Source organism: Eisenbergiella massiliensis, from assembly GCF_003435485.1.
The window spans coordinates 1-57671 of record NZ_QVLV01000030.1; the positions used below are offsets into that span (position 1 = coordinate 1).

Here is a 57671-nt window from a genome sequence, read left to right on the forward strand (position 1 = left end):
TCCGCCCCCCATCCCCCGCCGCTCTCAAGGCGTCCCACTCCCTACATTCCATATTGTAAAAATCCCCCCCGCATGGTACAGTAATTGCAGTAATAATTTTTGTGGAAATCAGGAACCCTAAGGGCAGGAAGAATGTGTTATGCGCCCGCAGTTTTGGTCAGGGGTCGGAAAGGTCAGGTAACGCAATGAAGCTGTGTGCATCCTGTATGCGCTGTCTTGTGGACAGGCAGGAAGAGAGAGTCAGGGGAATGGGGACTGAGGAGGACAGGGATGCCTTTATAAAGCAGGTCGCCCGGATTATCGGGGAAAGCAGCCCGCAGGACTCGGCGCCTGTTCTGGTGGAGAGGATTAATGAAGTTTACCGCGGTATTTTCGGCCCGGTAACGGATTATGATAAGATTAAAAAGGAATTTAATGAGCTTATGTTATCGGTAGAGCCTGACATCCGGGCGGCGATGGCGGCGGGGGAGGATCCGCTGCATACGGCGTTTGTCTATGCGCGGGTTGCCAATTATATTGATTTCGGCATGGCCTCCAGCGTGGACAAGGAGACGCTTTTTCAGCTTCTGAATGAGGCGGCGCAGGATCGTATGGACGAGCAGGTATATGCCCGGCTGCTGGACGATTTGGAAAAGGCGGATAAAATGGTTTACATAACTGATAACTGCGGCGAGATCGTTTGCGATAAGCTGGTCGTTGAAGAAATGCAGAAGCGTTTTCCTGGATTGGATCTGACCGTTCTGGTGCGGGGGGAGAATACCCTGAATGATGCAACTATGGAGGACGCTGTCCAGGTGGGGCTGTGCGAGGTGGCTAAGGTAACGGGCAACGGCTGCGGCGTGGCAGGGACGCCTCTTGCCTATGTGGATGAACAGACGAGGCGGCTTCTGGACGAGGCGGATGTGATCCTGGCAAAGGGACAGGGTAATTTTGAAACCATGCATGGCTGCGGCCTGAATGTCTATTATTCCTTCCTCTGTAAATGCGACTGGTTCCAGCAAAGGTTCGGAATGGAAAAAAACAAGGGCATGTTTGTCCGGGAAAGGAGTCAATAATCCATGGCATTTGCACATCTTCACGTCCATACGGAATACAGCCTTCTGGACGGGTCGAATAAGATAAAAGAGTATGTAAAACGGGTAAAAGAACTGGGCATGGACAGCGCGGCCATCACCGACCATGGAGTGATGTATGGCGTAATTGATTTCTACCGGGCTGCGAAGGAAGCGGGAATCAAGCCCATCCTGGGCTGTGAGGTCTATGTAGCGCCCAATTCCCGTTTTGATAAGGAGCTGACCGGCGGGGACGACCGGTATTACCATCTGGTGCTGCTGGCGGAAAACAATACCGGCTATGCCAATCTGATGAAAATTGTGAGCAAGGGCTTTACGGAGGGCTATTACTATAAGCCCCGTGTGGATATGGAGATTCTGAACCGTTACCATGAGGGCATTATCGCCCTGTCCGCCTGTCTTGCAGGAGAAGTGGCCAGGAATATCCAGAAGGGCCTCATAGACGAAGCCAAAAAGGCGGCGCTTAAGTACCAGGAATGCTTTGGCAAAGGGAATTTTTTCCTGGAGCTGCAGGATCACGGTATCCCGGCGCAGCATACGGTGAATACGGCGCTGCTTTCCATAAGCAAGGAGCTTGATATCCCTCTGGTAGCCACCAACGACGTGCATTATACCTATAGAGAGGACGAGAAGCCCCATGATATCCTGCTGTGTATCCAGACCGGGAAGAAGCTGGCGGATGAGGACCGTATGCGTTACGAGGGCGGCCAGTATTATGTAAAAAGCGAGGAAGAAATGAAGGGGCTGTTCCCCTACGCCTGGGAGGCGGTGGAGAATACCCAGTCCATAGCGGACCGCTGTAATGTGGAAATCGAATTCGGCGTGACAAAGCTGCCTCATTTTGAGGTGCCCGAAGGCTATGATTCCTGGGGCTATCTGAACAAGCTGTGCGACGACGGGCTTAAAGAACGTTACCCTGAGGATGACGGTACGCTCAGGGAACGGCTGGATTATGAGCTTGGCATTATCAAACGCATGGGCTATGTGGATTATTTCCTCATCGTCTGGGACTTTATTAATTATGCCAAAAGCAACGATATTATGGTAGGTCCCGGAAGAGGTTCGGCGGCTGGCAGCATTGTGTCCTACTGCCTGAAAATAACGAATATTGATCCTATTAAATATAATCTGCTGTTTGAACGTTTCCTCAATCCGGAGCGTGTGTCCATGCCGGATATTGATATTGACTTCTGCTTCGAAAGAAGGCAGGAGGTCATAGACTACGTGGGAAGAAAATACGGCTCTGAAAAGGTAGTGCAGATCGTCACCTTCGGTACCATGGCGGCCAAGGGTGTTATCCGGGATGTGGGCCGGGTAATGGATCTTCCCTATTCCTATGTGGACGGTATCGCAAAAATGATACCCAATGAGCTGAATGTGACCATTGACAGGGCGCTGCAGGCCAATCCGGAGCTGAGAAAGCTCTATGAATCCGATGAGCAGGTAAAGGTCCTTATTGATATGAGCAAGCGCCTGGAGGGTCTTCCCAGACATACCTCCATGCATGCTGCCGGCGTGGTTATCTGTCCGGAGAGCGCGGACGAATTTGTGCCGCTTTCCCGTGGTTCCGACGGCTGCATTACCACCCAGTTCACCATGACGACGCTGGAGGAGCTGGGCCTTCTGAAAATGGACTTCCTGGGGCTGCGTACCCTTACGGTAATCCAGAACGCGGTGCGTCTGGTGGAAAAGGATACCGGCGTGAAGCTGGATATGGACAATGTGGATTTTAACGACAAAGCTGTCCTGGATTCCATCGGGACCGGCAGGACGGACGGCGTGTTCCAGGTGGAAAGCGGCGGGATGAAAAACTTCATGAAGGAGCTCAAGCCCCAGAACCTGGAGGATATCATCGCAGGAATTTCCCTGTATCGGCCGGGCCCCATGGACTTTATCCCGCGCTATATTAAAGGTAAGAACAATGCGGCCAGCATCACCTATCTCTGCCCGCAGCTGAAGCCGATTCTGGAGCCGACCTACGGCTGTATTGTGTACCAGGAGCAGGTAATGCAGATCGTGCGTGATCTGGGCGGTTATACCATGGGACGAAGCGACCTGGTGCGCCGTGCCATGAGCAAGAAAAAACAGTCGGTTATGGAGAAGGAACGTGCGAACTTTATTTACGGCAATGAGGAAGAAGGCGTTCCGGGCTGTGTGAGCAACGGGATTTCCGCGGAAGTTGCGGGGACGATTTATGAAGAAATGATGGATTTTGCCAAATATGCCTTCAACAAGTCCCATGCGGCCTGCTACGCGGTGGTTTCCTACCAGACCGCTTATCTGAAATATTACTATCCTGTGGAATTCATGGCGGCGCTGCTTACGTCCGTCATTGATAACCCGGGCAAGGTTTCCGAATATATCCTCACCTGCCGATCCATGGGCATTAAAATCCTCCCTCCGGATATCAATGAAGGAGAGGCCGGTTTTTCCGTGTCCGGCGGCTCCATCCGGTATGCGTTGACCGCAATTAAGGGCGTGGGAAGGCCTGTGATCGACCAGGTTACCGCGGAACGTGAGGCAAGAGGCCCGTTTTTGAGCATTCAGGATTTTGTGACCCGCATGGCGGACTCCGAAGTCAACAAACGGACGGTGGAAAATTTTATCAAATCAGGCACCTTCGACGGGCTGGGCGGCACAAGAAAACAGTTTATGAGCGTTTTTGTGCAGATGATGGATGCCCAGCAGCATAATAAAAAGAATAACCTGGCGGGCCAGATGAGCCTTTTTGATCTGGTGGATGAGGAAGACAAGGGCGAATTTGAAATCCGCCTGCCCGACGTGGGGGAATATTCCAAGGAGCTGCTCCTGGGCTTTGAGAAGGAGGTCCTTGGCATTTATGTCAGCGGACATCCCCTGGAGGAATATGAGCAGACCTGGAGGAAGCACATTACAAGAACCACGGCGGATTTCCTGCTGGATGAGGAAACCGGGGAAATGAATGTGCGCGATCAGGAACGGGTGACCATAGGCGGCATGATTTCCGATAAAAAAATCAAGTATACCAGGAACGATAAGGTGATGGCCTTCCTGACCCTGGAGGATCTGGTGGGCACTGTGGAGGTTGTTGTTTTTCCCAAGGTTTATGAGCAGGAAAGCGCCAAACTGACGGAGGACAGCAAGGTGTTCATCAAAGGCCGCGCCTCCGCGGAGGAGGATCGGGACGGCAAGCTGATCTGTGAATCCATCCAGGCCTTTGACGATATCAGGAAGACACTGTGGATTAAATTCCCCACAAAGGAAGCATATGAGAAGACGGAAAAAGCGCTGCTGGAGCTTCTTGCCCAGTCCGACGGAAATGACGGCGTCGTTATCTATGTGGAAAATCCCAAGGCCAAAAAGGCGCTGCCGCCCAACAGGAATGTGAAGGCGGATAAGGAGCTGGTGTCCAGATTATCGGAGCTGTACGGGGAAAGCAATATCAGGGTGGTTTAAAATCAGGTTACAGTCCGACAGGTCTGCGCATTTACTGCCCTGACCGTAAGAAAGTGATTCAGAAGTGCCAAAATCCATCGCCAGGGACGATTCAGGATGGATTCCGGCAGTAACTGTGAAGGGACGGGACAGTTACAAATGTGCAGCGCCGGAAGCACGGAATCCGAGAAAAGGATTGAAAACAAACCGTGTATAGATTAAAATAAAAACAAGATCAGTTAAGAAAAGACGCCAAAAAGAGGTGCTGCAAAACGGGACACCATTTCACGATGACCGCACAGGGCGGCAGACTGGAGGATAATTCATGGCAAAGGCTATTAAAACTATTGGAATATTGACAAGCGGCGGCGATGCGCCGGGAATGAACGCGGCAATCCGCGCCGTTGTCAGGAAGGCGATCAGCAACGGAGTTAAGGTAAAGGGAATCAAGAGAGGCTATCAGGGCCTTTTAAATGAAGAAATCGTGGATATGCAGGCCCGCAGCGTTTCTGATATCATTCAGAGAGGCGGCACCGTGCTGGGCACAGCCCGCTGCCAGGAATTCAAGACGGAGGCCGGACAGAAGAAGGGGGCGGAAATCTGCCATAAGCATGGCATCGACGGTCTGGTGGTTATCGGCGGGGACGGCTCCTATCAGGGAGCGCAGGCTCTCTCTCGTCACGGCATCAACACCATAGGCCTTCCCGGCACCATTGATTTGGATATTGCCTGTACGGATTATACGATAGGGTTTGACACGGCGGTGAATACGGCCATGCAGGCAATCGATAAGGTAAGGGACACCTCATCCTCCCATGAACGCTGCAGCATTATTGAGGTAATGGGCAGGAATGCCGGTTATATCGCCCTCTGGTGCGGTGTTGCCAACGGCGCGGAGGATATCCTTCTTCCTGAAAAATACGATTATAATGAGCAGAACATCATCAACAACATCATCAACAACAGAAAACGGGGCAAAACCCATCATCTGATTATCAATGCGGAGGGTATCGGACATTCCACCTCCATGGCAAGAAGAATCGAAGCAGCCACAGGTGTGGAAACCAGGGCGACGATCCTGGGCTACATGCAGCGAGGCGGAAGCCCTACCTGTAAGGATCGCTATTATGCCTCCATTATGGGCTGCCTTGCGGCGGATATCCTCTGCGAGGGTAAAACTAACCGGGTTATCGGTTACCGCCACGGCGAATTCCAGGATTTTGACATCGAGGATGCGCTGGCAATGCAGAAGGATATTCCGGAATACGAATACAGAATCAGCAAGCTGCTTGCAATTTAAGAATGCTGAATCAGAAAGGAAATAAAGGCGTCCGGTGTGAACCGGCGCCTTCCTGTTTATTCCCGCGAGCAACGAGCCAAGTATCCATGCTTGCATGGATATTTGGCGACTGCTGCGAGGGTCAAATACCCCGCTGCTTTGCAGCGCTGCAAGTTTGATACCTCGTTGCTTGCAGCGAGGTCTTTGATTCCCGCGGCCTGTTTACGGGGACTTAACAGAAGGTAACTGTGCGGGACTTAAACAGTTACGATGGAAGATTAATTATGCTGACTAAGAAAAAACAGAAAATGCCGTATACCAGAATGCTTGCCCTGGGCTTTGCCCTCATTATACTGATGGGAGCGCTTCTTTTATGCCTCCCGGTTTCTACCCGCAGCAGGGAATGGATGCCCTTTCTGGACGCCCTGTTTACGGCCACCTCGGCCACCTGCGTGACCGGTCTGGTGGTAGCGGATACCTATCAGAACTGGAGCCTGTTCGGACAGCTGGTCATTTTGACCCTGATACAGATCGGAGGCCTGGGCTTCATCACTATCGGCAGCTATATCGCGGTCCTTTTGAAAAAGAAAATCGGGCTGAAGGAAAGGGAGGCCATCCATGAAAGCGTGAGCACCATTGAACTGGCCGGCGTGGTAAAGCTGGTCCGCAAGATTGTGATGGGCACCTTTGCCTTTGAGCTGACAGGCGCCCTGCTGCTATCTATCCGCTTTGTGCCGCAGTATGGGTTCTGGAGAGGCTGCTATATGGGAATTTTCCATGCAATTTCAGCCTTCTGCAACGCCGGCTTTGACCTGATGGGCAGAAATGAGGCTTACAGCTCGCTGGTGGCGTATGAAGGGGATATCCTGGTGAACCTGACCATTATGGCCCTGATTATAATCGGCGGGGCAGGCTTCCTTGTCTGGGATGATATCCACAGAAACAGACTGAATTTCAAAAAATATCTTCTGCACACCAAGATCGTACTGATTACCACAGGGATCCTGATTTTCGGCGGAGCCCTGCTTTTTTACCTGATGGAAAAGGACAATGTGCTGGCCGGAATGAATGTCAGGGAGAGGATATTGGGTTCCCTGTTCAGCTCGGTAACGCCCAGGACTGCGGGCTTTAACAGCGTGGACACCGCTGCGCTGAAGGATTCCAGCAAATTTTTAACGATGGTTCTTATGTTTATTGGCGGCAGCCCCGGTTCTACGGCGGGCGGCGTGAAAGTGACCACTGCGGTCGTCATGGTTCTTTCCACCATAGCCATGGTGCGGGGGACCCATGGAGTCAATATTCTGGACAGGCGTCTGGAGGAGAGCGCGGTAAAGAGAGCCAGCGCCATTGTTACCATCGACCTGGGACTGGCTGTGGCAGCGGCCCTCATTATCATGTCGGCGCAGCCGCTGAAGCTTTCGGACGCGCTGTTTGAGGTGTTTTCCGCCATTGGGACGGTGGGAATGACAACGGGAATTACCAGGGAACTGGTGCCGTTGTCCCGTATCGTCATCATTTTGCTCATGTACTGCGGCAGGCTGGGAAGCCTGACCTTTACCCTTGTTTTTGCCAGAAGCAAGCCGGAGCCTCCGGTGAAGCAGCCGGTGGAAAAAATTGTGGTGGGATAATTCTAAGGAGGATAAATAATTACTATGAAATCTATGCTTGTTATCGGTTTGGGGCGTTTTGGGCAGCATCTTGCCTCCAACCTTCTCGACCTGGGAAATGATGTCATGATAATTGACAGTGATGAAAGGAAGCTGGAAGGCCTTGTTCCCTACGCTACCAGCTCCAAAATCGGGGACTGCACGAATCCTGAAGTGCTGCGCAGCCTTGGAATCGGCAATTTTGACGTGATTTTTATCTGTATCGGCACGAACTTCCAGAGCAGCCTGGAAATTACCAGCCTGGTAAAGGAAATGGGCGGAAAGCATGTGGTGAGCAAGGCGACCAGGGATATCCAGGCCAAATTCCTGCTGCGCAACGGCGCGGACGAGGTTATTTATCCGGAAAAGGATATTGCCGAGCGCTGTGCGGCCAGGTTCAGCATGGATAACGTGTTTGATTATATTGAAATCTCTTCCAAATACGGTATTTATGAAATCAGCCCGTTGAAGGAATGGGTGGGAAAATCCATCCGGGAATCCAACATTGCGGCGCGCTACCGCGTTACGATCATCGGGATTAAGAAGGAAGGCCGCGAATCCCACATCATGCCCTCTGCGGATGATTTCATAGAGGATGGGGAGCATCTGATTGTGCTTGCTTCCCACGAGACTGCCAGAAAGCTGTTAAAGCAGCTGTAGGCCGCAGAAAGGCAGGAACAGTTAATGATTACATCGGCATCCAACACCCGTGTTAAAAAAGTGGCTGCGCTGAACCAGAAGGCAAAGGAGCGCAGGCAGGAGGGCAAATACGTGGTGGAAGGCGTGAAAATGTTTCTGGAAGCGCCGGAAGAAGAAATTGAAGAAATATATGCTGTGGAAGGCTTTCAGAATGCGGCCTGTATGGAGAAGCTGGCCGGACGGCCCTTTGAAACCGTGTCGGAGGAGGTCTTCCGCAAGATGAGCGATACCGCGGCGCCGCAGGGAATCCTGTGCGTAATGCGGCAGAAAAAATATGCGCTTGCAGACCTTTTGGCAGCAAAGAACCCGCTTCTCATGATTCTGGAGGATATCCAGGATCCGGGCAATCTGGGGACCATACTGCGCACCGGGGAGGGCGCCGGAATCGGAGGCGTTATCATGAGCCGGGAAACGGCGGATATTTATAATCCCAAAACCATACGTTCCACCATGGGAAGCATTTACCGTGTGCCGTTCGTCTATGTTTCCTCCCTGGAGGAGACGGCAGTGCAGCTGAAGGCAGCGGGAATCCGTCTGTTTGCGGCACATTTGAAGGGAAAAAGCTGGTACGACGGCGAAGATTACCGGAAGGGCAGCGCCTTTTTGATCGGCAATGAAGGAAACGGCCTGCAGGAGGAAACCGCCGCGCTGGCCGATACCTATATCAAAATCCCCATGGAGGGCCGCGTGGAATCCCTCAATGCCGCCATGGCATCGGGGATTCTCATGTATGAGGCGGCAAGGCAGCGCCGCGGAGGATGAAAACAATGCAGCGGGAAAAAGGACAGAAGGCGGAAGCAATCAGGAAGGAGCGAATATGACAATAGGATTCATCGGACTTGGAAATATGGCCCGGGCCGTCATCGGCGGCATGCTGGACAAGGGTATCGTAAAGCCGGAGGACATCTGCGGCAGTGCGAAAACGGAAGCTACCAGAAAAAAAATGGAGGACAGCTGTAAAATCCGTACCGCATCCTCCAACAGGGAAGTGGCGGAACAGGCGGAAATACTTGTGCTTGCGGTAAAGCCTCAGTTTTTTGAAGAAGTCATTGAAGAAATAAAAGGTATTTCCTGGGAAGGCAAAACGATAATCAGCCTGGCGCCGGGAAAAACCATAGCCTGGCTTCAGGAAAAATTCGGGCAGAGGCTTCCGGTGGTCAGATGCATGCCCAATACGCCTGCGCTGGTAGGGGAAGGCTGTACGGGCGTCTGCGCCTCACCGGAGGTCGGTTCAAAGGCCCGGGATACGGTGCTGGAGATTCTCGGAAGCTTCGGAAAGGCGGTGGAGGTTTCTGAGAAAATGATGGATGTGGTGGGCGCAGTCAGCGGAAGCTCCCCGGCCTTTGTTTTCCTGTTTATCGAGGCCCTGGCGGACGGGGCGGTAGCGGAAGGAATGCCCCGGGCGCAGGCCTATGAATTTGCGGCCCAGGCGGTGCTTGGAAGCGCGAAGCTGGTTCTGGAAACCGGCAGCCACCCCGGAGAACTGAAGGATATGGTATGCTCTCCCGGAGGCACGACCATCCAGGGGATAAAGATGCTGGAGAAAAATAATTTCCGCGGCACAGTAATGGATGCGGTCATTACCTGTGTGGAAAAATCGAGAAAAATGTAATAATTGTAACAATTAGATAATCTTCTGAAGAAAATCTTAAGAAAAGTTGCTCCTTGCGTAGAAAAAAGTACGCGGGAGCAACTTTTTTGCAATAAAATATTAAGAAAAAAAGAATAATATGTAAAAACCATGTCGAAATAATATAAAAAATAATTGTTAAAACATAAATTTTACTTCCTTATAATATTGATTTAAAGCGCAAAAGTGGTCGAAAACCCTGAGTTTTAGCGGATTGTATTGAGGGGTTGACAAATGGGCATAATGTTGATATGATATCAGACGTAACATTTGTTAACAACTTTGTAACAATTGTGAAAAAGTTCCCACTGACTCAGGGAACGCTGAAATTGGAGGTTATTTATGAACACAAATGGCAGAAGGTTGTGGAAGCATGCTGCCGGATGGCTGACAGGTATTATGGTGCTCAGCTCCGCATGTGGAACAACCGCTATGGCAAATGGTGTGATGCTGGTTGAAACGGCCAGTGTGGCAGATGTCCATGCAGAAGCTGATGATACCTCTCCGGTGCTGGCAACGTTATCAGGGACACAGGCTAAGGTCCTTGAGAACAGCGGCAGATGGATGAAGGTACAGGTCGGTGATATCACCGGCTGGGTGGAAAGCGAGCACCTGACAGACGGCAGTGATACATTAGATGATATCGCGCCGGTAAACCCGGAGGAAACACAGAATCCGGGCGATACGGAAGAGCAGACAGAACAGACACAGGATTTACAGACAGAAGAGACCCATCCCGCCGACACAGCCGCTCAGGACAGAATGTCTGAGAGCAGTTCGGACGGAGCCGATTCTGCGGCTGAGGATAACTCCGCGGCTGAAGAAGCGGCAAGGAAAGCGGCTGAGCAGACGCAGAAGGCCGCGGAAGAAGCGGCAAGGAAAGCAGCTGAGCAGGCGCAGAAGGCCGCTGAAGAAGCGGCAAGGAAAGCAGCCGAGGAAGCACAGAAGGCTGTAGAAGAAGCGGCAAGGAAGGCGGCCGAGGAAGCGCAGAAGGCCGCGGAAGAAGCGGCAAGGAAAGCAGCCGAGGAAGCGCAGAAGGCCGCGGAAGAAGCGGCAAGGAAGGCAGCTGAGGAAGCACAGAAGGCGGCCGAAGAAGCGGCAAGAATCGCAGCCGAGCAGGCGCAGGCAGCCGCGGTTCAGGCGGCACAGCAGGCGGTTATCGCGCAGTCGGGCGTTACCCCCCAGGATGTGGAGCTGCTTGCAGCGCTCATCCAGTGTGAAGCCGGCGGCGAGCCCTATGTGGGCCAGGTCGCGGTTGGCAGCGTGGTTATGAACCGTGTGGAAGCTGCAGAACATCCCAGCAGTATTCCGGATGTTATCTATGCGGCCGGCCAGTTCAGCCCGGTAAGGAACGGAAGCCTTTCCAGAACCCTTTCCACCGGCGATATCAGCCAGTCCTGCAGACAGGCGGCCATTGAAGCGCTTGCAGGTTCCGAGCCTGTAGGAGATAAGCTTTATTTCCGAAGGGTAAACGGAAGACATGGGCAGGTCATCGGCAATCATGTTTTTTATTAATTGAATAGTAACAGTTCAGGATGGCGGAAATACTGGATGTTCCGAACTGTTACATTGGATAAAACGAAACAGACAAAAGAGCAAAAGGCGGTTGGAGTATATATCCAGCCGTCTTTTTTCTTACCTTCCGCAGTCGGCATATGAAAAATAAGTTATTAACAGTAACACTTGAAATCTCTGGTGTTGTTACTGCTAATATGTCTGTTTTTTACAAAACTTGACAAATTTTGCAACAATTGTTAACATGTCTGTAATATCTGGCGGGAAGCGGAGCGGAATTAGAAGGCTGTCCCGCGGCGGGAATTATGGCACGGCCATTTTCCCATATCTTATCTGTGCCGCACAGGCGGCATGAGGGGAAGTGTAAAACACTTTACAGGGGTTATACTATGAAAGTATTGAGAAAACACAGCATTGCATTTTTTATGAGGCGGACGCTGCTGTTTGCCGCCGTATGTATGCTCATGGCAGGGACACAGTCCAGCGCGCAGGGAAGCAGCGGAGAGCGGCTGGGGGCGGGCGTTGCGGAAATCCTGGATGAGGAAGCGGATGTACCCGATTTGCAGAACGCGGATACGGATGCTACGGAGAAGGACGGGGAAAAGGATATCCTTATGGCCGAAGCCCTGCAGACAGGCGCCGTGGGAGAAGCGGTGATTACCGACAGAATACCTGGCGGAGAAAAGGCCGTGGAGGAAGCGGCGGATACGGATTACGATCTGGTTATGGCCAACGTGTCCAATACGCTGAATGTAAGACAGGAGCCAGACGAGGAAGCGAAGAAGGTAGGCTACCTTTACGCGGACTGCGGCGGAACGGTGCTGGAAAGAAAGAATGGCTGGACGAAGCTGAAATCAGGTGACCTTACCGGCTGGGCCAAGGACGAATTCCTACTGTTCGGACAGAAAGCGCTGGAGGAGGCTAAGAAGGTGGGGAGAACGGTAGCCACGGTTACCGGGGATACTCTGCGTATCCGTAAGGAGCCTGCGGCCGATGCGGCAGTATATGATCTGGCTGCAAGAGGAGAAATTTTCCGGATAGTGGATGCGGGAGAGCTGGAATTCAGCGATGGCATCCGGCTGAATGCGGATTGGGCGGCCGTGGACTACGAAGGCCGCACCGGTTATGTGTCGGCAGACTATATTACTGTGGAATTCGAACTGGACGAGGGTGAGACTCTGGAGGAAATCGCGGCAAGGGAAGCTGCGCAGAAGGAAGCCCAGGCCCAGACCCTGCTTCAGGCGCAGGATGGGAAGGCATCGGAAAAAGCAGGACGTACAGGCGGCAGAAATATAGAAAACTCAGGCGCAGTGCCTGCAGGGACCAGCGATGCTGTTCTGCTGGCGGCGCTGATCCAATGCGAAGCGGGAAGCGAAATTTATGAAGGACAGCTTGCGGTAGGCGCGGTGGTAATCAACCGGGTGAAAAGCGGTTCCTACCCCAACAGTGTTTCCGGGGTTATCTATGCATCCGGACAGTTCGGCCCTGCGGGAACCGGCAAGGTAGCCAGGCTCATCCAGAGCGGAAATATTAAAGCCAGCTGCCTACAGGCGGCCAACGAGGCTCTGGCAGGTTCCACAAATGTGGGAACCGCCACCCATTTCAGACGAGCAGGCAGCCGGGAAGGCATTGTTATCGGCAATCATGTATTCTGGTAGAGGATGCTTTGTATACAGGGCGGTGGCAACCGCCCAAGCTGGACACGAACAGGGTGTGAACAGTAACGGGACTGCAGCATTGCGTCCATCGGCCTGAAACAAATGATTGAATATCTTTTTATTATATAGTATTATGTAGGAAAGCCGAAAAGGAGGGATTTGTATGAACCAGGTTGTATTCTGGCTGATTTTGCTTATTATTCTGGTTGCCATTGAGATTGCAACTATGGGTCTTACCACCATCTGGTTTGCGGGCGGAGCATTCGTCGCAATCATAGCAGCGGCTTTCGACGCACCGTTGTATGTGCAGATAACGTTGTTTCTGAGCGTGTCGGTGGTGCTTCTGCTTTTCACAAGACCGATCGCAATGAAGTATTTTAACAGAGACAGGATCAAGACCAACGCGGAAAGCCTGATAGGCAAGCAGGCTATTGTCACAGAGGAAGTGGATAACCTGATGGCCGCCGGCACGGTAAGCGTGGATGGACAGGAATGGACCGCCAGGAATGTGATGGACGGTGTGAAGCTTCCCAGGGGAACCATCGTGATTATACGCGCCATCAGCGGGGTCAAACTAATCGTAGAAGAAAGAAATGAGGGAATGTAGTATGGCTGGAGCAATTGTGCTGTTAATTATTCTTGTACTTATCATCATCCTGCTGGCATCATGTATCAAGATTGTACCGCAGGCTCAGGCATATGTTGTGGAAAGGCTGGGCGCCTACCAGGGGACCTGGAGCGTGGGCCTGAAATTAAAAATGCCTTTTATTGATAAGATTGCCAGAAAGGTGAACCTGAAGGAGCAGGTGGTTGATTTCGCTCCCCAGCCGGTTATCACCAAGGACAACGTTACCATGCGGATAGATACGGTAGTATTTTTCCAGATTACCGATCCCAAGCTGTATACCTATGGCGTGGAAAATCCCATCATGGCTATTGAGAACCTGACGGCTACCACGCTTCGTAATATCATCGGCGACCTGGAGCTGGATCAGACCCTGACCTCCAGAGAGACCATCAATACCAAAATGCGCGCGTCCCTGGACGTTGCCACCGACCCCTGGGGAATTAAAGTAACCAGAGTCGAACTGAAGAATATCATACCTCCGGCGGCCATCCAGGACGCCATGGAGAAGCAGATGAAGGCGGAACGTGAAAGACGTGAGTCCATCCTCCGGGCGGAAGGTGAGAAGAAGTCCACCATCCTTGTAGCGGAAGGTAAGAAGCAGTCCGCGATTCTGGAAGCGGAAGGCGAGAAGCAGTCTGCCATCCTTCATGCGGAAGCTGAGAAGGAGAAGATGATTCGGGAGGCGGAAGGTGAAGCGGAAGCTATCCTGAAGGTACAGCAGGCCGCAGCTGACGGTATCCGTTTTATCAAAGAAGCAGGAGCGGATGATGCAGTGCTCAAGATCAAGAGCCTGGAGGCCTTTGAAAAGGCAGCTGACGGCAAGGCGACCAAGATCATTATCCCATCCGAAATCCAGGGACTTGCAGGAATGCTGGCCTCTGCCAAGGAAGTGCTCAATGGCTGACAGCAAATACCCCGCGTAAGCAGCGGGGCATTTGAACCCCGTGCAGCCGCCGGGTGGGCGCGTTGACGCGTCCGTCCGATTCGCTGTACGCGGGAATAAACCGGTAACTATATAAAAGACATGGATAAGTCTCACATCAAAGACGATCAGGATGTGGGACTTTTTCGTCAGAAGGAATGGAGAAAGAGAGGAGAGACTGCTATGGACTTAAAAGGACGTCACTTTTTGAAATTAATGGATTATACGCCGGAGGAGATTACATACCTGCTGGATTTGGCCGCTGATTTGAAGGACAAGAAGAAAAAAGGCATTCCGGTCAATTGTTTCCAGGGGAAGAACGTAGCCCTGATTTTTGAAAAAACAAGCACCAGGACCAGATGCTCCTTTGAGGTTGCCGCCCATGATCTGGGCCTGGGAACCACCTATCTGGATCCTTCAGGCTCCCAGATTGGCAAGAAGGAAAGCATTGCCGATACCGCCAGGGTGCTGGGAAGAATGTATGAAGGAATTGAATACCGCGGCTTCGGACAGGCGATTGTGGAAGAGCTGGCCGCTAATGCGGGAGTTCCTGTATGGAATGGCCTGACCAATGAATTCCATCCCACCCAGATGTTGGCGGATCTTCTGACCATCAGAGAGCATCTGGGCCGTATTAAGGGCGTAAAGCTTGTATACATGGGCGATGCCCGCTATAATATGGGCAATTCCTATATGGTGGCCTGTGCGAAAATGGGCATGCATTTTACTGCCTGCGCGCCGAAGGCATACTTCCCGTCCCAGGAGCTGGTGAACCAGTGTAAGGTTATTGCATCGGAAAACGGCGGAAGCATCACCCTGACTGAAGATGTCATGGCGGGAACCAGGGATGCGGATGTCATCTGCACCGACGTATGGGTATCCATGGGTGAACCGGACTATGTATGGGAGGAGAGGATCAACCTGCTTTCCCCGTATCAGGTGAATAAAGCGATTATGGACAATGCGGGAAATGCTATTTTCATGCACTGCCTCCCTGCATTCCATGATCTGAATACGAGGATCGGAAAAGAGATAGGGGAAAAATTCGGCATCAGTGAAATGGAGGTTACCAACGAGGTGTTTGAATCCCCTGCCTCCGTGGTATTTGATGAAGCGGAAAACAGGATGCATACCATCAAGGCGGTCATGGCGGCCTCACTTGGTTATGAATTCTGAAAATAACAGGCAGGCCAAAAACCTCAAAGGAGCGCTGACGGATATATGAAATCGGAAATACTCACCCTGCTGAGAGAAGGAATGCGCAGGGGGAATGCACAGGACGGAAGCCAGGAATATATATCGGGACAGGAGCTTTGCAGCCGGTTCGGCGTTTCCCGCACTGCTGTATGGAAGGTGATGAACCAGCTGAAGGCGGAGGGCTATGAGATAGAAGCGGTACAGAACAAAGGCTACCGTCTGAAAGCCTCCCCGGATGTGGTGGGGGAAGATGAAATCAAAAGCCGTTTTGAGAACCGGGGAGAAGGCCATTGGGCGGGATGCCGCCTGATGTATTTCCCGGAAACGGGTTCTACGAATATCGATGCCAAAAAGGCGGCTGAGGAAGGCGCGCCGGAGGGAACGCTGGTGGTGACGGACTGCCAGAATACGGGCCGCGGCCGGAGGGGGCGAAGCTGGGCCTCCCCTAAGGGATGCAATCTCTATTTTACCCTCCTGCTGCGCCCTGACTGCAAGCCGGAGCAGGCCTGCATGCTCACCCTTGTTATGGCTCTTGCCGCGGCGGAGGCTGTGGAGGAGCTTGGCATTAACGCCGGCATTAAATGGCCCAACGATATTGTGGCGCACGGCAAAAAGGTCTGCGGCATCCTGACGGAAATGAGCGCGGAGCCTGACTACATCCATTATGTGGTCATAGGCTGCGGCATCAACGTCAATCAGATGGATTTCCCGGAGGAAATCAGGGCAACTGCAACGTCCCTTGCCCTGGAAAAAGGGGAGAGGATCACCCGCTCCGCCCTGCTTTTGTCCATCATGGAGCATTTCGAAAAGGCTTATGATAAATTTCGGGAAACCTGGGATCTCACGGCCCTGCTCCCCGCATATCACAGCTATCTCCTGAATAAGGATGCCAGGGTGCGGGTCCTTGACCCGAAAGGCGAATTCTGCGGCACGGCCAGAGGCATTAACGAAGCAGGGGAGCTTCTTGTGGAAAAAGAAGACGGGGAGCTCGCCAGGGTATATGCCGGCGAAGTTTCCGTACGCGGCGTATATGGCTACGTGTAATATTTTGTAACAGCTCAGGACGGCAGAGCCATTCAAGAAGATGCGCCCTCCCGGACAGTTGCTATAATGAGTGAAGTAACAGATTATAAAAGACAGGCGGACAGAACATGGAAGAAAGATGGAAAACCGGCAGAACGGAGGACGGGCGCATGCTCCTGTGCGGCGCCAACTCCTATGAGCAGAAATATTATTTTAACCCTGATTTTAACAAACTGCCCCAGTCCGTTCAGGACGAGCTGCATATCCTTTGCGTGCTTTACACTGAGGAAGTGGGCGGTATTTTTACCATACTCTTTGAACCGGACGGCGGCGTGACCCTGGAAACCACGGCTGCCGAAGAGGATTTCCTCTATGATGAGGTGAGCAGCGGGCTTCTTCTGGGTGAAATCAGAAGAAAAAGAAGGGAACTTCTTGAGTCCCTCAGCCTTTATTACAGAGCCATGGTGCTCCATGAAAACGTAGCGGATTTCCTGGATGAAGAAGAATAGAACAGGAGAACAGCATGATATTAGTAATTGATGTAGGCAATACCAATATTACCTTCGGCGTATACGAAGGGAAAAAATTAGTCACCACCTTCCGCATGATGTCCAAGCTGCCCCACACCTCGGACGAATACGGAATGAGCATCAGGCAGCTGCTGATGTTTGACGGAATCTCCAAAGAGCAGATTGAGGGAACCATCCTGGCAAGCGTGGTCCCCAATATCATGCATTCCCTTGTGGGCGGCATTACGCGCTACCTGGGAACCCCGCCCCTCATTGTGGGAGCAGGCACAAAGACCGGTATCCGCATCATCACCGAAAGCCCCAAGGAAATCGGCCCCGACCGTATTGTAGACGCAGTGGCGGCCTATGAAAAGTACGGCGGCCCCGTCCTTGTGCTTGACTTCGGAACGGCAACCACCTATGACTATGTCACTGCAGACGGCTGCTTTGCTGCGGGCATTACGGCTCCCGGCATCCGTATTTCGGCCAAGGCCCTCTGGGAAGATACAGCCAGGCTCCCTGTAGTGGAGATTAAGAAGCCCAAAAGCATCCTGGCCCAGGAAACCATCTCCAGTATGCAGGCAGGCCTTGTCTATGGCCAGATAGGACAGACCGAATATATCGTCAATGCCGTAAAAAGGGAAACCGGCCTGCCGGATATGAAGGTAGTGGCTACCGGCGGCCTGGGCCGTATTATTGCCGACGAAACAGACGTCATAGATATCTACGACGCTGCCCTTACCATGGAAGGCCTGCGTTATATTTACGAAAAGAACCGCAGATAGCTTCACGGATTATCGAATTCCGAAGCAGCCTGCAGGGACAAAATTCCGGGGCGTCATCCCTCTCATGAAAGGAATGTAAAGATGGCAAAAGTGCAAATTGGCAATGTGACTTTGGAAAACCAGGTATTTCTGGCACCAATGGCAGGCGTAACCGACCTGCCATTTCGTCTGCTCTGCCGCGAAATGGGAACCGGCCTCGTATGCAGCGAAATGGTGAGCGCCAAAGCCATATATTATAAAAACAAGAATACGGAAAGCCTTTTGGAAATCCATGAAAAGGAACGCCCTGTTTCTCTTCAGCTCTTCGGCTCCGATCCGGAACTGATGGCGGAAATGGCAAAAAGAATTGAAGAAAGGCCTTTTTCCATTCTGGATATCAATATGGGCTGCCCTGTACCCAAGGTGGTAAATAATGGAGAAGGCTCCGCCCTCATGAAGGATCCTCTTCTTGCAGGAAAAATTATTTCGGCCGTGGCCGGAGCGATTCATAAGCCCGTAACCGTTAAAATCAGGAAGGGCTTTGACGACAGCTGCGTCAATGCGGTGGAAATCGCCCGTATTGCCCAGGAAAGCGGCGCTGCCGCTGTAGCGGTGCATGGCAGGACAAGAGAGCAGTATTACGCCGGACAAGCGGATTGGGACATCATTGCCCGGGTAAAGGCGGCGGTAAGCATACCAGTAATCGGAAACGGTGATGTGACCGGACCGGAGGCGGCGGAGCGCATGCTGAAGGAAACAGGCTGCGATGCGGTGCTTATCGGACGGGCAGCCAGAGGAAACCCATGGATTTTCCGCCGAACCATTCACTATCTGGATACCGGCGAGCTGCTGCCCAGTCCACCCATAGAGGAGGTGCGGGAGATGATGCTGAGGCATGCCGCCCTTTTGACGGAGTATAAGGGAGAATATACGGCTATCCGGGAAATGCGCAAGCATGTCTGCTGGTATACAGCCGGCTATCCTCATTCCGCCAGGCTGAGGGAACGCATCAATGAAATGGAGACAATGCAGGAGCTGGAGGCGGTCATCCGCGGCTGAGCCTGTGCAAAGCCATCTTTTAAAAAAAGCCTTTCGGGAATCGCCAATGTAAAGTCACCTTCCGGGAACCGTCTTCTGGGAATTGCCTTCCAGAAAGCCTTTTTGTGAAATTCCCTTTTGAAAATAAAAAAGCGCTGCATGAAAACAGGGCGAACAGCATACCCTTAACCATGGTATATATAGATGCTTTTTTACCCTGGGACAGGGATATGGCAAAAAGAGCCCGGCATACCGGGAAGGGATTTATCCGGCGGCGGATCATGGGAAACAGGCCATTGGAGTGGACCGTTTCAGAGGAGGAAATACAGTTCAGGTTTCACATGCTTCCCGAAGGCTGGATGAAAAAGACGGAAAAGCTCTGCGGACGGCTGTTGGAGGCTGTGGCCGAAGCTCCGGGAGGAAATCAGATCTGGATGGCGCCGGAGCTTAGGAATATCCTGGGAAAAACTAAGGCCGGTGCGGTATTTAGTTCCCTGCCTGTTCCGGAGCCTGCGTTAATGCGCCTTCTTTGGAAGCAGCAGGGATTCTTTCCGTATATGACCATAATTATGCCTGATTTCGGGAAGGAAGACTTTTATGAGGAAATAGAAGCGGAGGCGGAGCTTGTCAGGGAATTTCTGGAAGGTGATTATGACGGGCTGAACGGCCTTCTGCTGGTCAGCCGGGCGCTGGAGGGCGGCCTGCAGATCTCCCTGGAGGAGGAAGTCCCTTACTACAGCCATATCTATCAGGATACGGGACTCCCGGTCATCTGTGCAGGCAGCCCGGCTGTTGCGGGTTCCCGGGGAAGCATATGTATTGATATGCGGCCCGGTTACAGGATTGCGTTCCGCCGTCTGCCGGAGAATACGATCTATCTGGATATGACCTCGGAGGCGGAGAAGGAACGGCTGCTTTGTGCCAAAAGAAAGGATATTTCTTATGTGAGTGCTTTGAATATTCTTGACACTTATGTGAGAAAAAGGTATAATACGAACCGTTACCAGGAGTCTGATGATAATCAGCCGTATAAGTAGAAACGTTTTTACAGACTGCGGAACGCGGAATATGGTCAGACAGTTAAATTGAAGACTAGATGAGGCAGGCGGAACGGATATGGCAATGCTTATGTGAAGGCACTGCCATATTCTAATGCTGACCGTAAATTATAGTATGTCCGTTCCGGCAGGAGCGCGGGCGGGAAAAGGAATCTGCAGGAATAAGAAAGGGAGAGAAACATGGAAGAGAAGAAAAATATCCTTACCTATGAAGGACTTCGCAAGTATGAGGATGAACTGCATAACCTGAAGGTGGTTAAGAGACAGGAAGTGGCTCAGAAGATCAAAGAGGCAAGAGAGCAGGGCGACCTCTCCGAAAATGCGGAATACGATGCTGCAAAGGACGAGCAGCGCGATATCGAAGCAAGAATTGAAGAGCTGGAGAAGATCCTGAAGAATGCGGAAGTAGTCGTGGAAGACGAAGTGGATCTGGAGAAGATCAACATCGGCTGCCGCGTTAAAATTCTGGACATGGAATATAATGAAGAAATGGAATACAAGATTGTCGGTTCCACCGAGGCAAACAGCCTGAAGGGAAAGATCTCTAACGAATCTCCCGTAGGCAAGGCTCTTATCGGCGCTAAGGTAGGGGATATTGTAGAAGTGGAAACGCAGGCAGGCACCATCACATATAAGGTACTGGAGATTCAGCGTTCCAACTGATTCCGGAAGAATATCGGTATGACTGGAATATACGCTTTTAAGGACACTTTCAGAAGAAAATCTGAGAGTGTCTTTTTTTGCGATGGCACGAGGTTTTCATTGTATATCAACAACTATGGAAAATGGTGGATGCAACAGCCCTCCTGATACTTCCGCCCGCAGAGACCCAAACGGGGTGTGAACAGTAACAGCAAAAAGTGACAGGCGGCTATCAGTACCAGATGGAGGCCGTATTCCGCGCGCTGCAGATTGGCTGGAGCAAGGAAAAAATCGGATCCCATATCATCCGTAACAACGAGATTTACGATTGCGGACAGAACGGCGTGGTGGGCCATATGGGCTGTGTATTCAGTGAGATTACCAATAACCACATATACAATATTGCTGTAAAGCATGAATATTTCGGTTATGAAATCGCGGGCATTAAGCTTCACGCCGCCATTGATGTGCAGGTATGCCATAACCACATCCACAACTGCACGCTGGGCGCCTGGTTTGACTGGCAGGCACAGGGCACGAGGGTTGGCAGCAACCTGTTCTATGAAAATGACAGGGATCTGATGGTGGAGGTTTCCCATGGCCCTTACATGGTTGATAATAACATTTTTGCCTCTGATTATAACTTTGACAACATTGCCCAGGGCGGCGCGTATGTGAATAACCTGTGCTGCGGCACCATGCGCAGGGAGCCGGTACTGAACCGTTCCACGCCTTACCATTTCCCTCATACCACGCAGGTGGCGGGAACCACGCTTGTTTACGGCGGGGACGACAGGCTGTATCAGAATATTTTCCTGGGAGGCACTAAGACCTACACGGAACAGTCCCTGAACGGGACCGCGGGCTATGACGGCTCCCCTGTTTCCCTTGAGGAATATGTGGAAGAGGTAACCGCCCTTGGCAACGGGGATGTGGAAATGTTTGAAAAGGTAAACCAGCCGGTATTTATCAATGGCAACGCTTATCTTAAGGGAGCGCCGGCCTTTGCCAGGGAGGAAGACAATTACCTGAGCGAGGGCGATCCGCAGGTTAAAATTTCGGTGGAGGGAGACAGCGTTTACCTGGAAATGAATGTGGAAAAGGATATGCTTTCCATCCCTACGGAAATTATTGATACGGAAAAACTGGGAATGGTCCGCCTTGTGGAAGCGCCGTTTGACGATCCTGATGGAAATCCGATTGTACTGGATAAGGATTATCTTGGGAAAACCAGAAAAGCAGGCTCTCCGGCAGGACCGCTGGAGGAGCTGAAGGAAGGCTTCAACCGGGTTAAGGTCTGGGGATAAGAGACTGACATCAGGGACAGGCTGTGGATAAATAATAGAAATCAGGCAAAGCCCTGAAAAAAACAGTGTCACGCACAAAGCCGGTTAAGAACCGCAAAGCTGCATGGCACTGTTTTTTGTGATAATGACTTTAAAAAAGTGATTCAGAAGTGCTAAAATCCATCGCCGAAGGCAATTAAGGAAGAATTCTGGCAGTCACTGTGAAGGGATACAGTGACAGGGGATGTTTTCAAATAATGGATGGGATCAGCTCAGCCAGCGCACGCGCCAGAAGCTCATGGCTTTTTTTATCCAGATGCATATAATCATTGGGATGCATCCGTATTCCGTCAATGGCGCCGGCGTCCAGGAAGCTGCAGCCAATCCGTTTTGCCAGGTCTTCGTACCAGAAGGCCAGCTGCCTTGATTTCTCCACACAGCCCGGCCCCATTTCATTGGCGGCGGAGGTTGATGCGTAGCCCTCCTCAATCGGGGCGGGGGCGATAAGCAGCAGCCTGGGGCCGCTCCGGAAGGCGCCCGTAGTGGACATGGCTTTGCCTGCCAGGCGTTCCAGCCCTTTGGCGATGTTCTCCGCATTGCAGCAGAAGCGGGCTTTCGTGTCATTTGTCCCCAGCATGATAATCAGCAGATCCACCGGCTCATGTGTCAGCAGACACTGGGTAATGGCGGACAGGCCGTTCAAACCTTCGAAAAGGGGATCGTCAAAAACGGTAGTCCTGCCGCTCAGTCCCTCCTCCATCACCCGGTATTCATTTCCAAGGTACTGCTCCAGCAGACAGGTCCAGCGTTCCTCCTCACTGAACCGGCCTCCGGTCTGCGAACAGTAGCCATGCGTATTGGAGTCGCCAAAAGCGACAATGGTCTTTTTCATCTTTCCCTCCTGCATATCGGATATCTGACTGCGATACTTCATCAGTCTGTTCCAGTATTAAATATCAGATCTGCCTACCATTTTTTTGTTTCCTCCACAGCGTTGCGTATATCCTGATAGAGGCTGATAATCGCCGGATCCTTTTCGTCAACAGGCAGGAAAGGGAGCCTGGGATCACCGATGTCCACGCCGTCCAAACGGATAATGGTCTTGCATGCGCCGTGCATGGAAGGGAAGGAGCACAGCCGGTAAATAAATTGTGTTATCTTAATCTGCAGCTGCTGCGCCTTTGCAATTTCCCCTCTGCGGATCAGGTCTTCCAGCTTCAGGTACAGCTCTGGCATGGAACCGTAGGTTCCGCCGATTCCCGCGTCCGCACCCATCAGCCTTCCAGCGAGATACTGCTCGTCCGGGCCGTTGAAAACAATGAAATCCTCACCGCCGGCCTGTTTGAAGCGGAGGATGTCATGGCAAGGTTCTGAGGAACATTTTACGCCTGCAACCCGCTCGTTGGCAAGCATCCGTTCAAAAAGTTCCATGGAAAGATTAAAACTGGTCAGCTGCGGTATGTTATAAATGAAAAAGGGCAGGTCGGCGGCTTCCGTAATTGCCGTCCAGTGGCGGTATACGCTTTCCTCGCCCAGATGATAGTAGACGCAGGGCACCGCGCTGGTTGCATCCGCGCCGGCCTTCTGCGCATGCCTTGCCAGCTCCGCCGCATGCCTGGTGTCAGGACAGCCCACATGGACTATAACGGCCATTTCCTCTCCGGCCTCTTCTTTAACCGCTTCCACTACAGCCATTCTTTCCCGGCTGTCCAGCAGAAAACCCTCGCCGGTGCTTCCGCATAAATAAAGGCTCTTAATGCCTTTATTTATATAGTAGCGGGTAAGCCTTCTGGCGGCGGCCAAATCCACCTCGCCGGATTTGGTGAAAGGGGTGTTGAGCGCTACGGTTACATTGCGGAAGCGTGATACATCGTATTTTGACATGATTTTTTCCCTCTTTTCTTTTTGCCTGTGAAAATTGTTCAGTAACCTGGCAGTTACCTGTTATTCAATTTTATGGCTTTTTTCAGATGAGGAAATTATAGCATTATGATATGGTGAAAACAACAAAATAAAAGATTTTTCTTTCATTCGTATAATATTGAAAAAGTTTTCCCTATATGCTATAGTCGGTTTATACGAAAACACAAAAAAATATCAACTGCAAATCAGGACGATACGTCCAAAACCATGGAAGCTTAACCGGACAGCATCAAAGGCTCTGATTTGTATGCGCGCCTCAGGGCGCAGATGGGAGTAAAGATGACACAACAGGAAATTATGGATCAGATTCATGGTAAGCTGATTGTATCCTGCCAGGCGTTAAAGGAAGAACCTCTGTACAGCTCCTACATTATGTCACGTATGGCATATGCGGCCATGGAAGGAGGGGCGGCCGGAATCAGGGCAAATACCGTGGAAGATATTACGGCAATTAAAAAGACAGTAACGCTTCCTGTGATTGGTATAATAAAAGAAGTTTATCCCGGCTGCGAAATCTACATAACACCGACAATGAAAGAGGTGGATGCGCTGGCTTCCTGTGGCTGTGAAATTATTGCCGCGGATGCTACGATGCGGCTTCGGCCGGACGGGAAAACCCTGGATGAATTTTTTAATGAAGTACGGAAGAAATATCCGGCTCAGCTTTTTATGGCTGACTGCTCCACAATAGAGGAAGGAATGCACGCGGCTCAGCTCGGCTTTGATTTTATTGGCACCACACTGAGCGGCTATACCTCCTATACGAAAGGGAGCCGGCTGCCCGATTATTCCATGATGAAAACGCTGGCGGAGGAATGCGGCAGACCTGTGATTGCGGAAGGCGGCATCTGGTGTCCTGAGGATCTGGGCAGGGCGCTTGATACAGGCGCTTTTGCGGCAGTTGTGGGTACGGCGGTGACAAGGCCCAGGGAGATAACAAGACGTTTTGTACAGGCGATTGCCATGAGAGAGGCAAAGTGACGGAAACTTTTTTCAGAAATGTAACAATGGACTGGAACTGTATGGCAGAAGGCTGTCCGGCCTTTTCCTGCAGTTCTTTTTTGACCGGAACCATTTAGCGGGGCGGAAACGGAGGAAGACTGTGATTTATGATACACTGGACAGAATCGGAGAATACAGAGGGATGGGAGAGTGGCTTGACAGAGCTATAGATTTTCTGGAAAATACGGATATGGAGAGGCTTCCGTCCGGCAGAACGGAAATAGCGGGAACGGACTGCTTCATCAACGTAATGGAGACGGTGACAAAGGAGGAAACGCAGGCGGATTTTGAAGTCCACAGAAAATATATGGATATCCAGATTGATCTTGAGGGAATGGAAGAAATCCAGATCGGAGGAACCACGGAGGGGGAAAAATTTCCCTACTCAGAAGAAATGGATTTTGGCACCGTATTGTGTGAAAAGAAAGCGGCCTGTCTCCTGGGCCGGGGTCGGTTTATCCTGTGCATGGCGGGAGAACCGCACAAACCGGGTGTGGCGGCAGGAGAACCGGGCCGTCTGAAAAAATGCGTGATAAAGGTAAGGGTATAACTGCGCAAAAGCGTGGGGATGGGAGCAAATATGAAAATTGCGGTGCTGGATATCGGGGGGACTTCTATAAAGGCGGGAATATATGAAAACGGCAGTCTCAGGGATTGCAGGGAATTTGCTACGGATGCGTACCTGGGCGGGGAAAGCGTTATGAGGAAAGCGATAGGGATTCTGAAGGGCTGCTGCGGTTTTGAACGGATAGGAATCAGTACGGCGGGGCAGGTGGATTCTTCCGCGGGGGTGATACGCTTCGCCAATTCCAATATCCCGGGGTATACAGGAACACGGATTCGGGATATAATGGAAAAGGAATTCCGGGTGCCGGTGGCCGTGGAGAATGATGTGAACGCCGCGGCACTGGGAGAAGCGGCATTCGGCGCTGGACAGAGCTTCCGGGATTTTCTGATGCTCACCTATGGAACAGGCGTGGGCGGCGCGGTGGTTATGGACGGCGGCATTTATACCGGCGGCAGCTTTTCGGCAGGAGAAGTGGGCGGCATGGTGGTTCATGGCGGGCAACGTGATGCGGAAGCTGATATTTTCAGCGGCTGCTACGAACGGTACGCGTCCGTCACGGCGCTGGTTAATGCCGCGGGGAAGCTGGACGCTTCACTGACGGACGGCCGGCATATTTTTGCCAGGATTGGGGAACCACAGATCCGGGAAACCGTGGACAGCTGGATTGATGAAATCCTTTACGGGCTGATAACCTTAATACATATTTTCAACCCTCCCTGCGTAATACTGGGAGGCGGTGTGATGAGCCAGACATATATTATAGAAGAAATCCGGAAAAAACTGGGAAAGCAGATTATGCCCAGCTTCCGGGATGTGGTCATCCTGCCTGCGCAGCTTAAGAATACGGCCGGCCTGCTGGGAGCGGGCAAATGCGCGGAAGGAGCGGATACTCTGCATGGAAAGTGAGGGGCAGTGTGAACAGCGACAATTTTATCCTACAGATTAAGGCATCCTACAATCAGTTCACCAAGGCGGAAAAAAAGGTGGCTGATTACGTCATAGCAAACCAGAGCGGTGTGCTGTATATGTCGATTACGGATTTGGCGGATGCATGCAGGGTGGGCGACACCAGTGTGTACCGGTTTTGCCGTACCATGAAGCTCCAGGGCTATCAGGAATTTAAGATGAAAATGTCCTTAAGCCAGGCGGCGGCAGCGCCGGCAAAGCCTTCCCCACAGTCGCCGTATGACAATCTGGGAAGCATGGCTGAGAAGATTATGGAGCTTCATATGGAAGCGATTAAGGAAACCTACATGCTTCTTGACAGGGATAATTTTGAAAAAACGCTGGATATGTTTGAAAAGGCGGAGCGGGTTCATTTTTTCGGGATCGGCGACAGCCTTCTGACGGCAGAGGAAGCCAGGAATAAATTCCTCCGCGTTACCAACAAGGTAAGCTGCATTACGGATCCCCATATGCAGTCCATGGCGGCCTCCCTCTGCGGCAAGGAAGATTTGATTGTGATTATTTCCTATTCCGGGGCGACCAAGGACAATATCCATGTAGCCAAGGTGGCAAAGGAGTCCGGCGCCCGCATTGCCTGTATTACCCATTTTAAAAAATCTCCCCTGACTGCTTACTGTGACTCCATATTGCTGTGCGGATCCAATGAAGGCCCGCTTGAGGGCGGCTCCATGCAGGCCAAAATGAGCCAGCTTTACCTCATTGATCTGCTGTATCAGGAATATTATGAAAGAAATTTCAGGGAATGTAAACGAAATAATGAAGCAACCTCCCAATCGGTGGTGGAAAAATTATATTGAAGATGTATGAAACGCGAAAAATCTGGCAGATGGGGGCGAAAATTAGTCAGAACAGTTACAGTTTTTGCCTTTTCAGGGCCATTTTATAGCAAATTATGACCAATTTATTAAAATATTCGAAATTTTGTTTATTTTTCAAAAGAAATGTTGCAAAATGAAAGGTAGATAGTGTACAATAATCAATGCAAAACCTAAGGGTTAAAAGGTAATGGAGGGATTTGAAATGACCAAAGCACAGATCTTGAAAAAAGAAATTTTAAGCCAGTACAGAAGCGTAAGGCAGTTTGCATTAGAAATGCAGATCCCTTATAGTACTCTGGTTACGGCGCTGGAGAGAGGGATTGACGGAATGGCTTACGGCACAGTCATCAAAATGTGCAACAAGCTTAACCTGAATCCGGTAGACTTCAGTTCTCTGGAAAGAGATACTACCATTAGTGAGCAGCTTCTTGAGAACCGCGTTATGCAGTACTACGTGAAGCTGAATCAGGAGGGAAGGGACAAGATTCTCGGCCTGATGGACGACTTTGTACAGATCAAGAAATACAAAGCAAAATAATGAGGGAGATTATCCATGCATTATGATTATCTGATTGTCGGAACAGGGCTGTTTGGCGCCTGTTTTGCGTACGAGATGCAGCGGGAGCGCAAGACCTGTCTGCTGATCGACAAAAGAGAGCATATTGCCGGGAACATCTACACGGAAGAAAGTATGGGCATCCAGGTACATAAGTACGGTGCCCATATTTTTCATACCTCCGATAAGGAGATATGGGATTATGTAGGACAGTTCGCGGAGTTCAACAATTACATTAATTCACCCCTGGCAGTGTATAAGGATGAGCTTTATAACCTGCCCTTTAATATGAATACATTCAGCAGGATGTGGGGAATCCGGACGCCCGCAGAAGCCAAGGCCATCATTGCGGAGCAGATCAGAGATCTGCATATCGGAGAACCGAAGAACCTGGAAGAACAGGCCCTTTCCCTGGCGGGCAGGGACGTCTACGAGAAGCTGATTAAAGGATATACGGAGAAGCAGTGGGGGAGGGACTGTACCCAGCTCCCTGCGTTTATTATCAAGCGGGTGCCCCTGAGGTTCCGTTATGATAATAATTATTTCAATGATCCTTATCAGGGAATACCCAAGGGCGGCTATACCGCCATTGTGGAGAAAATGCTGGCGGGCAGCGACGTGCGCACCGGCATTACCTACCGGGACTTCCTGAAGGAAAACGAAGAAAGCGCGCAGCCGTGCACCTGGGACAAGGTTCTCTATACAGGAATGATAGATGAATATTTTGATTATTGCCTGGGCGCTTTGGAATACCGTTCCCTCCGGTTTGAAACACAGGAGCTTCCTGATGTGGATAACTTCCAGGGAAATGCAGTGGTCAATTATACGGAACGGGAGGTTCCCTACACCCGGATTATTGAGCATAAGCATTTTGAATTCGGGACACAGCCTGGTACGGTGATTACCAGGGAATACCCTGCAGAGTGGCGCAGAGGGGACGAACCATATTATCCGGTAAATGATGAAAAGAATACAAAGCTGTATGCCGGATACCTGGAACTGGCCGGAAAAGAAAAAAATGTGCTGTTCGGCGGCAGGCTGGGGCAGTACCGTTATTATGATATGGATAAGGTCATACGGGCGGCGCTGGATATGGTCCGCAGTGAGCTTGCGGCAGAATAAATCCCGGTTACCGAACAGGCTGTTTTTCGGACTGTAAGGATAAAAGTATAAGCACGGCTGAAAAAAAGATTGCACTTTTTTCAGGCCGTGCTATAATATTATTTAAATAATTTGAATATCAAACTATTAAATATTCAAATAGTTAGATTAACAAGAAATTCAGGAGGACTGCACATGAATTGGGAACAGGCAAACCGGAATCTGGACGAAAGAAGACAGAAGGCGCTGCTGGGCGGCGGACAGTCTAAGATAGATAAACAGCATGCGGGAGGAAAGCTCACCGCGCGGGAGAGGCTGGAGCTTTTATTTGATCAGGGAAGCTTTGTGGAAACGGACGCTTTTATCGAATCCAGGATTGATGACTTTGATCTGGATAAAAGAAGGGTGCCGGGGGACGGCGTGGTGACCGGCTACGGTTACGTGGACGGAAGGCTTGTTTTCGCTGCCAGTGAAGACTTTACGGTAATCGGAGGAACGCTGGGCGAGTACCATTCCATGAAAATCTGCCGTCTGCAGGATATGGCGATGGAGATGAAGGCCCCGCTTGTATGCATCAATGACAGCGGCGGAGCCAGGATTGAGGAAGGCATCAGCTCCTTAAGCGGCTATGCGGGCATGTTCCTGCGTCATACCAAGGCCTCCGGCGTGATTCCCCAGATTGCGGTGATTCTTGGCCCCTGCTCCGGCGGCGCCTGCTATGCGCCCGCTATCTGCGATTTTATTTTCATGGTGAGGGAGACCTCCAAGATGTTCATTACCGGGCCGAATGTGGTGAAGACGGTTATCAATGAGGAAACAACGGTAGAAGAGCTGGGCGGTGCGCAAGTGCATGCCAGGAAGAGCGGCGTTTCCCATTTTACCTATGATACGGAAGGGGAGTGCCTGATGGGAGTGCGAAAGCTCCTGAACTACCTGCCTTCCAATTTTGAAGAAAAAGCGCCGGTCATCCGTCCGGAGGAAAAAAGGGCGCTGGCAAAGAACGTAAATAAAGTGCTGGAGCATGTGGGGCATCTGGGCCGGCGCATCCACAGCGGGAAAAAGGGGACGGAGAATCCCTGTGCCGGGCTGGAAGAGATTGTGCCGGATAATTCCAGGCGTTCCTATGATGTAAAGGAAGTCATTGCATGTGTTGCGGACCGGAACAGCTTCTTTGAGGTGCAGCAGGAATTCGCTCCCAATGCAGTGGTGGGCTTTGCCAGGATGGAGGGGGAAACTGTGGGCTTTGTGGCGAACCAGCCTGCGGTCATGGGCGGCTCCCTGGATTACCATGCTTCCGATAAAATTGCCCGCTTCATCCGTTTCTGCGACTGCTTCGGCCTGCCCATTCTGACGCTGGTGGATGTGCCCGCCTTTTTGCCGGGAACCGCGCAGGAACACAGCGGAATCATCCGCCACGGAGCGAAGGTGCTGTATGCGTATTCCGAAGCTACTGTGCCTAAGATTTCACTGATTATGAGAAAAGCCTACGGCGGCGCTTACATTGCCATGAACTCCAGGGAAATGGGCGCGGACTATGTCTATGCCTGGCCCATTGCGGAGATTGCGGTTATGGGCGCGGAAGGCGCGGTCAACATCGCCTTCAAACGGAAAATAAAGTCCGCTTCCGATCCGGAGGCCATGCGCGCGCAGTGCATCAGGGAATATGAGGAACGTTTTTTGAACCCCTATGTGGCGGCGGCCAGAGGCTTTGTGGATGAGGTGATTAAGCCGGAGGAGACAAGGGAAAAGCTGCTGTGCGCACTGAAGGCCTTCCGGGGAAAGAAGGAAGAGGCCCCGAAGAAAAAGCACGGCAATATCCCTCTGTAAGGATAACATTCGGGTAGGAATGATATTACAGTATCAAGTAAGATATTTCTTTTTATTATACAGCGCGTTTTCCCACAATATAGCGAATTACGTTGCTTTTATGCAGAAAAAACGGTATAAATATAATGTATGCATAATAGACAGCGTCTCCCTGAGGGGGACAGAGGAGTGACTGGTGCCCGGGTTTCCCGGCACTGGTTAAAAAGGACGGGAAAAGCATTGGATTCAGAGAAACATAAAGTATTTGCCCTGTCCAGAAGCCAGCAGAATATCTGGAATCTGGAACAGGCTTATCCAGGGACATCAATCAATCATATCAGTACGACAGTAAGTATTCGGGGCAGGATCGACTTCGCGCTTTTACAGGAGAGCATCCGGCTTGTTTTGAAGGCGGACGCTACGCTGCGGACCCGGATTACGCTCCAGGACGGTAAGCCTGTGCAGTATTTTGCCCCCTGCGGTGAAGAGCGTTTTGATATCTATGATTTTTCCCATACGGATCAGGAAGGAATTGAAAGCTGGGAAACTGCGATGAGCAGGGAGGCGCTTCCGGTATTGGATGCCCCCCTGTATCGTTTTGCCCTGTTTGGGGCAGGGGAAAATACAGGCGGCATCTTCCTGAAAATTCATCATATCATTTCGGACGGCTGGTCCCAGATGCTGGTGTGCAACCGGATCGCGGAGACTTACCTGAAGCTGCTTGCGGGAGAGAGGCCGGAGCCTTACCAGATCCCGGACTATGAGCTGCATGTGAGGGAGGAAGAGGATTACCTTTCGGGCAGAGCTTACAAAAGAGATTTGGAATATTGGAAGGAACAGGTGGAAAAGGCCGGGGAACCTTCCGTTATCAAGTCTGTAAAAAGCGCCGCGGTCAGCCCTGTGGGGCGCAGAATGAGCTTCCGCCTGCCGCAGGTGCTTAATCATGCCATTTATCTGTACTGCCTGAACAACAGGGTGGCGCCCTTTGCCGTATTCTATATGGCGCTGGCAATCTATTTCCGGCGTATCGGCGGGGCTTCCCGGTTTACCATCGGCGTTCCTATTTTCAACCGTACCAGCTATGAATTTAAGCAGAGTACGGGGATGTTCGTAAATACCCTTCCCTTTTTTAATGAAATACAGGACGAATGGACGCTGAACCAGTTCAACGAAGAACTGATGGAGGCGTGGTTTGAACTGCTGCGCCATCAGCGCTTTCCCTTTTCCCATATCCTGGAGCTTGCCCGGGAAAAAGGAGACGGGACGGACAGGCTTTTTTCAGTTGCTCTCTCTTACCAGGACAGCAAGGTATATGAGAGCAGGGATGCTTCTGTGGTATTTTCCGGAAGGTGGCACTACAGCGGCTGCCAGGCGGAGCAGCTGTGCATCCATCTGAGCAATATGGAAAGCCATAAGCAGTATTGTGTGGATTACGATTATCTGTCCCAGTTTTTTACGGGAGAGGAGATTGCCGGGCTCCATGAAAGCCTGGTGAATATCCTTATGGAGGCCCTGCATAATCCCGACAGGCCCCTGTGCCGCCTGGCCGTGCTTGGCAGGGAGGAACGGGAAAAGGTTCTCTATACCTTTAATAATACGGAAAAATATCTGGAAGAAAAAGATCTCTATCAGGTCTTTGAACAGACGGTTTCTGATTATCCGCAACGTGTTGCGGCTATTTGTGGTGGGAAAAAGCTGACCTATTCCGGGCTGGCAGAGCAGGCGGGCGTTGTTTCCCGGGGGCTGAACCGTATTTTCGGGGAAGAAAAAGGGGTGGCGGCCATTCTGCTTCCACGCACCTTTGCGCTGTTTGCCGCACTGATGGGAACTCTGCGTTCGGGGAATGCGTATCTGCTGCTGTCCACGGAGCTTCCTGCCGGGCGGATTGGGGATATTTACCGCAGGAGCGGCGCGGGCGTGCTTATTACGCATGGGACGCAGGCGGGACGGCTTGGCACAGAGGCGGGGGATATGCGGCTTCTGCTGATGGAGGATCTGGAAGAGGGGCGTTTTTATCCTGACGGGGAGGAGGAAGCGCCGTTTCGGGCAAAGCCGGAGGATCTGGCTTATGTGGTATATACCTCCGGAAGCACCGGGGAGCCTAAGGGCGTGGAAATCACCCAGCGCAGCCTGTTTAACCTTGTAAAGGCCATGGGGCCTGTTTACGGAAAGGGAGCGGTTCTTTCCGTCTGCAATGTGGGCTTTGACGCGTTTACCCTGGAAAGCACGGCCGCTCTTTTAAACGGCAGGACAGTGGTGCTGCCGGGAGAGGAGGAGCAGGAATCCCCGCGCCGGCTGGCGGAGCTGATTGCCGGCTATGGGGTGGGCTTTCTGTCCATAACGCCCTCCCGCCTGACCGCTTTTTTAAGGGATCCCTCCTTTTGCCGGGCCATGAGACAGATGGAACGGATTATATGCGGCGGGGAAGCTTTTACCGGGGAGCTTCTGAAGCTTTTGAAAAATTGTACCAATGCCAGAATCTACAATCAGTATGGCCCTTCGGAAACCACGGTGGCGGTGAGCATGAAGGAACTGGGGGAAGCGTCCTTAATTACCGTCGGCGGGCCGCTTCCCGGCTGTCGCATGTATGTGCTGGATCGGTGGATGAACCCTCTGCCGACAGGCGTTTACGGACAGCTGTTTATCGGCGGCGTCTGTGTGGGAAGAGGCTACAGGAACGCACCGGAGCTTACGGAAAAAAGCTTCCTGGAGAATCCATTTGAAGCAGGGGAGCGGATGTATGCCACCGGGGATATCGCCTGCTGGACGGCGGAAGGGGAAATTATGCTGTCCGGAAGGCTGGACCGTCAGGTGAAGCTGCGCGGGCTGCGCATCGAGCCGCAGGAGGCGGCGGACTGCATTGCCTCTTACCCGGGAGTGAGGGAAGCGGCGGCGAAGGTGCTGGAACTGAACGGCCAGCTGATCCTGGCCGCCTATTACTGTGCGCCGGAGGAAATCCCGGAGGTGGAGCTGCTGGCGTTTGCCGCTTCCCGGCTGCCGAAATACATGATTCCCTCCTGCGTGATCCGTCTGGAGGAAATCCCGCTCACCTCCAGGGGAAAGGTGGACGAGGACAGGCTGCCTGCGCCGGAGGAAAAGATGGGAGCCATGGATGGGGCGCAAGACGGGCTTTCATTGCAGATCCTGGAGATTTTCCGGGAGGTGCTGGCGCAGCCGGAGATGGGAATCGAAAGCGACTATTTTCTGTGCGGCGGGAATTCCCTGAATGCCATGGAGGTGCTTGCCGGAGTGGAAGATGCTGTGGGAAGGCGGCTGCGGATTTCCGATCTGTATGCCTGCCGTACGGCAGGACGTCTGGCCCGGTACATCGGCGGGGAAAAGGAAGCGGTGAAAAAGCCGGTGCGGCAGCTGCAGCCCGCGCCCGGCCTGGACCGTTATCCCCTGACTCCCATCCAGCAGGGAATCTATGTCCAGTCCTGCATGGCGCCGGAGAGCTTCACCTATCACATGCCGGGAGCCTTTTGTCTTAAGAAGCCTGTGGATGCCGGAAGGCTGGCGCAGGCATTTGAAAGGCTGATTGCCGGGGAACGGATTTTCCGTACGGCCTTTGTCCAGGAGGATGACGGTATTTTTGCAAAGGTAATGCCGGAGGCGGCTTTTACGCTTGCGCAGCTTGAAGGGGATACCCTGGAGCAGGCGGCATCGCTGTTTATCCGGCCGTTTTCCCTGGATAAAGCGCCCCTGCTGAGGGCGGGACTGTGGCGGGACGGGGAGGGGACGCAGTTCCTTTTCCTGGATGTGCATCATATTATCGGGGACGGGATGAGCACGCCCCTGATGCTGGAGAGGCTGAACCGCTGCTATGAGGGCGGGGAGGCTGTTTCGGGGGACGTGGATTATCTGGATTACGCTTATTGGCAGTCCCGGGACAGAATGGAAGAAAAAACCACTGACAGGGACTACTGGAGGGAGCATCTGTCTCCTCTGCCGGAGCCTTTGCTTCTGCCTGCGGATAAAACACGTCCATCGCAGTTTGATTATCAGGGGAAAAATTATGTGCACCGCATTTCCCGGGAATTGAGCGGCCAGTGCACGCAGTGGTGCAGGCAGAACGGCATTTCGCCCTACATGCTGTTCCTGGGAGCATACGGTATCCTGCTTTCCGCGGCTGCGGGGAAAAAGGAGCTGCTTGTGGGAACGCCGGTGGCGGGCAGGAATCAAAGGCAGCTGCAGGAAATCTGCGGACCGTTTATCAGTACCATGCCTTTGCGTCTGCGGGTGGACGCAGAGGAGGAAACTGGCAGGTATCTGCAGCAGATCAGGCAGGAGGTAACAGGGATGCTGGAGCATCCGGACTGTTCCCTGGAGGAAATGATCTCCATGCTCGGGCTTCCCAGGACCTTATCCGAAAACCCGCTGTATCAGGCGGCCTTTTCCATGCGTCCCTTTGAAGCCGGCAGTCTGACGCTGGCGGGAGAGGCAGTGGAATATGTGCCGCTGTTTACGGGGGCGGCAAAGACAGAGCTGTTCGTAGAACTGGTTTTTGAAAAAGAAGAATACCAGCTGCAGTTTGAGTACGCCTCTTCTCTGTTTGAGGAGGAAACCATACGGCTGTATGGCAGAAGCATGGAAAGCATTGTAAGGGGGCTTACGGACGGAAGCGCGGAAAAAATCCGTGAGGTGCCCATAGTGGATGTGGCCGATCGGATGGAGCTTTTTGAAATTCCCAATTACAGGTATATGCCGTATCTGAACCAGCCCATCCATCAGATGATACGCAACCGCGCCAGAATGTATCCGTCGGAAACGGCGGTGATCTGGCATGGGGAAAAAATAACCTGTCAGGAGCTGGACAGGCGTGCTGGCTCCATTGCCTGCGGGCTGCATGCAGCCGGGGTAAGCAGAGGTGACCGGATAGGGCTTTGTTTTGGAAGGACGCCTGAGCTTCTGGCCGGTATGCTGGGGATTCTTAAGGCCGGCTGCGCTTATGTGCCTCTGTCCCCGTCCCTTCCGGCAAAACGGACGGACTATATCCTGGAAACGGCGGGTGCGGCGTTTGTGCTCTGTGATCAGGAAAGCAGGGAAAGCCTTGTTAATAAAACCGAGCTTCCCGTGCTTGTTTCCTCTCAGATGGACAGTGGTTCCTGGGAGGAAACGGGCGTGAACGGGGAGGATTTGATCCATGTTCTATTTACCTCAGGATCCACCGGCAGGCCAAAGGGAGTCATGCTGCGCCACCGCAGCCTGTCCAATCTGTTTGCCAACATGAAAATGCTCATGGCGGATGTGAAAGGGCCGGTACTGTGTACCGCCAACATGATGTTTGACATTTTTATAGTGGAAAGCCTGTTCCCGCTGGCGATGGGGAATCCTGTGGTCATGGCGGATGAAGAGGAGATGGTGCTTCCCTGGCGGCTGGCGGAGCTTATTGGCGCCACCGGAGCAAAGTTTATGCAGCTGACGGCCTCACGGCTGCAGCTGTGCCTTGGAAATGAAGCGTTCCGGAACGCGGCGTCTGGCCTGAAGCTGGTAATTTCAGGCGGGGAACCGTTGACGGAAACGCTGGCGGAGCAGTTCTTCCGGATTTGTCCGGAAAGCCGGCTGCTGAATATGTACGGCCCTACGGAGGCGGCGGTATGCGCCACTGTGGAGGAGGTGGCGCCGGGAAAAGAAATCACCATCGGCCGTCCCCTTTCCAACTGCAGGGTATATCTGCTGGATGAGGAGCGAAACCCGGTGATGCCCACTGCGGAAGGAGAACTGTACCTGGCCGGGGAAGGTATTTCGGAAGGCTATATCGGACGTGAGGATTTGACGGAGGCGGCCTTTTACCCGGATATTTATTTCCCGCAGCAGCGGATGTACAAAACAGGTGACCTGGGCCGGCTGCGCGCGGACGGAAGGGTTGTTTTCCTTGGCCGCAGGGACGGGCAGGTAAAAATCAACGGCCAGAGAGTGGAGCTGAGTGAAATTGCCAACGCCATGCTGGAATCGGGGGCGGCTGCCCGGGCGGCGGTGATTCCCGTGGAAAAACCGGACGGGGCGTCGGAGCTGATCGCTTTTTATACGGAAGCGGAGGATGGCGGCGGGGATGCGGAATGCTTGCGCCGGTGGCTGCGTGGCTGCCTGCCGGATTATATGGTGCCTTCCTCTTTCTGCCGGCTGGAAAGCCTTCCTATAACAGATAATGGGAAGACGGATCTGCTGCTTTTAAAGCGGGAGTGGGAAAAAGGCGCGTTTACCGAAGAAAGGACAGCTGCAGCGGAAAAGCTTCCGTTCAAGGAGGCTTCCGTTAAATTTTCTGAAACATATCCGGCAGGATCTTCTGCGGAGCAGGCAGGGAAAATGTCGGTGAAACCTGCAACAGAGGAGAAAATCCTGCAAATCTGGTCGGCTATTCTGGGGAAAAACGACATTTGTGCGGAAAAATCCTTTTTTGAACAGGGCGGAACCTCTCTTGGGGCGCTCAGTGTGCTGAGCAGATATTTTAATGAGGGCATGGAAATGACCATGGCCCAGTTTTATGAAAACCCCACGGCGGCAGCCCAGGCGAAGCTGTTATCCGGGAGCGGGCTGCACAGGGACGACAGGGAGCGGGAGGCGGAATATCCCGCGCAGGTTCCTGCGGCATCGGCGATTTTGCCCGACCCGCCCGGCCGGGAAGAAAAGGCGGTGCTTCTCACCGGAGCCACAGGCTTTTTCGGTGCGCATTTGCTGAAGGAGCTGCTTTCCCAGAGCGGAACAAGGATTATATGCCTTATAAGGAACGGGGATATTGACAGACTGCGGGAGACGCTGTCCTGGTATTTCGGCGCCGGCTGGACGGCGGCCCAGATGGGACGCATCCGGGTTGCGGCAGGGGATTTATCCAGGCCCCTTTTGGGAATGGAGCGTCCGGAATGGAACCGGCTGGCGGGGGAAATCCGAGCCGTATACCACTGCGCGGCGGACGTGAGGCACTATACTGCCAATGAGCAGGCCTTTCTGGATACCAATGTGGGAGGCACGGAAATGCTGCTTGCGCTGGCAAAAGAGGCGGAAGCCGTATTTTATCACATATCCACAGCCAGCATCGGCGGAGATTTCCTGCGGGAGCATCCGGGGGAGGACGCGGTCTTTACGGAAGCGGATTTTTACATCGGACAGAACTGGGAGGATAATGTTTATATCCGGAGCAAGTTCCTGTCGGAGGCGGCGGTTTACCGTGCTATGAGGGAAGGACTGAATGCACGGGTCTACCGGCTGGGCAGAATTACGGGACGCTGCTCGGATCATGTATTCCAGAAGAACCCGGAAAGCAATGCGGCGTTCCTTCTTATGAGGGCGATCCGCTGCGTGGGGGCAATATCCCGCTCCATGTCCTGCCCGGCGGTGGATCTGACGCCGGTGGACTGGTGCGCGGCAGCGGTGCTGGCTCTGTGGGACACGGAAGCCACAGCACTGCATCTGATGAATCCCTGCCCGCCCTCCATGTCCCAGGTGGCACAGCTTCTTGTGCCGGATCTGGAAATCGTGCCGGATGAGGCTTACGGCGGATTGCTCCTGCAGCGGTTGAATGATGAAAACAGGGATATCCTGGCGCCGCTTTTGGATTATGTCAACCGTATGAAAACCTCCGGAGCCGCGGTCCGTGTAGAATGCAAAATAACGCAGGAGATGCTGGAAAAGGCAGGCTTTGACAGAAAGCTTCCCGATGCGTCTTATCTGATTGAAGGCTTTGCCGGACTTTTTTCCGGTGAATAAAATGCCCGCCAAAGCGGGCAGATGGGAGCAAAGGTGAAATGCATTTCACCCTCCCTGAATAAAATGCCCACTAAAGCGGGCGGATGGGAGCAAAAATGATATCTGATTTTTCTGCCGCCATCTTTTTAACGGCGCTGATTGCAATCATATTATTTTTTATCTGGAGTTTTAAAGTAAAAAGGCTTCAGCTGATCCATAAATTTTACCTCATGCTGGCTGGCTCCTACGGACTGTGCGTTATTGCCCTGCTGGGGATGAAGCTGACGAAGCCGGATAATACGTTAGCGCTCATGTTCTGGGATGCCTGGACCAATACTATGGGAGCGCTGATGCCGGTATTCTGCCTCTGCATTGCCCTGATTTTTGTCAAGGGCTGGGAGCAGATGCCAAGGAAAAGCATGTGGCTCTTTTTTATCCCGCTGCTTACCATCCTTGTGGTGTGGACCAACCCGCTGCACCACCTGCATTACCGGGTTTTCTCCACCATTAGAAGCGAGATAGTGTTCGGGCCGTATATTGCGGTGACAGGGCTTTACAGCTGGCTCTGCCAGCTGGTCAGCCTGACGCTGATGATCAATTTCGCACTGCATAACAAGAGCAGGCTTTATATGCTGCAGTGCCTGATGTTTACCATCGGCTGCCTGTGCCCGCTGACGGTGAGCGTGGTGGCTACGGTCACAAGCACCCTGTCCATAACGGCCACGCCTCTGAGCTTTATCGTCACCATCGTGTTAAACGGCATCGCCATATACCAGCTGCATATTCTGGATATCAGGCCAATCGCCATGCAGCGGGTGCTGGACTGGATTTCCGACTGTTATCTGGTGCTCAGTGAAAGCGGCGTGGTCATCAGCTATAACAAGCCCTTTGAAAAAATCCTGGCCTCAGGCTATGGCATTACGGAAAGCAGGTATTTGAGCGACTGTGTGAAAAAAGAGGATGTCTATAAAAAGACGGCAATCTACAACCTGCTCACAGCCGTTTCCTCCTGCCAGGAAAGCGGCTCCACCATCACCTACGAACAGGCGATCACCATTGATTTCGGAGAGGGCACGAGGAAAAATTATTACGTGGTGGATGTGACACCCCTGTATATCAGGGAAATCCTTTCCGGCTTTGTGGCAATTTTCAAGGATGTGACCCAGCTGAAAAAAAGCATGCAGCAGCTGCAGGACAGCCAGGCCAGAATGATGGAGCAGGAACGGCTTGCTTCGCTGGGCCAGATGATAGGCGGACTTGCCCATAACCTTAAAACACCCATCATGAGCATATCCGGCTGTATTTCGGCGGTGGAAAACCTGGTTGAGGAATGCAGGGACAGCCTGGAAGACCCGGATGTGACGGCGGACGATTACCGGGAAATATATGGGGAGATGGAGGAATGGTTTGAAAAGGTCCGGGAATCCTCCTCCTACATGTCGGATATCATCACGGCGATAAAGGGGCAGGCGGCCAGTGTCAGCACCAGCGATGAGGTCACTTTTACTACAGAAGAATTGATAAAACGCAGCATGCTCCTCATGCGGCATGAGCTGATGAGCAGCGGCTGCAGTGTGGCAACGGAAATTGAAGACGGACGCATCTATGTGATACGGGGAGATATCAACAATCTGGTCCAGGTGCTCAACAATCTGCTCTCTAACGCCATTTATGCGCAGAAGCAGGTGGGAGGCGGTACCATAACCATAGGTGTGAAAAAGGACGAAGAAGTACTGAAGATTTTTGTGAGGGATACAGGGCCGGGCATCAGCGCAAGGGTGCGTGAAAGGCTCTTTAAAGAAATGGTCACCAGCAAAGGTATCTACGGCACAGGGCTGGGACTCTATATTTCCGATGCGGTAGTCAGAGGAAAATTCGGCGGAACCATGTGGACAGAGGACAATCCGGCAGGCGGCGCTGTCGTGGGCGTTTCCATTCCGCAGAGTGAAGTACAGGAAGAGAACATAACAAAGGGGGAAACTGTAGGAAAATGAGAAAAAACAGGAGAACGCTGCATAAAGATTTCCGAATCCTGACGCTGGATGACGATTATATCATGACATCCACGCTGCAGGCCTATTTCCAGCGCTCCGGCTATTACGTAGATGTGGTGAATGACCCTTATCAGGCAATTGAACAGGTAAGAAACGGAAAATACGATATCCTGCTGCTGGATTTCCTGATGTCTCCCGTTTGCGGAGATCAGGTGGTGGAGGAAATCAGAAGATTCAACAAAGAAATCTACATCATACTGCTGACCGGACATAAAAGCATGGCACCGCCAATTAAAACCATCCGCGACCTGGATATACAGGGCTACTACGAGAAAAGCGACCGCTTTGACCAGCTGGAGCTGCTTGTGGAGTCCTGCGTAAAATCCATTTCCCAGATGCGTATCATACAGAATTATAAAAACGGCCTGTCCCTCATGATGGAGGCCCTGCCCCAGATTTATGATCTGGACAACACCCGTTCCATTTATGAAAGCATTCTCAGTATCACCCTGAATATTTTCCAGGGAGACAGAAGCTTTCTCATGATATCGGATTTTACAGCCTCCCAAGGGGAAAATGAACTGCACCTCCTGGGAGATATCACTGAGGAGGAAGTGCGGGATATTGTAAAAAACGCACATTTTGACGGGCAGAAGGTTATCACCCTTGCTGATATGCTGCTTGCGCCCATCGAGGATGAGGAGCATAAAATCATAGGAATCCTGGGAACCGATCCGGGCGTATCCCCGGAATACGTCCAGGTGCAGATGATGGAAATCTATATCCGCCAGATATCCTCAGCGCTGCATAACAGCCAGCTCCACCGGCTGGTCAGCACCAAGAATGAAGAACTGACCAAGGCTTACGAGCAGCTGAACGAAAGCTATGTGGAAATCATCAATGCCATGCGAACCATCGTGGATGAAAGAGATATTTACACCAGAGGCCATTCCGACAGGGTTTCCGCCATTGCGGCAGATATTGCGGGACAGATGAAGAAGGATAAACATACCATAGAGAGAATCCGTCTGGCCGGCCTGTTCCATGACATCGGCAAGGTCGGCATTTCGGATAAAATTCTCTTAAAGCCGGACAAGCTGAACGAAGAGGAATATGCGAACATCAAAAAGCATTCCGGCAAGGGCGCAAAAATCCTTTCCGCCATAACCCTGTTCAACGATGTGGTGCCCATTGTCCGTTCCCATCACGAATGGATTGACGGCAGAGGCTATCCGGATGGACTGAAGGGGGATGCAATACCCGAGGAGTCCAAAATTATTGCCGTTGCGGATTCCTTTGACGCCATGACATCCCACCGGCATTACCGAAGCAATCTGTCCCTGGCACAGGCCCTGGACGAACTGCGGCGGGGAAAAGGGACACAGTTTGCACCCGAGGTGGTAGACGCCTTCCTGGAAATGTTGGATGAAATGGGTGAGGAAAAAGCAATGGAGAAATACGGAACCGGCAAAGCAGTTGAAGAAGAAGGAGAAAATGAATGAAAAATTTCCCGCGCAATCAGGTAACCCATTATGATACCTTCGATGCCTTTATGGAGGGAATAGAAAAAGAGTTCGGTGACAGACCCGCGATTTCCTGGTTCCTGAGAAATAAAACGGAAATGTGCCGCAGCTTCCGTGAGACTGCGGAGGATGTGAGACAGCTGAAGGAGGCCCTTTACCACCGCGGCCTGGCCGGTAAAAATATCGCCCTGGTAGGGGAAAACAGCTATGACTGGATCATCACCTACCTCGCCGTCGCCGCATCCGGCGGAATTGCGGTATGCATAGACGCGGAACAGGCGGACGACAGTATCTGGCAGATGATGCAGATGGCCGAGACCGAAGCCGTATTTGCCTCCGATGTCTGCCTTCCCATCTGTGAAAGCATTCCCGAAGGAAAAGAAAGAATCCGGCTGTTTGCCATGCTGGGCGAGCAGAAGGGCAGCAGTGCGCTGACCTGCCGCAGCCTGCGGGAGGAAGGCCGGGCGCTCCTGGCAGACGGAAAGCAGCCCTGGCGCTGTATGGATATTGAAGCAAGACAGACCGCAGCCATTGTTTTCACCTCAGGAACTACCAGCGCCTCCAAGCCGGTTATGCTCAGCCATCAGGCCATCCTGCATAATGCCAGCGATTCCAGCGTATATGTTTCCGCAGAACAGCGGGTTTTCTCTTCCCTGCCCTTTTACCATACCTATGGCATGACCTGCGCGGTGCTGGCCACTATGGTCAGAGGGGCCCAGCTGATCATCAACGGTGATCTGAAAACAGTCATGCGCGATCTCCATCTGGCCCATGCCGACTCCATGCTCACCGTCCCCCTCATGATCGAAGCCATCCATAACCAGCTGTGGCTCAATGCGGAGAAGGAAGGCAAGGCCGACGGCCTGCGCCGCCTGCTCAAAATCCATAAAATCCTGCGCAGGGTCGGCATCCATAAGCGCAGTAAAATCCTGGACGAGATCCGTGAAAAATGCGTTGGCTCCCTGCACATCATCATATGCGGAGGCGCCCACCTGAGCCGGGAAATCGCAGAAGAATTCCTCCTGCTGGGAATTCTCGTCCTCCAGGGCTACGGAATCACCGAATGCTCCCCCCTGGTGGCGGTAAACAGCAACCATTCCTACGATATGGACTCCGTAGGCTACGTGCTGCCCTGCTGCGAGGTGAAAATCGTGGATGAGGAAATCTGGGTCCGCGGAAAATCCGTTATGAACGGCTACTACAAGGCTCCTGAGCTTACCGCGGAGGTTATGGAAGGCGAATGGTTCCGTACCGGCGACCTGGGCCATCTGAGCAGGGAAGGCTTCCTTTATATTACCGGCCGCAAGAAAAACCTCATAGTTTTTAAAAACGGCAAGAAGGTTTCCCCCGAAAAGCTGGAAGAAAAAATCAGCGCTATCCCTTTGGTAAAGGATGTCCTCGTTTACGGGGCCGCCAGCGGTGCATCCGCCGACGACGTAAAGCTGGCCGCCAGCATATACCCTGATCCGGAACGCGCCAAGGGCCTTTCTTCCTATGAAATACTGGAACAGCTCCAGGCGGAAATCAACAGCATAAACGAACACCTGCCCATTTACCAGCAAATCCAGATGGTAAATATCAGGGAGCAGGAATTTTCAAAGACAGCATCAAAAAAAATAAAAAGACATATGGTCTGAAAGGAGATTTATCGTGCTGGAACTCATTCAGAAGATTGTTTTCCACGTTACCGGAAAAACGAATCTCAACTACGAAACGGACTTCGTCCAGGATCTGGGCCTGAATTCTTTTGAACTTATGAATATTGTAAGCGCATTTGAGGAATATTTTGATACGACGATACCCACCCGGGACGTCTGGAAGCTGCATCAGGTAAAGGACGTCATCGCCTACATGCAGGAAAGAGGACTTGAAGTATAAATGGAAACACAAAAAGGGGAAATCGTCCTCTATATCTACCATATAAAAGGAAACAAAAACGAAAATAAAAATGAAAACGGAGCCTCCGGCAAAATACCGGCAGAGGATACGCCCAAACAACAGGCAAAGCTCCTTTCCTCTGCCCTCCTCGCCCGCGCAGCCACCCACTACCTGACGCAGCACAGCCCTGCCTGTCTTTCATTCGCCCCCGGCCAGCCGCCCGCCCCATCCTGGCGCACACAAAAAGGCAGCCATGGCAAGCCCTACTTTCCCGACTGCCCCTGGCTCCACTTTTCCATCAGCCACAGCGGCGAATACTGGGCCTGCGCCATGGCTCCCACAGAAGTGGGCCTGGATCTCCAGCTCCACACCAAAGGAAGAAAAGAACGCATATCCTCCCGTTTTTTCCACCCCCAGGAAAACGAATACCTCCGACGTTGCGCCTACCGTGACTTTTTCGACATCTGGGCCGCCAAAGAAAGCTACGTCAAATACACCGGCCAGGGCATCGACGAAAACTTTGCCTCCTTCACCGCCGCCGCCCCAACCGCCCCCGCCGCCGAAATCAACGGCGCCCAACTGAAATCCATCCCCTTCCATCCAGACTACAGCCTCTCCCTCTGCGCCCCCCGCATCGATAACGTCATAATTCATTACGAAACACAGTGAGTGAAACAACCGGCCGGACACAGGCATCTCTGCGAGCGTCCAGCATATCACATAAGTTCAGGGCGGCCGGGATTTCGTATGAGTTTTTGGCGGCGGGGCGGATGGGGGCAGGACGGACGGATGGGGGCGGTGTTTTCATGGGACCATCTTCAGGCCATGGAGATGAGACTTAAAAATTGTGGAAGGACCCTGACACAATTTTTCGCCCAAGGCTCATCGCAATGCCCGGCCTGACTGGCCCATGAAAACACCGCCCCCATCCGTCCGTCCTGCCCCCATCCGCCCCGCCGCCAAAAACTCATACGAAATCCTCCCTCCCTCCTCTAAAAAAGCTTGACTTTCGGCGGTACTGTGTGCTATAGTCATAAGGCGAGATGAGATTTAGGTCTTTTTTTTATGCTTAAAATTCCGAAAAGACCAGTTATGTCAATAGCCCGTGAGGGTGTTGACCACGGGCGGTTGTCGGCGTTCAGAGAATGAATCAAGACGAGAAGCTTACGTGAGACAATATAGGTTAACAGAGAAAAAGGTGGAGGTGGAATACCATGCGTACAAGAATCACATTGGCATGTACAGAGTGCAAGCAGCGTAACTACAACACAACAAAGGATAAGAAGACACATCCTGACAGAATGGAAACAAGCAAGTACTGCAGATTCTGCAAGAAGCACACAACGCACAAAGAAACCAAATAATCAGCCAGACGGACAGAGAGGTGCAGGTAATGGGAAATTCCTCAAGTGAAGAAAAGACGTCCAAGCCGAAATTCTTTGATGGTGTGAAAGCAGAATTCAAGAAAGTCACATGGCCGGACAGAGAACTGCTGTTGAAACAGTCCGCCGCTGTTGTAGGAATTTCAATTGTACTCGGAGGCATCATTGCCGTTTTGGACATGATCCTTCAGTATGCAGTTGATTTCCTTGTAAAATAACAGTGGGGTGAACGTATGGCAGAAGCAAACTGGTATGTGGTCCACACTTATTCCGGATATGAGAATAAGGTAAAGGCCAACATTGAAAAGACAATTGAGAACAGGCACCTGGAAGAAGAAATTCTGGAGGTCCGTGTCCCCATGCAGGATGTTGTGGAGATGAAGAACGGAGCTAAGAAAACAGTCCAGAAGAAGATGTTCCCCGGCTATGTCCTGATTAACATGGTCATGAATGATGATACCTGGTATGTCGTACGTAATACCAGAGGCGTGACAGGGTTTGTAGGACCGGGAAGCAAACCGGTGCCGCTTACAGAAGCGGAAATGAAGCCGCTTGGCATTAAAACGGAGAATGTTTCCATTGATTTTGCAGAGGGCGATACCATCGTCGTTGTTGCAGGAGCATGGAAGGATACGGTCGGGCTTGTGCAGAGAATTGACTACGGCAAGCAGACCGCTACGATAAATGTAGAGCTGTTCGGAAGGGAAACCCCTGTGGAAATCAGCTTTGCAGAGGTTCGTAAATTACAATAGTCTGACGTTTAATGGAGAAATCCGTTGAACTGTGGAAGCAGTGCACTGGCTCCGCCGGAGGTTTCCCGGAAGGGGACGGGCCGCGCGTTTAAAACGCGTGCATTATGGCTGCGCCATACCACATTATATTTAGGAGGTGCCTGACATGGCAAAGAAAGTTACAGGATACATCAAGTTACAGATTCCTGCTGGTAAAGCGACACCAGCTCCCCCGGTTGGTCCTGCTCTTGGACAGCACGGTGTTAATATCGTTGAATTTACCAAGCAGTTCAATGCAAGAACAGCAGATAAGGGAGATTTAATCATCCCTGTTGTAATTACTGTTTACGCAGACAGAAGCTTCAGCTTTGTAACAAAGACTCCGCCTGCTGCAGTACTGCTGAAGAAAGCATGCAATCTGAAGTCCGGTTCCGGTGCGCCGAACAAGACCAAAGTTGCAACTATCTCCAAGGACAAGGTTAAGGAAATCGCAGAAATGAAGATGCCTGACCTCAATGCTGCCTCTCTGGAATCAGCTATGAGCATGATCGCCGGTACGGCAAGAAGCATGGGTATTGTAGTAGAAGACTAAAACTGATTAATTGGGAGCAGTATTCCGGCCCGGAGCCTTCCGCGCCGAAAACAAAAGTACTGCGTTAATAACCAACGGAGGAATTGAAAATGAAACATGGTAAAAAATACAGCGAAGCTGCTAAATTAGTAGACCGCGCTACCGCTTATGAACCCACCGATGCCATCGCATTAGCAAAGAAAACAGCAACAGCCAAATTTGATGAGACCATCGAAGTTCATATCAGAACAGGCTGTGACGGACGTCATGCTGAGCAGCAGATCCGTGGTGCTGTTGTGCTTCCTAACGGAACCGGTAAAACCGTTAAGGTTCTGGTATTCGCCAAAGGAGATAAAGTAAACGAAGCAGAAGCTGCCGGCGCAGATTATGTTGGCGGCGATGAGCTCATCCCCAGAATTCAGAATGAAGGCTGGCTTGATTTTGACGTTGTTGTAGCTACTCCTGATATGATGGGTGTAGTTGGACGTCTTGGTAAGGTTCTCGGACCGAAAGGCTTAATGCCCAACCCGAAGGCCGGTACCGTAACAATGGACGTTACCAAAGCTATCAACGATATCAAAGCCGGTAAGATCGAATACAGACTTGATAAGTCCAACATCGTTCATGTGCCGATCGGAAAAGCTTCCTTCACAGAAGAAAAGCTGGAAGAGAACTTCAACGCTCTTATGGATGCTATCGTAAAGGCAAAACCTTCAGCTCTGAAGGGACAGTATTTAAGAAGCATCACCCTGGCTTCCACAATGGGCCCTGGCGTAAAGGTATCTGTTGCTAAATATTAATTTTATAGATGAAGAAACAGGCGCAGCCGGATTGAACGGCTGCGCTTTTTTGTTCCTGGAGAAATATGTGCGGCAGAATTTTACAGGCTTGACGTAATGGCGTTTACCCCTGATAATAATAGCATGGAAAGAAAGACTGAGGTACAGAGGGGGACTGTACTGCAGAAAAGAAAGAAGGTGATGGGCATGGCGGGAAAAAGAAAGAGAAGAAGGAATGGGAGAGTAAGCATCTTTTTGCTGACTATGCTCATCACCATTGCCGTGGGCAGCGTGGTATTGCTTGTGAGCTGGGCTTTTCTGGGAAACAGGGGAATGGTTCTGGCGGCTGTGACCGTGGAGGGTGAAGTGTTCTCGCTGTTCGGCGGAAATGACGCGGAAACGGAAGCGGCCGCAGAAACAGAACAGGGGAAGTATGCGGATATCCTCAATAACCCGGAGCTTATGGCACAGCAGAACATCTATACCATAACGCCTGCGGCTGAAGGCGAGGTATCCCTTGTTTTTGCCGGCGATATTCTGTTTGATGACGGCTACAGCATTATGGCCAAAATGAAGAGCAGAGGACAGGGGATTGAAGGAAGCATTGATTCCGGACTGCTGGGAGTGATGCGGGACGCGGATATTTTCATGGTGAACAATGAATTTACCTATACCAAAAGAGGCGCGCCCACCCCGGGAAAGGCTTTCACCTTCCGGGCCGATCCGGCCCATGCGTCGCTTCTGCATGACATGGGGGCAGATCTGGTGTCCCTTGCCAACAACCACGCCTACGATTACGGCGAGGTTTCCCTGACGGATACGCTTGATACGCTGCAGTCCATCGGGATGCCCTATGCAGGGGCGGGCAGGAATCTGGCGGAGGCGGTGCGGCCCGTCTACTATATCGCCGGAGATTTAAAAATTGCCTTTCTTTCCGCAACACAGATAGAAAGAGTGGACAACCCCGACACCAAAGGGGCCACGGAAACCTCTCCCGGTGTATTCCGGTGCAGGGATGTGGACATGCTGCTTCAGGCTGTTTCGGAAGCAAAAGCAAACAGCGATTTTGTGGTTGTCTACATTCACTGGGGAACGGAAAGCACCACCGAGCTGGACTGGGCGCAAAAGGAACAGGCGCCCCGGATTGCGGCTGCCGGGGCAGATTTGATTATAGGCGACCATCCCCATGTCCTTCAGGGGATAGACTATATCGGGAATACGCCGGTTATCTACAGCCTGGGCAATTTCCTTTTTAACTCCAAAACACAGGATACCTGTCTTGTAAGGGCGATCCTGGATGAGGAATCGGGCAGCCTGAAAAGCTTCCAGTTTATCCCGGCTCTGCAGAAGGACTGCAGGACAACAATACACGAGGGAACAGAAAAAGCCAGAGTCATCGGCCATATGCGCAGCCTGTCACCAAAGGTGCAGATAGATGAAGAAGGCTATATTGCTGTTCCGGAAAACTAGAAAAATGAGGGAAGAGAAAATGTTGGACATACTGAAGAAAAAGTCAAGAAAATCCTTGACGATAAGAGCTATTATATCTATCGTTATTGTCATCGGCCTTCTGGCCCTGACTAAATTCGCTGTTTTTGATGTGATTACCGGTCCCACCGAACTTGACGTAACCGCCGATCCCGAGCAGTATGAGGGGAAATACGTAACGATTGAGGTGGAAAATTTCCTTACGGATTATGTGGAGCACACCACCACAACGACAAATACCAAAACCGGTTCCAAAAGCACCTCGGTGGATGGAAACAGCTATATTGTTTTCAATGCGGTTGATGATTATGAAAACAATTCTTCCATCTGGTATTACTATAGTATTTATATGAAAAAGAGCCAGAAAAACGAGCTTTATGACCTGATTGACGATACCTGGAATTACTGGGGCGATGAAACCAATACAGTGGCTCCTCCGGCAACGCTGAAGGTAACTGGTACATGGACGAAGCTGGAATCACAGCTTGAGAGGTATTACAAAGAAACATTAACTGAGATGGGCATCGAGGAAAGCAGCTATGACGTGGTTTACCTTTATACAATTGATACCGCCAAAATCGGAGGACAGTCGGTGGTATTCTTCTGGGTATGCATGGCGGCAGCGTTCCTCCTTCTGATTTATTTCATCGTTAATGTTGTTGGTATTTTCAGCAACAGGTATGCGGGCAAAATCAATACCTACCTGCACAATAACCCTTCCGTATCCCTGGCTGCAATTGAAGCGGATTTCGCCCAGGCCCATCCGATAGGAAAGAATGCGTGGGTTGGCAGAAAATGGACGGTTTACGTAGAGGGACCCAAGGCGAACATACTGGCCAACAGGGATCTGGTATGGGGCTATTATTTCAAGCAGACGGGAAAATACAGCGTCAGCCAGCTCCGCGTTTTTAATATGGCAAAGAAAATGATCTCCATCAACCTTTCTGAGGATGAAGCGCATGAGGCGCTGAAATACTATGCCGAGGAACAGCCGCATATGATCGTGGGCTATACCAAGGAGCTGGAAACCAGTTTCCAGAAAAATTTTACGGAATTCCTGAATCTTAAGTATAATCCTGCCATTAACGCAGAACAGGCAGATCCGTATTTCGGGAATAACACCAGTTTTTAACTGACAGTACAGGAGGCCGGATGAACCGATATACTTTTTGTTTCACCAAAAAAGAACTGAAGGAATTTTCCATACGGGCGGTTCTGGAGCAATATCGCAGACGGGGCCGTATCTGGGTGATTCTCCTGCTGCTTTGCGTGCTGGAAGCGTTTATCAGCCCGGCCTTCAGCGTTGTTATCCTGTTTTTGTTTGCGGCGGCGCTGGGAGTTGATATGTTTCGCACCTGCCGCTTCCTGGAAAAGGAACATTTCCTGGAAAAACGGATTCTGTGGGTGGAGGACGGCCTGCTGAAAAGCAGTGCGTGCGGCGCAGGGGAAATACCCTGCAGCCGCATCAATATTATAGTAAAAAGCAAAAACCTTCTCATGCTGGGGTATTCCCAGTCGAAAAGGCAGATTGTATGGTATCCTCTGCCTTTGCGTGTGTTTGAAAACACCGGGGAGCTGGAACGGTTCCGGGAGCTTTTCGGAAAACCGGAAAACCCCGCCGCAGGCTGGAGCGCCGGAATGGGGCGGCAGCCGCAGACAGGCGCTGTATTTTCCTTTACATTTCCGGTGGATGAGGAAAAGTGGATTTCCATTTATAAGAATGCCTTAATGACCATCAATTCAGGAACGCTTGGCTTCCCGCAGAATATGAAGACCTTTCTTGGCGTATATGGCGTTGTATTTGCCGTGGCAGGCTTATTCTGGTTTTTCAGGTCAGGCGACCATACGCCAGTGTTTCCGGCGGCGCTGTTTCTCATGCTTGTTTTCCTCATGCTGTTTCGGTGGAAGTCGGACCCGGAAAAAACTATCCGCAAACAGGTGAGGAACGGTACCCTTCAGAACGATATTTACGGCGTCTGGGAACTTCATTTAATGGAGGAAGGCGTCATACAGATCATGGCGGGCCGGAGCAGGAGCTTCCTTAAGTGGGAGGAATTCAGCTGGCTGGTGGAAACCGATGAAGAATTTTTTCTGTTTAAGAAGAATAAAGTTCAGTTCATACCGATTCTGAAGGAAGGGATTCAAAGCTATCAGCAGGCGGAAGCCATGTGCAGGTTCTGTGAAAGCAGGGGGATTGCCGGCCTGCCGTCAAAACGCATGAAATATCTGCCGGGCTGGTTTTTTTACGTCGGCCTGGCCTTTGTGCTGCTGGCCATGTTTGCAGTCGGGATCTGGAGCGGCTTTGCCAGAGACAGACAGCGGGCGGAAGCGCAGAAAGAAGCGGCCGCCTATGCGGATAATGAATGGACGGAAGCCTTTGATCCTGCGGACTATCCTGATTATGTGCCGCTGGACGGACAGGTAGAGACGCTTCGTTCCCTTGGATTTTCCATCACGGATCAGCTGGCGGACAGGGTGCGCGGGGTGATGGAGGATGACATGACGCGTGTGTATGTGGAAGGCTATCCCTATACCTGGCTGCTGACTGAGCTGGGCGTGCCTTCCAGGGATGAAAACGGCCGGATTTCCGGTTATCCGGAGGAGGTGTTCTGGTTTGATTTTGAAGGCTGGGATATCAGCAACGATTATACGGAGGTGCTGGAGGGAATGCTGGCGCTTGCCGGGGACAGCCCGCTGGAGGATGTGACGGAGATCTCGGAGGATACCGAAAATATGGATTGGGAAGCCGGCAGCGGAAGCATAACGGTTAAGCTTCTGTGGAAAGGGCGTAGCTGCTCCTGGGATATGGATGTGGAGTATGACTGGATCGATCCGGATATCCTTGGGGTATTCAACGGGTTGCTGGAACAGACGGATGCGGCGGAGCGTTTTTATGTTATCGGGGATAACGGGCAGGGAGCGCTTGTATTTTACCGCACTGCCGAATGGGCGCAGGCTTTTGAAAAAGCCACAGGCCTTATGCCTGAGGCCCCTGTTGTATGAAGCAGATGGAAAAATAAAGCACAATCAATGCATTCAAAAAAAGTGTAAATATAAAACACAAAAAAATGTTGACAAACATTACAGCATGTGATAGTCTGAGAAAGGTCGCAAGCGGCCATGCCGAAGACAGCAGGTACCGGTATTCCGGTATAAGAAAACAGCGCCTGCCGAGGAAAAGAGTTGACGATTGTAACGGTTTATCCGTAACTTATCCTCTCTGTGTCTTCGCAGAGAGGTTTTTTTATATCCGGCTGCAGCTCAGGCTGACGGTACCGGCGTAAACTCCTTTTCGGCACTGAATTTGTTTTCAGAAAAATCTATAAGGAGGTAAAGAAATGGCAAAGGTTGAACTTAAAGCACCTGTAGTTGCAGAGATTTCCGAAGCGATTAAGGATGCGCAGTCAGTCGTACTGGTTGACTACCGCGGACTTACCGTAGAACAGGATACCGCTCTTCGTAAACAGCTTCGTGAAGCGGGAATCAACTACAAAGTTTACAAGAACACAATGATGAACTTTGCTTTCAAGGGAACAGACTTTGAGGCACTGGCACCTTTCCTGGAAGGACCCAGCGCAATTGCAATTTCCAACACGGATGCTACCGCACCCGCCAGAGAACTTGCTAAATTCGCAAAGACTGCAAACAAGCTTGAAATCAAAGCCGGCGTAGTAGAAGGCACTATGTATGATGCGAAGGGAATGGCGGAAATCTCCCTGATTCCTTCCAGAGACGAACTGCTCTCCAAACTGCTTGGAAGCATCCAGTCTCCTATTACCAACTTTGCACGCGTTATGAAGCAGCTGGCTGAAAAAGGCGGCGCCGGAGCATGCGAAGCACCCGCAGCACAGGAAGAAGCAGCAGAGGCACCCGCAGCAGAAGCTGCACCTGAAACTGCTGAATAATCAGTACATTAGCAGATAAATCAATTTTAAACAAATTAAATGGAGGTAAAATAAAATGGCTAAATTATCCACTCAGGAAATTATTGATGCAATCAAAGAATTATCCGTATTAGAATTAAATGATCTTGTAAAAGCATGTGAAGAAGAATTCGGTGTATCCGCAGCAGCAGGCGTTGTAGTTGCAGCAGCAGGTGCCGGCGCAGCTGAAGCAGCTGAAGAGAAGACAGAATTCGACGTAGAGCTGACAGAAGTTGGCCCTAACAAGGTTAAGGTTATCAAAGTTGTTCGTGAAGTAACCGGTCTTGGCCTGAAAGAAGCTAAGGACGTTGTTGACGGCGCTCCCAAGGTTGTTAAGGAAGCTGCTTCCAAGCAGGATGCTGATGACATCAAAGCTAAACTGGAAGCTGAAGGCGCTAAAGTTACTCTTAAATAATCGGAGTATCTTTCGAAAACGAAATGACTTGTCAGGAACCTTTGCCTGCTGCTTTATGCCAGCACGGCAGAGGTTTCTTTTTATTTATCCACAATATTACAAAAATTTTGGTTGACTTCCCTTTTTTCTTGTAGTAGAATGGATGGTGCACTATTGTGGTAAGTTATGCTATTTTTGTGCGTAAAACCGATAAACTAATATCAAGCTGCCTGTTGGCGGGTTACATTACTGCCTGCGGCCGCCTATTCGTTTGCCATTCAGAGGGTGTGACATCAGGTTTTTCTGCGGTAAAGAAGTGCCTCCTTGGGAACGAATGGCAAACAAATCATAAGAACGGGGTGAAATGTCAATGGAAAAGAACAGAATACGTCCAATTGCCACCGGCAAGAACATGCGTATGAGTTATTCACGGCAGAAGGAAGTTTTGGAGATGCCGAACCTGATTGAAGTTCAGAAGAATTCCTATCAGTGGTTCCTCGATGAAGGCCTGAAAGAGGTCTTTGACGATATCTCTCCAATAGAAGATTACAGTGGCCATTTAAGCCTGGAATTCGTGGATTTCGAACTGTGCGAAGACGATGTGAAGTATTCTATCGAGAAATGTAAGGAAAGAGACGCCACATTTGCGGCCCCCTTAAAGGTTAAGGTACGTCTTTACAATAAAGAAAAAGAAGAGATTACAGAGCATGAAATCTTCATGGGCGATCTGCCCTTGATGACTGAGACAGGAACCTTCGTTATTAACGGCGCAGAACGTGTTATCGTCAGCCAGCTTGTTCGTTCCCCCGGTATTTATTATGGAATCGGCCATGATAAGATCGGTAAGAGGCTTTACAGCTGTACGGTGATCCCCAACCGTGGTGCGTGGCTGGAATACGAGACGGATTCCAACGACGTTTTCTACGTTCGTGTGGACAGGACGAGGAAAGTCCCGATCACGGTTCTGATTCGTGCGCTGGGTGTCGGTACCAATGATGAAATCAGAGAACTGTTTGGTGATGAACCCAAGATTGAAGCGAGTTTTGCCAAGGACACTGCTGAGAACTATCAGGAGGGTCTGTTAGAGTTATATAAGAAAATACGTCCCGGCGAGCCTCTCAGCGTGGAAAGCGCGGAGAGCTTAATCAATGCCATGTTCTTCGACCCCAGAAGATATGATTTGGCGAAAGTCGGCAGATATAAATTCAACAAGAAGCTGATGCTCAGAAACAGAATCCGCGGCCATATCCTGGCTGAGGATGTGATTGACACCACAACAGGGGAGCTTCTTGCCGCAGCGGGAACCAAGGTGACGGCTGAACTGGCGGACACCATCCAGAACAGTGCGGTTCCTTTTGTATATATTGAGACAGAGGAGCGCAATGTAAAGGTGCTCTCCAGCATGATGGTTGACATCACACATTATGTGGACTGTGATCCAAAAGAACTGGGCGTTACCGAGCTGGTATATTATCCTGTCCTGGCGCAGATCCTGGAAGAGTATTCTGCGGATCCGGAAGAGCTGGCAGAGGCCATCCGGAAGAACATCCATGAGCTGATCCCGAAGCATATTACGAAGGAAGATATCATCGCTTCCATTAACTATAACATCCATCTGGAATACGGCATCGGCAACGATGACGATATCGACCATCTGGGCAACAGGCGTATCAGGGCTGTGGGCGAGCTGCTCCAGAACCAGTACCGTATCGGTCTGTCCAGAATGGAAAGAGTGGTCCGTGAAAGAATGACCACGCATGATGCGGAAGAAATTTCTCCGCAGGTTCTGATCAACATTAAACCGGTACAGGCTGCCGTGAAGGAATTCTTCGGTTCCTCCCAGCTGTCCCAGTTCATGGATCAGAACAACCCGCTGGGCGAGCTGACCCATAAGAGACGTCTGTCCGCATTGGGACCCGGCGGTTTGAGCCGTGACCGTGCCGGATTCGAGGTACGTGACGTACATTACTCCCATTACGGAAGGATGTGCCCTATCGAGACGCCTGAAGGACCCAATATCGGTCTGATCAACTCTCTGGCATGTTATGCAAGAATTAACGAATACGGTTTCGTGGAAGCACCCTACCGTAAGATTGATAAAACGGACCCGATGAATCCCAGGGTTACCGAGGATGTTGTCTATATGACAGCTGATGAAGAAGATAATTACCATGTGGCACAGGCGAACGAGGCTCTGGATGCGGAAGGGCATTTCGTAAGAAATACCGTATCCGGCCGTTACCGTGAAGAGACGCAGGAATATCCCAAGACCATGTTTGATTACATGGATGTATCTCCCAAGATGGTGTTCTCCGTAGCTACAGCCCTCATTCCTTTCCTGGAAAACGACGATGCCAACCGTGCGCTGATGGGATCCAACATGCAGCGTCAGGCGGTGCCGCTGCTCACCACGGAAGCGCCGGCGGTAGGAACCGGTATGGAAGTGAAGGCAGCCGTTGACTCAGGTGTCTGCGTTGTTGCCAGAAAGCCCGGTATTATCGACTATGTATCCTCCAACCTGATCAAGATGACCTGTGATGACGGTGAGAAGGTTGAATACCATCTTACAAAGTTTTCACGAAGCAACCAGAGCAACTGCTACAACCAGAGGCCCATCGTATTCAAGGGCAACCATGTTTCCGCGGGCCAGGTAATCGCAGACGGCCCTTCCACTTCAGAAGGCGAGCTGGCGCTGGGCAAGAACCCTCTCATCGGTTTCATGACCTGGGAAGGTTACAATTACGAGGATGCTGTTCTTTTAAGTGAGAGACTGGTACAGGAGGATGTATATACCTCCGTCCATATTGAAGAATACGAAGCGGAAGCCAGAGACACAAAGCTGGGGCCGGAAGAAATCACAAGAGACGTTCCCGGCGTTGGTGATGAAGCCCTGAAGGATCTGGACGACAGAGGAATTATCCGCATCGGTGCAGAGGTCCGTGCAGGCGATATCCTTGTGGGCAAGGTAACTCCCAAGGGAGAAACCGAACTGACGGCTGAAGAAAGGCTTCTGCGTGCCATTTTCGGTGAGAAGGCAAGAGAAGTAAGGGATACGTCCCTGAAGGTGCCTCACGGTGAATACGGCATCATTGTGGATGCCAAGGTATTTACGAGGGAAAATGGCGATGAGCTTTCTCCCGGTGTGAATCAGGCAGTGCGTATTTACATCGCACAGAAGAGAAAGATTTCCGTAGGTGACAAGATGGCAGGCCGTCACGGCAACAAGGGTGTTGTTTCCCGTGTGCTTCCCGTGGAGGATATGCCTTACCTGCCCAACGGACGCCCGCTTGATATCGTACTGAATCCTCTGGGCGTGCCTTCCCGTATGAATATCGGACAGGTACTGGAAATCCATCTGTCCCTGGCAGCCAAGGCCCTGGGCTTTAACGTGGCAACACCGGTATTTGACGGCGCCAATGAAAATGATATTATGGATACCCTTGACCTGGCAAACGATTACGTGAACCTGGAATGGGAAGAATTTGAAGCAAAGCATAAAGATGAGCTGCGTCCTGAAGTATTCCAGTACCTGTCTCTGAACAGAGATCACAGAGAACTCTGGAAGGGCGTGCCCATCAGCAGGGACGGAAAGGTAAGGCTTCGTGACGGCCGTACCGGAGAGTATTTCGACAGCCCGGTAACAATCGGACACATGCATTACCTGAAGCTGCACCATCTGGTAGACGATAAGATCCATGCGCGTTCCACCGGCCCTTATTCCCTTGTAACACAGCAGCCTCTGGGCGGTAAAGCGCAGTTCGGCGGCCAGCGTTTCGGGGAAATGGAAGTTTGGGCGCTGGAAGCATACGGCGCTGCTTACACTCTGCAGGAAATCCTGACAGTGAAGTCCGACGATGTCGTGGGACGTGTGAAGACTTACGAAGCCATTATCAAGGGTGAAAATATCCCTGAGCCCGGCATTCCGGAATCCTTCAAGGTTCTGCTGAAGGAGCTGCAGTCTCTTGCGCTGGATGTTAAGGTTCTGCGTGAGGACAATACGGAAGTGGAAATCATGGAAACGGTGGACTACGGTGATACGGATTACCGCTACGAAATCGAAGGTGACTCCAAAGGTTATGAGAAGTATGAAAAAGATTCTCTTGGCGAACTCGGTTACCAGCATCAGGAATTCGACGATAAGAGCGGAGAACTGGTGACTGCTGAAGAAGAGGAGCCTGAAGATGACCTGGAATTCGATATAGATGAGAATTTCGAGGAAATCGAGGAATAATCTGCATCTGTATGGAAAATGAACGGCCTGCGCAGGGCAGGCTCGTTCATCCGGAATAGTTTTGGAAGGAGTGCACAATGTCTGAAACAACTACAAAAAATGAAGTATATCAGCCGATGACGTTCGATGCCATCAAAATCGGCCTGGCTTCTCCTGAAAAGATCAGGGACTGGTCCAGAGGTGAGGTACAGAAGCCCGAAACCATCAATTACAGAACGCTGAAGCCGGAAAGAGACGGCCTGTTCTGTGAACGTATTTTCGGGCCTACCAAGGACTGGGAATGTCACTGCGGTAAATACAAGAAAATCAGATACAAAGGTGTTGTCTGCGACAGATGCGGTGTTGAGGTTACCAAGTCCAGCGTCCGCCGTGA

General features: G+C 51.5%; 46 protein-coding genes and 1 other annotated feature (1 of these 47 running past the window's edge). Of the genes, 44 read left to right on the plus strand and 2 right to left on the minus strand.

The features are described from left to right. Positions 1 to 185 precede the first annotated feature (185 nt). From DXC51_RS25890 to DXC51_RS25980, 19 genes are all read left to right on the plus strand, one after another. Positions 186 to 1055: a damage-control phosphatase ARMT1 family protein gene (locus DXC51_RS25890; RefSeq protein ID WP_025487460.1), complete on the plus strand. Its 870-nt coding sequence runs from the start codon at positions 186 to 188 to the stop codon at positions 1053 to 1055. Between the two features lie 3 nt (positions 1056 to 1058). Continuing rightward, positions 1059 to 4508, plus strand: a complete 3450-nt coding sequence (locus DXC51_RS25895) for a DNA polymerase III subunit alpha (protein WP_021639674.1) — start codon at positions 1059 to 1061, stop codon at positions 4506 to 4508. A 304-nt stretch (positions 4509 to 4812) separates the two neighbouring features. Then, positions 4813 to 5787 (plus strand): 6-phosphofructokinase, encoded by a 975-nt coding sequence (pfkA, locus tag DXC51_RS25900; RefSeq protein ID WP_021639676.1) that lies wholly within the window; start codon positions 4813 to 4815, stop codon positions 5785 to 5787. Between the two features lie 263 nt (positions 5788 to 6050). Beyond that, positions 6051 to 7394 carry a TrkH family potassium uptake protein gene (locus DXC51_RS25905; protein WP_021639678.1) on the plus strand — a complete coding sequence of 448 codons (1344 nt, stop codon included), beginning with the start codon at positions 6051 to 6053 and terminating at the stop codon, positions 7392 to 7394. Between the two features lie 24 nt (positions 7395 to 7418). Further along, positions 7419 to 8072, plus strand: coding sequence for a potassium channel family protein (locus DXC51_RS25910; protein ID WP_021639679.1), 654 nt, complete (start codon positions 7419 to 7421; stop codon positions 8070 to 8072). A gap of 24 nt (positions 8073 to 8096) precedes the next feature. Further along, positions 8097 to 8873 (plus strand): TrmH family RNA methyltransferase, encoded by a 777-nt coding sequence (locus tag DXC51_RS25915; RefSeq protein ID WP_025487459.1) that lies wholly within the window; start codon positions 8097 to 8099, stop codon positions 8871 to 8873. Between the two features lie 55 nt (positions 8874 to 8928). Beyond that, a complete protein-coding gene (gene proC / locus DXC51_RS25920; protein ID WP_025487458.1) occupies positions 8929 to 9723 on the plus strand; it encodes a pyrroline-5-carboxylate reductase in 795 nt (264 codons plus the stop codon). Positions 9724 to 10083: 360 nt separating this feature from the next. Then, positions 10084 to 11256, plus strand: a complete 1173-nt coding sequence (locus tag DXC51_RS25925; RefSeq protein WP_025487457.1) for a cell wall hydrolase — start codon at positions 10084 to 10086, stop codon at positions 11254 to 11256. 389 nt (positions 11257 to 11645) lie between these two features. Next, the gene (locus DXC51_RS25930; RefSeq protein WP_181970202.1) at positions 11646 to 12914 is read left to right on the plus strand and encodes a cell wall hydrolase; all 1269 of its coding nucleotides are present in this window, start codon (positions 11646 to 11648) and stop codon (positions 12912 to 12914) included. A 163-nt stretch (positions 12915 to 13077) separates the two neighbouring features. Beyond that, positions 13078 to 13521: an NfeD family protein gene (locus tag DXC51_RS25935; protein WP_021636802.1), complete on the plus strand. Its 444-nt coding sequence runs from the start codon at positions 13078 to 13080 to the stop codon at positions 13519 to 13521. A 1-nt stretch (position 13522) separates the two neighbouring features. Beyond that, entirely contained in the window at positions 13523 to 14446 is a 924-nt protein-coding gene (locus DXC51_RS25940) for an SPFH domain-containing protein (protein ID WP_025487456.1), read from the plus strand. Positions 14447 to 14647: 201 nt separating this feature from the next. Continuing rightward, positions 14648 to 15640, plus strand: coding sequence for an ornithine carbamoyltransferase (argF, locus tag DXC51_RS25945; RefSeq protein WP_021636804.1), 993 nt, complete (start codon positions 14648 to 14650; stop codon positions 15638 to 15640). 45 nt (positions 15641 to 15685) lie between these two features. After that, entirely contained in the window at positions 15686 to 16705 is a 1020-nt protein-coding gene (locus DXC51_RS25950) for a biotin--[acetyl-CoA-carboxylase] ligase (protein WP_025487455.1), read from the plus strand. 107 nt (positions 16706 to 16812) lie between these two features. Further along, positions 16813 to 17193, plus strand: a complete 381-nt coding sequence (locus DXC51_RS25955; protein WP_021636806.1) for a DUF6145 family protein — start codon at positions 16813 to 16815, stop codon at positions 17191 to 17193. Positions 17194 to 17207: 14 nt separating this feature from the next. Next, positions 17208 to 17978, plus strand: a complete 771-nt coding sequence (locus tag DXC51_RS25960) for a type III pantothenate kinase (protein ID WP_025487454.1) — start codon at positions 17208 to 17210, stop codon at positions 17976 to 17978. An 81-nt stretch (positions 17979 to 18059) separates the two neighbouring features. Next, positions 18060 to 19016, plus strand: a complete 957-nt coding sequence (gene dusB / locus DXC51_RS25965) for a tRNA dihydrouridine synthase DusB (protein ID WP_102290055.1) — start codon at positions 18060 to 18062, stop codon at positions 19014 to 19016. Positions 19017 to 19120: 104 nt separating this feature from the next. After that, positions 19121 to 20032: a hypothetical protein gene (locus DXC51_RS25970; RefSeq protein ID WP_025487453.1), complete on the plus strand. Its 912-nt coding sequence runs from the start codon at positions 19121 to 19123 to the stop codon at positions 20030 to 20032. Positions 20033 to 20233: 201 nt separating this feature from the next. After that, a complete protein-coding gene (gene greA, locus DXC51_RS25975) occupies positions 20234 to 20716 on the plus strand; it encodes a transcription elongation factor GreA (protein WP_025487452.1) in 483 nt (160 codons plus the stop codon). 197 nt (positions 20717 to 20913) lie between these two features. Then, positions 20914 to 22002 (plus strand): right-handed parallel beta-helix repeat-containing protein, encoded by a 1089-nt coding sequence (locus DXC51_RS25980; RefSeq protein WP_243003276.1) that lies wholly within the window; start codon positions 20914 to 20916, stop codon positions 22000 to 22002. A gap of 229 nt (positions 22003 to 22231) precedes the next feature. Here the strand turns inward: DXC51_RS25980 and DXC51_RS25985 are convergent, their stop codons facing one another. Together DXC51_RS25985 and DXC51_RS25990 are read right to left on the minus strand one after the other, a co-directional pair. Beyond that, the gene (locus tag DXC51_RS25985) at positions 22232 to 22873 is read right to left on the minus strand and encodes an SGNH/GDSL hydrolase family protein (protein WP_025487451.1); all 642 of its coding nucleotides are present in this window, start codon (positions 22871 to 22873) and stop codon (positions 22232 to 22234) included. Positions 22874 to 22947: 74 nt separating this feature from the next. After that, complete coding sequence (locus DXC51_RS25990; protein ID WP_117531145.1) at positions 22948 to 23865, minus strand: dihydrodipicolinate synthase family protein; 918 nt, start codon at positions 23863 to 23865, stop codon at positions 22948 to 22950. A gap of 318 nt (positions 23866 to 24183) precedes the next feature. Between DXC51_RS25990 and DXC51_RS25995 the strand changes: the two genes are divergently transcribed. From DXC51_RS25995 to rpoC, 25 genes are all read left to right on the plus strand, one after another. Further along, on the plus strand, positions 24184 to 24885 hold the full coding sequence (locus tag DXC51_RS25995; RefSeq protein WP_025487449.1) for an N-acetylmannosamine-6-phosphate 2-epimerase: 702 nt from the start codon (positions 24184 to 24186) through the stop codon (positions 24883 to 24885). A 121-nt stretch (positions 24886 to 25006) separates the two neighbouring features. Then, the gene (locus DXC51_RS26000) at positions 25007 to 25456 is read left to right on the plus strand and encodes a NanQ anomerase/TabA/YiaL family protein (RefSeq protein ID WP_021636816.1); all 450 of its coding nucleotides are present in this window, start codon (positions 25007 to 25009) and stop codon (positions 25454 to 25456) included. 30 nt (positions 25457 to 25486) lie between these two features. Beyond that, the gene (locus DXC51_RS26005) at positions 25487 to 26380 is read left to right on the plus strand and encodes an ROK family protein (RefSeq protein WP_035322130.1); all 894 of its coding nucleotides are present in this window, start codon (positions 25487 to 25489) and stop codon (positions 26378 to 26380) included. 8 nt (positions 26381 to 26388) lie between these two features. Continuing rightward, entirely contained in the window at positions 26389 to 27237 is an 849-nt protein-coding gene (locus DXC51_RS26010) for a MurR/RpiR family transcriptional regulator (RefSeq protein ID WP_035322138.1), read from the plus strand. A 223-nt stretch (positions 27238 to 27460) separates the two neighbouring features. Continuing rightward, positions 27461 to 27796, plus strand: coding sequence for a transcriptional regulator (locus tag DXC51_RS26015; protein ID WP_009256204.1), 336 nt, complete (start codon positions 27461 to 27463; stop codon positions 27794 to 27796). A 15-nt stretch (positions 27797 to 27811) separates the two neighbouring features. Continuing rightward, positions 27812 to 28936 carry a UDP-galactopyranose mutase gene (gene glf, locus DXC51_RS26020; protein ID WP_021636820.1) on the plus strand — a complete coding sequence of 375 codons (1125 nt, stop codon included), beginning with the start codon at positions 27812 to 27814 and terminating at the stop codon, positions 28934 to 28936. 174 nt (positions 28937 to 29110) lie between these two features. Beyond that, the gene (locus DXC51_RS26025) at positions 29111 to 30742 is read left to right on the plus strand and encodes an acyl-CoA carboxylase subunit beta (protein WP_021636821.1); all 1632 of its coding nucleotides are present in this window, start codon (positions 29111 to 29113) and stop codon (positions 30740 to 30742) included. A gap of 219 nt (positions 30743 to 30961) precedes the next feature. Further along, entirely contained in the window at positions 30962 to 38425 is a 7464-nt protein-coding gene (locus DXC51_RS26030) for a non-ribosomal peptide synthetase (protein ID WP_181970203.1), read from the plus strand. A 95-nt stretch (positions 38426 to 38520) separates the two neighbouring features. After that, positions 38521 to 40398 (plus strand): sensor histidine kinase, encoded by a 1878-nt coding sequence (locus tag DXC51_RS26035; RefSeq protein WP_049942201.1) that lies wholly within the window; start codon positions 38521 to 38523, stop codon positions 40396 to 40398. After that, positions 40395 to 41900, plus strand: coding sequence for an HD domain-containing response regulator (locus DXC51_RS26040; protein WP_021636825.1), 1506 nt, complete (start codon positions 40395 to 40397; stop codon positions 41898 to 41900). Before DXC51_RS26035 ends, DXC51_RS26040 begins: the two co-directional genes overlap by 4 nt. Continuing rightward, positions 41897 to 43558, plus strand: a complete 1662-nt coding sequence (locus DXC51_RS26045) for an AMP-binding protein (RefSeq protein WP_117545722.1) — start codon at positions 41897 to 41899, stop codon at positions 43556 to 43558. Before DXC51_RS26040 ends, DXC51_RS26045 begins: the two co-directional genes overlap by 4 nt. Before the next feature lie 13 nt (positions 43559 to 43571). Continuing rightward, entirely contained in the window at positions 43572 to 43799 is a 228-nt protein-coding gene (locus tag DXC51_RS26050; protein WP_021636827.1) for an acyl carrier protein, read from the plus strand. After that, positions 43800 to 44468, plus strand: a complete 669-nt coding sequence (locus tag DXC51_RS26055; RefSeq protein ID WP_021636828.1) for a 4'-phosphopantetheinyl transferase family protein — start codon at positions 43800 to 43802, stop codon at positions 44466 to 44468. 545 nt (positions 44469 to 45013) lie between these two features. Beyond that, positions 45014 to 45163: a 50S ribosomal protein L33 gene (gene rpmG, locus DXC51_RS26060; RefSeq protein ID WP_009256180.1), complete on the plus strand. Its 150-nt coding sequence runs from the start codon at positions 45014 to 45016 to the stop codon at positions 45161 to 45163. 29 nt (positions 45164 to 45192) lie between these two features. Further along, the gene (gene secE, locus DXC51_RS26065) at positions 45193 to 45399 is read left to right on the plus strand and encodes a preprotein translocase subunit SecE (RefSeq protein WP_021636830.1); all 207 of its coding nucleotides are present in this window, start codon (positions 45193 to 45195) and stop codon (positions 45397 to 45399) included. Between the two features lie 15 nt (positions 45400 to 45414). Continuing rightward, entirely contained in the window at positions 45415 to 45933 is a 519-nt protein-coding gene (nusG, locus tag DXC51_RS26070) for a transcription termination/antitermination protein NusG (RefSeq protein ID WP_021636831.1), read from the plus strand. 145 nt (positions 45934 to 46078) lie between these two features. Continuing rightward, positions 46079 to 46504, plus strand: coding sequence for a 50S ribosomal protein L11 (gene rplK / locus DXC51_RS26075; protein ID WP_021636833.1), 426 nt, complete (start codon positions 46079 to 46081; stop codon positions 46502 to 46504). Between the two features lie 89 nt (positions 46505 to 46593). Beyond that, the gene (rplA, locus tag DXC51_RS26080) at positions 46594 to 47283 is read left to right on the plus strand and encodes a 50S ribosomal protein L1 (protein WP_021636834.1); all 690 of its coding nucleotides are present in this window, start codon (positions 46594 to 46596) and stop codon (positions 47281 to 47283) included. A 123-nt stretch (positions 47284 to 47406) separates the two neighbouring features. Beyond that, entirely contained in the window at positions 47407 to 48732 is a 1326-nt protein-coding gene (locus DXC51_RS26085; protein WP_243003277.1) for a CapA family protein, read from the plus strand. Between the two features lie 19 nt (positions 48733 to 48751). Then, positions 48752 to 49882, plus strand: a complete 1131-nt coding sequence (locus DXC51_RS26090; RefSeq protein ID WP_147332408.1) for a DUF6709 family protein — start codon at positions 48752 to 48754, stop codon at positions 49880 to 49882. A 20-nt stretch (positions 49883 to 49902) separates the two neighbouring features. Next, positions 49903 to 51753 (plus strand): YcxB family protein, encoded by a 1851-nt coding sequence (locus tag DXC51_RS26095; protein ID WP_117545724.1) that lies wholly within the window; start codon positions 49903 to 49905, stop codon positions 51751 to 51753. A gap of 102 nt (positions 51754 to 51855) precedes the next feature. After that, positions 51856 to 52004, plus strand: a sequence feature (ribosomal protein L10 leader region). Positions 52005 to 52088: 84 nt separating this feature from the next. Then, on the plus strand, positions 52089 to 52655 hold the full coding sequence (gene rplJ, locus DXC51_RS26100; protein ID WP_021636839.1) for a 50S ribosomal protein L10: 567 nt from the start codon (positions 52089 to 52091) through the stop codon (positions 52653 to 52655). Between the two features lie 55 nt (positions 52656 to 52710). After that, positions 52711 to 53088, plus strand: coding sequence for a 50S ribosomal protein L7/L12 (gene rplL / locus DXC51_RS26105; protein WP_021636840.1), 378 nt, complete (start codon positions 52711 to 52713; stop codon positions 53086 to 53088). Between the two features lie 349 nt (positions 53089 to 53437). Further along, positions 53438 to 57298: a DNA-directed RNA polymerase subunit beta gene (rpoB, locus tag DXC51_RS26110; protein WP_021636842.1), complete on the plus strand. Its 3861-nt coding sequence runs from the start codon at positions 53438 to 53440 to the stop codon at positions 57296 to 57298. A 77-nt stretch (positions 57299 to 57375) separates the two neighbouring features. Then, positions 57376 to 57671 carry the 5' portion of a DNA-directed RNA polymerase subunit beta' gene (gene rpoC / locus DXC51_RS26115; RefSeq protein ID WP_021636843.1) on the plus strand. Its footprint extends 3424 nt past the window's final position, so only the first 296 of its 3720 coding nucleotides appear in the window; the start codon lies at positions 57376 to 57378; its stop codon lies beyond the right edge, outside the window.

What these genes read in the sequence shown, in the direction of transcription:
- DXC51_RS25890 (WP_025487460.1), top strand. Translation starts at nt 186, where the DNA reads ATGAAGCTGTGTGCATCCTGTATGCGCTGTCTTGTGGACAGGCAGGAA.
- DXC51_RS25895 (WP_021639674.1), top strand. Translation starts at nt 1,059, where the DNA reads ATGGCATTTGCACATCTTCACGTCCATACGGAATACAGCCTTCTGGAC.
- pfkA (WP_021639676.1), top strand. Translation starts at nt 4,813, where the DNA reads ATGGCAAAGGCTATTAAAACTATTGGAATATTGACAAGCGGCGGCGAT.
- DXC51_RS25905 (WP_021639678.1), top strand. Translation starts at nt 6,051, where the DNA reads ATGCTGACTAAGAAAAAACAGAAAATGCCGTATACCAGAATGCTTGCC.
- DXC51_RS25910 (WP_021639679.1), top strand. Translation starts at nt 7,419, where the DNA reads ATGAAATCTATGCTTGTTATCGGTTTGGGGCGTTTTGGGCAGCATCTT.
- DXC51_RS25915 (WP_025487459.1), top strand. Translation starts at nt 8,097, where the DNA reads ATGATTACATCGGCATCCAACACCCGTGTTAAAAAAGTGGCTGCGCTG.
- proC (WP_025487458.1), top strand. Translation starts at nt 8,929, where the DNA reads ATGACAATAGGATTCATCGGACTTGGAAATATGGCCCGGGCCGTCATC.
- DXC51_RS25925 (WP_025487457.1), top strand. Translation starts at nt 10,084, where the DNA reads ATGAACACAAATGGCAGAAGGTTGTGGAAGCATGCTGCCGGATGGCTG.
- DXC51_RS25930 (WP_181970202.1), top strand. Translation starts at nt 11,646, where the DNA reads ATGAAAGTATTGAGAAAACACAGCATTGCATTTTTTATGAGGCGGACG.
- DXC51_RS25935 (WP_021636802.1), top strand. Translation starts at nt 13,078, where the DNA reads ATGAACCAGGTTGTATTCTGGCTGATTTTGCTTATTATTCTGGTTGCC.
- DXC51_RS25940 (WP_025487456.1), top strand. Translation starts at nt 13,523, where the DNA reads ATGGCTGGAGCAATTGTGCTGTTAATTATTCTTGTACTTATCATCATC.
- argF (WP_021636804.1), top strand. Translation starts at nt 14,648, where the DNA reads ATGGACTTAAAAGGACGTCACTTTTTGAAATTAATGGATTATACGCCG.
- DXC51_RS25950 (WP_025487455.1), top strand. Translation starts at nt 15,686, where the DNA reads ATGAAATCGGAAATACTCACCCTGCTGAGAGAAGGAATGCGCAGGGGG.
- DXC51_RS25955 (WP_021636806.1), top strand. Translation starts at nt 16,813, where the DNA reads ATGGAAGAAAGATGGAAAACCGGCAGAACGGAGGACGGGCGCATGCTC.
- DXC51_RS25960 (WP_025487454.1), top strand. Translation starts at nt 17,208, where the DNA reads ATGATATTAGTAATTGATGTAGGCAATACCAATATTACCTTCGGCGTA.
- dusB (WP_102290055.1), top strand. Translation starts at nt 18,060, where the DNA reads ATGGCAAAAGTGCAAATTGGCAATGTGACTTTGGAAAACCAGGTATTT.
- greA (WP_025487452.1), top strand. Translation starts at nt 20,234, where the DNA reads ATGGAAGAGAAGAAAAATATCCTTACCTATGAAGGACTTCGCAAGTAT.
- DXC51_RS25985 (WP_025487451.1), bottom strand. Translation starts at nt 22,873, where the DNA reads ATGAAAAAGACCATTGTCGCTTTTGGCGACTCCAATACGCATGGCTAC.
- DXC51_RS25990 (WP_117531145.1), bottom strand. Translation starts at nt 23,865, where the DNA reads ATGTCAAAATACGATGTATCACGCTTCCGCAATGTAACCGTAGCGCTC.
- DXC51_RS25995 (WP_025487449.1), top strand. Translation starts at nt 24,184, where the DNA reads ATGACACAACAGGAAATTATGGATCAGATTCATGGTAAGCTGATTGTA.
- DXC51_RS26005 (WP_035322130.1), top strand. Translation starts at nt 25,487, where the DNA reads ATGAAAATTGCGGTGCTGGATATCGGGGGGACTTCTATAAAGGCGGGA.
- DXC51_RS26015 (WP_009256204.1), top strand. Translation starts at nt 27,461, where the DNA reads ATGACCAAAGCACAGATCTTGAAAAAAGAAATTTTAAGCCAGTACAGA.
- glf (WP_021636820.1), top strand. Translation starts at nt 27,812, where the DNA reads ATGCATTATGATTATCTGATTGTCGGAACAGGGCTGTTTGGCGCCTGT.
- DXC51_RS26025 (WP_021636821.1), top strand. Translation starts at nt 29,111, where the DNA reads ATGAATTGGGAACAGGCAAACCGGAATCTGGACGAAAGAAGACAGAAG.
- DXC51_RS26035 (WP_049942201.1), top strand. Translation starts at nt 38,521, where the DNA reads ATGATATCTGATTTTTCTGCCGCCATCTTTTTAACGGCGCTGATTGCA.
- DXC51_RS26040 (WP_021636825.1), top strand. Translation starts at nt 40,395, where the DNA reads ATGAGAAAAAACAGGAGAACGCTGCATAAAGATTTCCGAATCCTGACG.
- DXC51_RS26045 (WP_117545722.1), top strand. Translation starts at nt 41,897, where the DNA reads ATGAAAAATTTCCCGCGCAATCAGGTAACCCATTATGATACCTTCGAT.
- DXC51_RS26055 (WP_021636828.1), top strand. Translation starts at nt 43,800, where the DNA reads ATGGAAACACAAAAAGGGGAAATCGTCCTCTATATCTACCATATAAAA.
- rpmG (WP_009256180.1), top strand. Translation starts at nt 45,014, where the DNA reads ATGCGTACAAGAATCACATTGGCATGTACAGAGTGCAAGCAGCGTAAC.
- secE (WP_021636830.1), top strand. Translation starts at nt 45,193, where the DNA reads ATGGGAAATTCCTCAAGTGAAGAAAAGACGTCCAAGCCGAAATTCTTT.
- nusG (WP_021636831.1), top strand. Translation starts at nt 45,415, where the DNA reads ATGGCAGAAGCAAACTGGTATGTGGTCCACACTTATTCCGGATATGAG.
- rplK (WP_021636833.1), top strand. Translation starts at nt 46,079, where the DNA reads ATGGCAAAGAAAGTTACAGGATACATCAAGTTACAGATTCCTGCTGGT.
- rplA (WP_021636834.1), top strand. Translation starts at nt 46,594, where the DNA reads ATGAAACATGGTAAAAAATACAGCGAAGCTGCTAAATTAGTAGACCGC.
- DXC51_RS26085 (WP_243003277.1), top strand. Translation starts at nt 47,407, where the DNA reads ATGGAAAGAAAGACTGAGGTACAGAGGGGGACTGTACTGCAGAAAAGA.
- DXC51_RS26090 (WP_147332408.1), top strand. Translation starts at nt 48,752, where the DNA reads ATGTTGGACATACTGAAGAAAAAGTCAAGAAAATCCTTGACGATAAGA.
- DXC51_RS26095 (WP_117545724.1), top strand. Translation starts at nt 49,903, where the DNA reads ATGAACCGATATACTTTTTGTTTCACCAAAAAAGAACTGAAGGAATTT.
- rplJ (WP_021636839.1), top strand. Translation starts at nt 52,089, where the DNA reads ATGGCAAAGGTTGAACTTAAAGCACCTGTAGTTGCAGAGATTTCCGAA.
- rplL (WP_021636840.1), top strand. Translation starts at nt 52,711, where the DNA reads ATGGCTAAATTATCCACTCAGGAAATTATTGATGCAATCAAAGAATTA.
- rpoB (WP_021636842.1), top strand. Translation starts at nt 53,438, where the DNA reads ATGGAAAAGAACAGAATACGTCCAATTGCCACCGGCAAGAACATGCGT.